Origin of the sequence: Anabaena lutea FACHB-196, assembly GCF_014698305.1 — a bacterium.
GTDB lineage: Bacteria > Cyanobacteriota > Cyanobacteriia > Cyanobacteriales > Nostocaceae > Anabaena > Anabaena lutea.
On the sequence record NZ_JACJST010000020.1, the window covers coordinates 57672 to 111791 of the forward strand.

Consider the following 54120-nt stretch of genomic DNA (forward strand, 5'->3'; position numbering starts at 1 on the left):
TCGAAGATGGGCGCTATCACTTGATTAGCTGCATTGATGTCTTTTCGCGCAGGATGAAACTGTTGGTTGTTCCAACTTCTAAAGCTACTGCGATCGCGGTTTTGGTAAGAAAATGCTTGCTGGACTGGGGTGTCCCAGAAGAGGTGAAAACCGACAACGGCAAGGATTATACAGCAAATTACTTAGAACGTGTATTTAGGGATTTAGGTATTAGACAGAAGCTCTGCATACCTTTCCATCCTTGGCAAAAGCCGCACGTTGAAAGAGGCTTCCGAAGCTTTCTCCATGATTTATTAGAGTTGCTCGATGGTTACATTGGACACAATGTAGCTGAACGTCAGGCTTTGAGAGCCAGGATTTCTTTTGCTGACAGGCTAACGACAAAAACTGAAGAGATCAGCATGAAAATGACTGCATCTGAATTTCAAGCTTTTTGTGACACCTGGACTAACCAAATCTATGCCAATAAACCTCATGAGGGGTTGGATGGTAAAACGCCATTTCAAGTTTTTACCGCCTGGCGCAGCAATACTAAGTCCATCGATAATGAACGGATTTTGGATGTTCTCTTGGCTGAAGCACCGGGTGCAAATGGGCTACGGACTGTGCAGAAACGTGGCATTCAACTTGAAGGAACTTTCTTTATTGCTCCTGAGTTGGAAGCCTGGATTGGACAAACTGTGCAAGTCCGGTTTGATCCGCTGGACTTGGGTAAAATCTACGTTTTTGACGGTGATTTTAAGCTTATCTGCATTGCTGAAGATCCAGTCCGAACCGGTATGAATCGGCAAGAGGTTGCAGTTCGGGCTAAACATCTACAACAGAAGCGGATTCACGAAGGTAAGCGGGCGCTGAAGCAAATCGCCAAAAAGGTGAATGTGGCTGAGGCAGTGGAGGATATCCTCCAGGAAGCTGAGGCCAATAACAACGTGGTGGCTTTTCCTGCACCCAAGGAAATTCATACATCTAGAGGCTTGGAATCTGCGGCTGAAGTAGTAGCAGCACTTAAGCCGAAAGAATACGCACCGATGACTGCTGAGGAATTGGCAGAAGCTGACGCGGCTTTGAGTCGAATTGAGCAGCCAGAAGTAGAAATAGTGCGGGATGAAGATCATTTCTGTCGGCTGTGGAAGCAGGTAAATGCTGGGGCATTTATTGCTAACCGTGATTGGCAGTGGATGAAGCATTACGCTACCACCCCAGAAGGCAGGGGCGTACTGCGATTTTTGGATGTTACTGAGATTGATTTCTCCAGCTTTATGAACGAGCGGGAGGCGAAAATTTCGTGACTGACGAGGAAATGCTTAACCTCACTGACGCAGATAGGTGGAATCCTAAACATTTTGGTGAACCACCACCATTTTTACAGGACGGCGATCAACTAACTATCTTTTTTGATCGCAGAGAGGAGCCACCACTACCTGAAGAATTTTTGAATTTAGAGCAATTTAATGAGGCTTGGAAATTATGGATGGAAAAGTTCCCGCACCTAGCAGCGACATAGTAAATGTCTACGATTTGTTGGCCCTTTTGGCTGGTGAAGGGTATTCCAGGGAAACGGCAATTGAACACATAAAAATCTTAATGGAAGTATCCCGCAGCCCTTATATTTCTACGGATTTGAAACGGGCTATCGGTTTTGTTCAAAGCTTTACTTTCAGCCTTTCAAATCTGAGTCCTAACCAGATGACTGAGTTGGTTGATGTTATCGAAAAACAGAGAAAGGCTTTAGCAGAAGGTTTTTGACATGAAGGATTCTGCGCTTGTTTCACTTTGCTGGTTAACCGCCCAAGACAAACACCTAATCGAGTATTTATTGGACAACGAATTTTGGCATCATCAAACTCATTTTTCATCTTACTCGGAAGAAGATCAGCTTTGGTGGTACACCGATATTTGTGAAATTGGAACCTACAAATTAGGAATTTTAGAAGATGAGTGCGAATACGGTGAAGACGATGAAGAGTTATCTGGGTATGTGATTAGCATCATCATCAACGGGGTTGAATTGCTGACTGATGGTACTTTTTCGTGGGGATTAAGACTACGTCAAGTTGAGCTAGAAGTCAAAGAATTTCTTCGGACTTATGAGCTTGAAAGTTCATTTCACAAGCAATTGTCTTTTTGTTAATAGCATTCCCTGAAGTAGGAGTACAAGCCTTTCTAGGGATGAGTAGGGTAATAAATTTGGAGGCAAAATGTCAGATCCTCGTTTAGTGAAATACGTGATTTTCGACAAGGTAAAACGTCTTTACCTGTCTAGAAATGGGATTGGTTTTGGATGGTCATTCCATCGAGTTAATGCGGCTCGCTTGAATTCTGAACAGGCAGTATTTTGGACAAATCAACTCATCCAAATCAATCAACGCAGAGGATTTGTAGTACAGGAGGTAGGTAATGCTAGAGCAGTCTAGCCCCACACCTGAACAACGGGAAGAGTACGTCAGGCGATACCGGGAATTGGCGCAGGGCTATCACTACGATTACTCAAATTCCAGGCTTGAGGAGTTGGTTAAGTCTCCGAATTGGAGCGACATCCAGAAACTACTAACTCCATCAGCTAGAAAAGCCTGTAAAAGCTATTTCCGTTATATAGGCGATCGCAGCTTTGGCTGTCTCGATATGGAGATAAAGACTTGGGAGGCACTGGTAGAGAGCATCCAAGTAGCACAGAAGAAGCTCTCTAAGTGCAAAAAGTAAAAGTTTTGGTAGTTGAGATTGCTCTCTCAACTACCAACGAAACAAAACTCTCTAGGATTGTACACGATGAAAAATCAATTAGCAAAAGTCAAGAATATCCGCAAGCTGTCACAGGCGTATGAATCGCTGGCGCAACGAGATATCAACATTCCCCGAATGGGTTTAATTAGCGGTTTCTCAGGGGCTGGGAAGAGTCAAGCCATTGGTTGGCTTATTTCTCAGGTTGATGGGGTTCTGGTACGAGCCAACGCTTGCTGGACTGTGAGTTCAATGCTGGCGGCGATTGTGGTTGAGATAGGCACTACTCCTGTCAGTCGGAATGCGCTGATGCTGAAGCAGATTGTAGATAGCCTCGCAGCCAGTCGCAGACCTTTAATTATTGACGAGTGCGATTATCTGCTACGTGATCCGCGTATGGTGGAAACCCTGCGAGACATTCATGATTTAGCGGGTGTGCCGGTGATCATGGTGGGCATGGAGGGCATAGAGAAAAAATTGGCCCACCGCAAGCAATTATCACGCCGAATCTCACAATTTATTGAGTTTGCACCTTTGGATTTGGAAGATGCTGAAACTCTGGCGGAAACAGTATGTGAAGTGGCTGTAGCGCCGGATTTGCTACAAAAAATCCACAAGGATGCTAGGGGCAGCATTGGACTGATGATCGTGGGTTTAGCTCAGGTTGAAGCACTAGCCAAGACTCAACAGTGGAACGTGATTAATTGCCAGCAGTGGGGCAATCGCAAATTATTTTTATCGGCAAAGGTGGGGTAATTATGATGCCAGCGATTTTGCGTAGGTACGAAATCAGCTTGATTGATGCAATTGATGCATTAATTACAAAATTAATGACTTGGGAAGATGGGCAATTTTCAGCTTCTGAGGTGAGTTTGAGCCGTAGAGAAGCTCAGGAGATTGCAGCTTGGGTAATTAATAGTGCAGCAGATCCCTTTGGATTTTGTGGTGCGAGTTTGAATGGGGATAGATTGCTAGAGCTTCTGCGAAATATTCGGGAGGAAGGCAATGATTCAGTTTGAACAAATGTGGTCAAAAATTCGGAGACTTGAGGTTTTCTGTTTGCACGAATTAGCTGAGTTTTGTGATTTTGAGGTTTCAATTCCGCTACTGGCAGCTTATATTTTGGCTCTAACAGAGAGCGGGTATCTGGTGGAGTTGTCGGGGAAACGAACCCATAGGCGATATCGGTTAGTACGGGATTTGGGACAATTTGCACCGATATTGCGTGAATCAGTTCCTATTCGAGTAATGGGGCGATTAGTTCAGGTTCAGTACGCGATGTACGACCCCAATGAAGATTTTTATTTTCCACTTATTAAGGAGGATTAAATGGTGGAATTGGAAGATTGGAAGGAAGTTTTATTGCAGGAAGTTAGTAGATCTAATCAATATCATGTTGCGATGAAGCTGGGGGTTTCACCTGCAATGATATCTAAAGTGATTCAAGGTAATTACAATACGCAAGCCAGTAAATTACCTTTGTTGGTCAAGTCTCGCTTGAAGCCTCAAACTATGAGCCATGAAGAATCAGAATGGCTAGAAAGGCTAAAATACATTTGCTCGATTTACCGAGTTCGAGATGTTGCAAAAATCTTAGATTTCTCGGCTTCTTACCTGTATATGGTTACCGCAGATAAGATAAAAACAAATTCGTATAATCTCAAGATTGAGGTTATGGCGAAGTTGTATGACGATGAAATCTTGAAAAACTTAAAGCTTCGGCCAAAAGCTGTTAAAAAAAAATCAGCAATTAAGGTAACTGAGGATTTAACTGTTGCAGTAGCTGATGCTATCTATTGCAATGGGATAGCTTCTTACGATGACTTAATTGAAAAGTTTCCGCGACATGGCTTGAGTCGAAGTTTAAGCATCCTTGAAAAGATGGGGGCTATTAATGTTATTAAGCCATCTTTAATAGGGCGCGGTAAAGGGACGCTTCCGAGAAGTAAGTACGGCATCGCTTGCAAGTGTTCGGCTCCGGGGAATACCGATAGATGCGCTGAATGCCCTCTGGGGAAGATGATTATATCTGTATGTGGCTTGGACGATGATGGAGAGGAGTTTGACTGATGCTTGCTGAAACTCCTGCTTTATGTTTTCAGGAATTGCGTAATCATTGCCATCAATATTTTCGGTATCTACCCTATCTAAATTTGGAGCATTTTAATAATCCAGATGTAGGCTGGCTGCATGAAGTTTTTGGCGATATTTGTCGGAGACTTGATGGCAATGAAGCTAATTTCTTGGGTATTGATTTAATGAATGCTTTTTACTCAGTAGTTTATGAGCTTGAGTTTAAGCAGATTTTTCATCCTAACTCTTTAGTCGTTCACAAGTCTGAAGTTTTTAAGAAATCGCCAAAATTATCACGAATTGTGAGATTTTCTCACGATTATCCAAGTGTTGTTGTTCGCAATTACAACGGGTCATTTTTGCTTGGAGAACCATGTCTCAAAACGCTTACAAATTACAACTTAGTGCTTTTAAAGGACACCTTAGCATGACTAATCATGACAAAAGTATGGGCGCATATCATGAAAGCAAGATTTTTCAAATCTATCTTGCAGGATTATCTGAAGCGCAACTGAAGACAGTAGCTCATGAATTATTTGTGAAGTTGCAAAATGAGCGCGCGCTAAATAATTCCCTGAAGCAAGAATGCAACTATTTAGCAATTCAAAATGCTCGGTTAAATAGCGTTTGCATCTCTCACGTGCAAGGTTCGTTGATGGATTTCAAGCTTTAGTTTCCGCCTGATGAGTCTGTCTGACCCGCAGACGAAATAGGGGCTTAATGCCCCTATCGCGGATTGGGTCTAACAATCCGTCACACACAATCAATGGGGGCTATGCCCCCTTTCCTAGTATGGAGGAAGAATGATCACACCAGAGAAAGTGCTGTTGGCACTTCAAGAAAATCAAGGCGCAAACAACGGATTGCGGGCTAAGGATTTAGTTGAACTACTTACCGGGTATGCCGCTAAACCATCCGACGAACGATATTTGCGTCAAGTGGTTTCGGCACTGCGTATACAGGGATTTCCAATTCTGGCTACTCCTGAACGTGGATATTACTGGCCAACTGATGTTAATGAGATTGAGCTTGCCTGCCTTTGGTTACGCAAACGGGCGATGACTCATTTGTGGATGGTTTCCAAGCTCAAACGGTTTGGTATCCCCATGCTTACGGGACAAATGACTTTGCCTATTCCTATCGTGATTCCGGCGATTCCTCAAATGGAACAGCCAAATGAGGAGGAGGTTAAGGAGCAGGTGAAAGCTATTTTCATGGTAGTGCCTAACGATGTTTATGAGGCGGTTCAAGACGTTTGCCAAAAACTTGGGAAAACTGATGAGGAAATAGCTTCTACGGCTTTAGCTGTTTATGTCAGTGGTCTTCAAGCGGTGCTAAAGGATATGGAGGAGCATGAATACAGCGGTAGAGAAGCGGAAAAAGTTACTGGCACAGATTCATATACTGAAGAAGGATAAGGAAATTGATGATGCAACCTATAGGTTCTTGTTGCAGGAGTATTTCCGGGTTGATTCTGCCAAAGATTTATCTGAGACGGATTTAGAAAAGTTTGTCTCTGTTTTGAAGATTTTCAGGAGGGCGAAAAGCAAAGGTCAAAACGATTTGATCTTATCTCTCTGGAGGCAATTGTTTGAACAAGCAAAGGTAGGTAGTCAAAATCCCCAATCACTAAACCGATGGATAAGAAGACAAACTGGGGTGGAGCGCTTGGAGTGGTTGAACGTCAGCCAGAAAGCCAAGCTGATCGAGGCGTTGAATGCTTGGTTGACGAGATAGCTCAAGTCAGATTCAAGCTAGGGCAACGGGCAACCTGGAAGGATGCGCCTTGGTGGTGGAACCCTTTAGGTGAGGAGATTTATGAAATTGGTGATGGATATGTGCGGCTTAATTATGGAGGTAGAAAAATCCCTTTTTGTGATCTGATTTTGTATAAATAGCTGAAATTGGCTCCACTAATAAACTGGGGCTTTTTTTATGAGTGGCTTGACAGATGGTTTGATAAATTACGCTCCGCGAATCCACTATTTAGTAAATATGTACTAATCAGGGTGAAAATTCCTGATTTTAATCGTTATTTTAAAATTACAGATTGGTTATGAAAAGTGATATCAGCAGAGCTTAATGAATACATCCCGCTTTTGCAGTCAGACGATATAGAAGGCTGTAAAAGCCGTATATTGAAAGAGATTTGCCGTGAAATCAGTATTTCCTGCGTAATTGGATTGATAGAAATAGCCAATCTAAAGCGTGATAGCGGGATTGCAATTTCCGATGGAGCGGTTGACATATATGTTCCACAAAATCCCGCGCCAAGCCATTTGATATCTAAGTATTGCGGCTTAAGGGCGATGCAAAAGCTGTGTGATTTATACGCAGGGCTATATATCCGAGTTTATTCAGTACGCTCGGCGCTAATTCGTTGTCGAAATAGGTATATTAGAAAATTTTGTGTTGAGAATCCAAATAGCATTCATCAAGTGGCTGAAACATTTGGTTTAGACACATATTGGATTCAAAAAAAAATTCTGTTGACCAATAACCAATAACCAATAACTTATATGGCTAAACCTTCGCTTGTAAGTCAACTTCCACAAGATATTCAGAAAGAGCTAGATACAAAACTTATAACCAATGGCTTTTCCGACTACCTTGGATTAGCGGAATGGCTTGCTGACAAGGGATTTACTATTTCCCCGTCTTCGATTCATCGGTACGGAAAAGATTTCAAAAGCAAGGTTGACAATATTAAGTTATTGACATCGCAGGCTAAGGTAATTGTTGAGAATGCCGGGGATGAGGATAATGCCGTAGGTGAGGCTCTATCAACTTTGGCGCAAAGTAAATTATTTGAGTTGTTATTAAAAATAGATTTAGATTCTCAGTTAGAAGATGATAGCGATGAGCAAAATAGGAGCCAGGATAAGAAAAAATTAGAATTCCTGAACTTGGTCAAGGCTGTCTCGCAACTCAACCGCAGTAGCGTTTCTTTAAAGAAATTCCGTGATGAAATGCGTGAAAAAGCTAAAAAGGCTCTAGCAATTATCAAGAATGAAGTTAGGAATAAGGGTGGGATTTCTGACCAAACAATCCATGACGTAGAAGTAATTTTGGGCATTGCTGATGGAAGCTAAAAAAGATTATTTTTTGCCCTACCAAGTCCGTTGGATTCAGGATCAGTCACGGTTAAAAATATATGAGAAAACCCGGCGTGGGGGGATGACTTACACTCAATCCTATGAAGATGTCAAGGATGCGGCTAAAGCCGATGATCCGATGGATGTATGGTTTTCGTCGGCTGATATGTCTGCTGCACGTGAATACATTCGATATTGTGAGCAGTGGACGCGGGTATTTAAAGTTGCTGCTGAGTCCCTGGGTGAAATTGTTATTGACCGAGAGGACGATATCAAGGCGTTTGTAATCGAATTTGCCAGCGGGAAACGGATTCATGCTTTAAGTAGCAATCCTACTGGGTTTCGCTCTAAGGGTGGGAAGGTGGTGCTAGATGAATTTGCAAAGCATCAACAACAGGATGAACTTTGGAAAGCTGCACAGCCCTCGATAACTTGGGGGTTCCCTATGCGAGTGATTTCCACTTACAACGGTAAGAACAATCGATATTACCGAATGGTCGAGGATGCCAAGAAGGGCAACAAATGGAGTTTACACAGTACAAATATCATCCAGGCTGTTGATCAGGGATTGGCTGATAAAATTCTCAAGCGGAAATTAACCCCAGAGGAAAGGCAGGAATGGCTAGATGAACTGAGAGAGATTGCTGGGGATGAGGAAACTTGGCAGCAGGAATATATGTGCAATCCTGTTGATGAGGCTACTGCCTGGTTAACTTGGGATTTGATTGAGGGCTGTGTTGATAAGTCTGCGGGTATTCCCGGTAATTATCAGGGCGGTTTGTGCTACGTGGGTATGGATATTGCCCGTCGTCGTAATTTAACCGTGATTTGGGTGAATGAGGCGCTGGGGGATGTGTTGTGGTGTCGTGAGGTAATTTCTCTCAAGAATGCGACTTTTAAGGAGCAGGACGCGAAATTAGATGAGGTGATGCGGCGTTATAAGGTGGCGAAGCTTTGTATTGATCAAGGTGGAATGGGTGAGCGGAGTGCGGAAGAATATATAGATTTATACGGTCGTTACCGTACTGAGGGGATTATTTTTTCTGCTCCTATTAAGCAAGATTTGGCGGTGACTGGGAAGCAGAAGTTTGAGGATAGGTTGGTGAGGATTCCTGATGATAAGGCGGTTAAGGACGCTCATCATGCTGTTAGGAAGTTCACGACAGTTGCAGGTAATGCGCGGTTTGATGCTGATGATAGTGCTGAAGTGGGTCACGCTGATGAATTTTGGGCGCATATGCTGGCAATTCATGGGGCGATAGGGAATAAGAATTCTATGCCTGCTCAGGCTTCTGAGGAGTTTGATTGTTGGTAGTCTGAATCAGGATTTTCAGGATTTAAGGATTAAAATGATGCGTGTATAAGCAATGAAAGTAACGAAAACGCTGTCAATGGAGACTCCCGGAAGAAACACTTCGTAAGATAGAAGAAGTATTGGGTGTGGATTTTGGTATTAACTTTGACTAACAAAGAGATACGGCGACGTATAGGCAAAATATACTAAGCCTATCAATGTTACTTTATTGGTCAAAATGAATCCGCAGGATGCACTAAAACTTGCAAAACAAGGTGACGCAAATGCGATCGCCACGCTCATAAATAGTTCGTTGCAGGGAAAAGGTATTATTGCTAAAGTTACCCAAAAAGATCACTGCCTACAGATTATTTTGGAGTCAGCAGAAACCCCTAACCAAGAATCTTTGGTTAATCTGATCCGCAAGGGCTTGATATCGTTAAAGCCTGGATCTATCAACCGCGTCACGTTATATGCGCGACAGCCAGGAAATAGCCTGATACTCTGGAGTGAGCGATTTAGCTTAACTGTTGCAGAAACCCCTAAAAATACACCTACTTTTGCCCCTGCAATGAGTGTAGAGGCATCTCAGCAACTCAAAAAAGAAGCAAAGAAAAAAGAGCTTGAGTTCAATATGGTATTTTGGGGAATAATTTTTTTGTTTGGTGGATGCACTGTCTATGCAGGAGGCTATCCCTGGACTTGTCAGCAAGCCGAGGATGCCGTGCGTGAAGCACAAAGGGATCTGGGCAGAGCCTACAATCAAAATTTAGATGATAATCGTTTATACAGTTATAGCTATGTCCTTAGCAACAAACAAGGCATAAGAGATAGGAAATGTAGTAATTGACTTAGCATAAATAGGCTTTCAACTCTTCTACTGCTGGATTTTGTGGAGGCGATGAAGATGACACTGGCTTCTTAGGTAGGTTGTTCATGTCTTCAACTTCAGTATATTTTCTTCATAAGAATAAACTGTATTACCTAAAATATCCAGATAATCTTCTTCGTCTGGCGTTAATTTACCTTTGTCAATTAGTCGATTGATTACATTTTGCGTAGCTAAAAATTCTGCCTCAGAGGATATTGGTCTAGGTGGGAAAGCCCTGAGTAATTCTATGTAAGCTTTATCATTTTTGTTCATATTTATTACATTAGTCCGCTATTTACAGTATAAGCAATTTACAAAATAGTGCTGAGTTTGACCCACCCTGAAAATCCACCCTCAAATCCAGCAACCTTAATCTAAATACTTGAATTACTGTATGAACCTTGCGGACGAAAACTGGAGATACTACGAGGGGCTAAAAACCTTTGACTTTTGGACTGGACCGAAGCCAGAAATTAATCATCCTAAGTATCAGGTGGTGATGAAGCGGTTAGAAAAATCGTTTCATCAGTACAATGTTGTCCGCAAGATAGTAAATCACTACATCAACGCCTTAGTCGGCAAGCCGTTTCACTGGTATCTAAAAAATAGCAGTGGTGAAATGGATTCTGAGAATGAAGCAGAAAAATACTTGCAGATGTGGTGGGACTACAATAAGCAGGTATCAATATCTCAACGACTAGGCAAAGGAAAGCCCTTTGCTGAAGCAATTTGTCAGATGTTGGTCAGAGATAATAGAGGTAGTAATACAGGTATCAGTCAAGGGCTTGATGGTAGTGTTAGCGGGGGAATTGGTACGGGGTATTTGCGGCTTTATTCCCCAAAGCGATATGCAAATCTACAGCCCTGGAAAAAGATTATTCTGCACTGCCCATCACCAGGAAGTGTGCTAGTTGATCGTGATACAGATGGAATTTTGTACAGAGCCACTTATTCTTACGGTCAAGGACGCGAAATTTACACCCTGCTAGATAGTGGACTAACTAAGATTGAAGATGAGCAGGGAACTAGAGAAATCGACCTTCAGGGAAGATTACCAATTTTTGAGTTAAGTGGGGATTGCATTGTTACACAAGATATCAAAGATGCCCAAAATGCAATTAACAAAGGATTGACTCTGAAGGGTGAAAATTTAAATTTTGCGGGTTTTTTAGAACGGGTGATTTTAAATGGGCAGATGCCGGGGAAGTGGGTAAATGATGCCTCTGCCCCTGGCGGTGAGAAATTTGTGCCTGACCCGGCTGGAATGCAAGGAGGCGCGGGTAAAGCGATGTATGTTCAAGGTATCCCCATCGGTGATCGGCATAGTCCTTCAGGCTATACCAATCCGTCGGTTATGTATCGTGATCCGGTAGATGTGGATAATTTTCTTAAGGACTTTGAGCTAAATCTCAAGTGTGCTTATCTAGCAGCGGATTTGGGGCATTTGTTATCAGCTGGTGATGGTTCTCTGGCAGCAGTTAGTCGAAGAACCTTAAAAGAAGATTTTGCGACTGGCTTGGGGCAATATGCAGAAAATATCCAAGCGGTAATTTCCAATATTTTTGATACGGTGCTGTTACTTTTGAGCTACGATTTGCAGCGCCCAGACTTTACTCAATACAGCACTGTGGCGGAATTGAAAATGAATATGGGTAAGCCTTTACCAGAGGAAAGGGATCAAAATCGTCAAGATTATCAAGCGGGTTTATTAAGTTGGACTACGGCGGTAATGGGTACTGGTGAGGTTTCAGATCCTGATGCTGAGTGGGGGCTGAAACTTAGAGAGCGCGAGGAAATGCGGAATTTGGATGCTAAGGAAAAATCATTTGTTGAGGATTTTTCTGATGGGGGTGACAGTTGACCTCTGCAAGGCATGAAAAGCGGGCTGAGAAAAATTTCAAGCGCATGACCAAGGCTGAAAAGCTGTCCTTGGGGAAGATTAATCAGCGGCTAGAAAGTAATCACAATCGCATTGAAGAGCAGCTTTTAAGGAAGTATGAGAGTATTCGCGGTAACGATGGGTTGCTACCACATCAGAAGGCACTGCTGCTCAAAAATGAATTGGGTAGCATGAATATTGCTGAAGGGGATTTTCTGCCCATTTTTGATGAGTTGTACGGCAATGTTGATGCGGTATCGCTTGAAACTGCCAGTGATATGGTGAGGCTGTCTCAGGGTTCGGCTGCGGGTAGAATTAGCAGCCGTGATCAGGTGATTAAATATTGGCGTGAAGATAGCCAAGCCCGGATGCAGAAGTGGGGTAAGGCTTATGAACAGCAAGCACAGGCTTTGTTCGAGTTGAGTTATCAGCAGAATTGGGGTGCAAGACGCACGGCTGATGAGTTGAATGTGCTATTAGGAAGGACTGAGAAAAATGCAGCTAGAATTGTCCGATCATCCGGTAATTCCGTGCGTACCCTGACGATGAAGCAGGGTTACGATGCTAATAATATTGAGTTTGTAATTTGGAATACTTCAGGTAGTGATAAAGTTTGTCCATATTGCAGTGCTAGGAATCAGCAGGTTTACAAAATAGGTGAAGCAATCGTTCCTGCTCATGTTAATTGTCAGTGTTATTTGTTGCCATTTAAAAAGGAATGGGTACAGAATGGCAAGTTTGACAAGGAATGGTCTAAAGAGTCTAGGCGGAAGGGGTTGGAGGAGTTAAATAAGGCTGGGGGCGCTGCTAATAATGGACTGACACCGTTTGAGAAGAGTATGGGGTTGGATAAGCCGCCTAAACCTGTGTGGACTGCTGAGAAGGGGTTTGCACGCGGGGAAGCACCAAGGGTAATTACTAAGCCGCAGTTGCGGTATTTGAGCTTGTCTGAGTTGAAGGCTTTGGCTCAGGAAAGGGGTTTGAGTGCGGATAGGGTGAAGGAGTTGGGGAAAACTGGTTTAGGTAAGCGTGCTACTTGGATTAGGGCTATTGCCGCTGATTCTAGGGGGTAGAAGAATAAGCGGTGATAATAGTGCATTTGTAATCGTCACCGAAACAAGTTGTGTCCTCTGTTTCTGGAACTAAGGTATTAAATTCAATTAATGCACCATTGCAACACATCAGGCTTTCCCAGGGAATCCACCTTATTTCTGATTCTCCAGGTATTTGAACCCCAGCACCTTGTTCTAATGTCCGGATCAAAATTCCATATCTGTTATCACAGGTTTTAACTGGTGCATCGGGGTCAAGTCGTAAAGCCTGCTCATAATTTAAAGTCATGATACAAGTACCTGAAATTAGATTAGGGTTATTTCTCTAGATTCTATGCGGTAATTGTCAGAATCAGGATATCCAGGATTTAAGGATTAACAGGATTTTGATTGATTTTTAAGATTATCGTGACAAATGGTTTGATAAATTTGACTCCTAAGCTAAACCACCCTGAAATATGTATCTTAGATTCGCCACACTGAGATAAATATATATTTATTCAATCAAATGAATTACGCTGAAGCGATTCAGGCTCTCAAGGATTCCGGATTAGAAAATGCGGCTGATATTGTAGCCACTATCACTAAAGAAGCCACTGAACTTCAAAAATACAAAAAGCAGCACAATGAGTTAGAAACGCTTATTAATTCCGCTTTACAAGGATTTGGGAGCGAATCAGATAGCTATGAGCAGCGCCTAAAATCTTTATCCACTGAACTCCAAACAACCAAACAATCTCTAGAGACTGAGAAAAAGTCTAAGGAAGAGTTTGAGGGCAAGGTTAGACATTTGGAGCGGTACAACCTGGTACAAACTGCGGCTTCCAAGTCGGGCGCTTCTGTAGAGGTCTTGGATAAGCTTTTGGCTGGTTCTCAGGATGAGCTAAAGGTTGAGGGTGATACTGTGACCATTGCAGGTAAACCACTAAAAGATTACGCAGAGGCCAACTGGAAACCTTTTATCCCGGCTCTGCTACCTCAATCAGCACCAAGCTCAACAACAGATAAGTCCAACACTCCGCCATCTACATCTCTGCCTAGTGGTAGTCCGCAGGGTAAGCAGGAGTCCGTTGATCCACTTGCTGGAGTTTTGGGTGGTTACAAGCTTCCAGAAAAATTTAGTCAGGGGAGTTAATTAAAAATGGCAAAAATGCTGCACAGCACACCGCAATTAACGCAGGCTGCTTGGGCTGGTGATTTTTTAGATCGTCATTCCCTCATTCCCGGCGGTGCGCGTGTTGATCCATCTGAATTTCTCTATCAGGATGGGGTCAAAGTTACAGTTGGTGCAAATGCGGCACAAAATGCCACTAGTATTACTGTCGCTGCTTTATCCGGGGCTATTCCCAGTGGAACAGTTCTATATTTTGGAACCGCTAAATTTGCTTTGTTAACTGCTGCGGCTGCGGCTGGTGCAACGAGTTTGACTGTTCAAGCGTTACCTACGGCTATTGTCAGTGGCAATACTGCGACTTATGCAGGTTCTACGGGACGCAAGCCAATTAAAGCTGGCACTCTTCTCGGTCGGACTTATGCCCAAAGAGATGCGGGTACTGGGTTTGGGCTGGCTGATGTGGCTGGTGATGATGAAATTTATCTTTTGGCATTCGATGTGACCGATGCTCTATTTGAGGCTGATTGTGAGCTTTACAGGCACAACTCAATTGTTAAGGAAAATCTGTTACCTGGCTGGAGTACCTACGATTCTACTGCTAAGGCGAAGCTCAGAGAGCTTTATCAGTGTGTTGCTGGACTTGCTTAATTATCTGATGCAGGATGTCCAGGATTTAAAAATTAAATTCTGAAACTGTAAAACCAATGACTAATAACCAATAACTAATGACTAAAAAATGGATTTACTAACGTTTGTTAAACAGATGCAGGATGCGGGATATCTAAAACGGATATCTCGCAATCCCTTGGCACAATTCGGCACGGAACGACGGCGCTACATTGGGGCTGAGTTGCTGCCTGAACGTCCGGTAACTGAAAATCAGTATCGCGAAGATCAGGTTAAATTCAGAACTATTGTGGCTAACGATGGTACTCGATATTCTCCCACCCAGAAGAAAGATGGCGATTTGGTTGGGTACGTTGATGTCATTTTGGGCAATAGCGATATTGCCCGTGAAATGACCGGGCGGGAATACGATGCCCTGGTTAGTTTGCTGATGAGTAGCAGTGATATGCAGGCCACAGCAACTATGGCTAGATGGGCGGATACCGTACTCGAACGCGCTCTGATTGAGAAGTCAGAAAAGGAGCGATGGGAAGCTATTGTCGGCGCTCAGGTTACGCGTCAGGGCGATAATGGCTATTCTGAAATTGTGAACTTTTCCAATCCGGCGGGGCATCGATTTGATGCTGGTGGAGTTTGGTCAAACGATAGCTATGATCCATTTGAAGACATCTTTGATGCGGCTCAAATCCTTTACGATAAAGGTTTTATGGTTAGCCGGATTATTTCCAGCCGTACTGTAACCAGCAAAATGGGGAGGAATGCCAAGGTTAGGGGGCGTACTGGCCGGGTTGTAGTAGATGCTGGTGGACAAATTCAAGGCACAACCGGTAGAGCGGAACTAGCCGCTATCAACCAATCTCTATCAGCCGATGGATTACCGCCGATTGAGTTATACGATTTGCGATATCGTACGCAAACAGGAACTTTTCGATTTTTACCTGATACCGTGACGGTACTTGTCGCCACTACTGAACGTGACGAGAACCTGGATGTAGGTGATGGGCGAACTATGCCTATCCCTGATTCTCTGGGCTACTACGCAATGGGTAGAGCGGTAGGACAGCCTGATTCTGGCAGGGTGATTAATCTTTTCCCTAAAGAAGATAAGCCGCCACGAATTGAGGGTGAAGGTTTTCAAACCTCATTCCCAGTAATCACCGAACCTGAAGCGATTGTCGTTGTTAAAAATATCTCCTAATGCCATTCATCGCATCCGATAGATTCCGAATCATCAAGCATTTGCCTGGAGTCACGCTGGCACAGGCAGGAAGTTTGTTGGCAGCAATTTCTGATGAAGATATCATTGCCGAAATTCAAGCTTGTTTGGATGCTTTGGATGCTCTTAAGGAGGCTCTCAGTACTGAGCGTTCTGGTACGGATGCGGCATTAATCAGGGTTGATGTTCTGGAGTGGAGTCCAGGAGGACGAACATCTGGGATGGAAACTGAAAGGCTTGAATTGCGGAATCAGTTGGCTATTTTGCTGGGTTTGGAAAGTTGGGGTAGCTTCTCAAACCTATCTGGTTCCGTTGAGTTTCACCCCATATAAATTAAGGAAATAAGGAGATTTTATGGTAAGAAGTAAAGCAACTATCGGACGCGGAACTTTAATCTCTGTTGCTCCTGCCGAAGGCGATAATGTATGGCCTGAAGCTACTGCAATCACTATCACTACTGCCCCTGCCTCTGCGGCAGTTGCGATCGCAGTATCTTTCGATCCTGCACTGACTAGAGATATCCCCGCATCAACTACTAGACCGCTATACCTGAATTTCATTGAGGTGAGCGGTAAGTCTCACTTTGTAGAGGTAACATCTCCAATAACGCCTGCAACCACATCATTGACGGTGAAGGCTCTGAAGCAAGGAATCACTAATGGTGCGATCGCGGTTTTCCCGCTTTTATTAGCCAACGCGGAAAATGCCAACTTATCTGATGATAAAACTGAAGCCGATATCAATGTATTTAGCGGGGATGGATATAAAGATTCAATGACCACTCAATTGGCAAAGGGATTCAGTATGTCCACTTTTTGTAGTCAACTGGATGCTGCGTGGAATACCTGCCTGGATGCCTCAAATAGCCTTGAATATGATGAGGTTTACATCAAGTTGGAATTACCTAAGCCAAAAGGTTACACCAACAATGGACTAACCTTTGAATTCTTCAGCGGAATTAAAGCCCCTTTCAGTATCTCTGCCACAGAAATCATAAAAACCGATCTTACGGGAATGTCTCGTGGAGAGTTCAAAATCACAAAAGCTGCTTAGGCATAGTCCTATTCTGGATACCATACCCGCTTCTTTTAGCGGGCTTTTCATACTTATCCGCCATGTTAAATCCTGAAATTAATCTACCTTTCGATACCACGCTTAAGCAAGAAACCGTATCAATAAAAACTCAAACGAGAGAACTTAGATTTCCTGTTTTTTACGGATTACGGGTATTAGAGCAAATTAATATAAATAAGGCTTTGATGGAGTTAAGCCCTTATGCTATGGCTTGCGAATTAGCAGTAAAAATTGAATCTGAGCTACAGATGGATTTGATGTTGTGCTACAACGCTGTTGTTGGTAATCCTCCTGAGAATAAGCAGGATTTACTAGAAGTGCAGCGCATACGAATTCGCTATGCTCGTGAAATTGAAAAAATAAATAATTTCTCAGAGGAGTATACGGATCAAGAACGGTTAATAACTGTTACCGAAATTTATAAAAGAATAGATCCAAATTGGACTGTAGAAAAAACGCACATGATTACAGTGCCATTACTACAAGAGATTTGGAAATTCGCACAAAGTGAAATTGCCTGTAATTCAGGAGTTGTTGAGAATATAGTTCCAACTAAGGAGGACATAAAAAAGCCTGTGGACGAAAGTCCGAGCCAACAGATTGGCTAGGTATTTTTTGGCAGATCCAAGGCTATTGGAGTACAGATGATAGATTTAATTCAAGAAATTTCGCCAATCAACCTTGTTGGTTGGTTTTTCAGGCTTTGGAGTCCGGGCAGGAAGCGGAAATAAACAGGCTTCATAATTACGAAAAGCCTATTGCCCAAATGACTGCGGTTTATGCTAATTCGCAAAGGTCAGAAGCACCGTTTTACGAGGCTTCAGATTTTTATGTTTTTGAGATTTGTAAGAGTTTAATCGATCTTACTGTTTGCAAGACATTTTTATCTATTGCCAAAGATCACCTTATGCCTAGTTGGGTAGTGAGGTTGTCACCGTTTGAAGAAATCGAAAAAGCCAAGGATAAAGATGGACGAATTGCTAGTCCTAGAATGTGGATGCGGCGTGGATTAGCTTTAATCTGTCCAAGGGTTGAAAATGGCAAATTAATAGCAGGGATGGCAATTATCGATGATAATGCGCCTTTTGGTGAGGTGGAAGTATTTGATGTTGATACCAATGAATCTCACGTTATATATGTTCCAGAAGGTATTCAGGAAGCTTATCTTTTAGATGTCCGTTGGTCATTATGAAAAAATCACCTTTCCATGAATACGGAAACGCCACACTAAGGCTTGAAATTGCGTCAGGAGCGCTGGTGACTGACCCAACAACTGGTAATGTAAAGCCCATTGCTCAAACCATAGAATTTTGGGCTTTACTTAAATCTAAGCCCAGCAAAGATGATATGAAGCTAAGGGAAATGGCTGGTGTAGATGTCGCCAGTGTTTACGTGGAAGGATGGTTGATTGGGGCCATTAATTCAGGCGTTGTCCAGGGACTGGAAACGGCATTTTTTCCAGAAGGCATAAGAGTGCCACTGGAAATAGAGGCAGAAGTGGATAGACGCGCGGGACGGTTACAGATTCTGCCTGGGGTGGCTTCTCCTTACGGTGTTGATCGGTACACAGGTCAGAAGATTTTTGGATATTTCAGCCACAGGAAGGGGGCGTGACAATTGTCTGAATCAGGATGTCCAGGATTCAAGGATTTACAGGATTATATGGGGAGGGGATTGATGAAATTTAAGCGAAATCAGAAGGGCATTAATGATTTGAAAGCCAAATTCAGGGATGCGTTTGGAGCCACGATGGGGGTTTTAGATATTGAATATGACGATGTGATTGAAAGCGATACTGCCTTCGCTGACCTGGGGTTTATTGGGCAGGATATTGTTGATACCCAGCGCTTTTTGAAAAGCAAAACTCTCATCACAGGACAGGATTTTGCTAAATGGGAGTGGAATCCTAAAAGCCCCCTCAATGGCTACCCTTATGCGGCTGCACTTTATACAGGGTTTTATGCCTTTGGGAAGTATCCAGTGGCTGGTAGACCCTGGACGGATAGAGCTATTGAGAGGGTGAACATACCTGAATGGATGGCACACGAGCTTCGTAAGATGGGCATTAAAGCGCGGTCGGAGAGTTTATAGTTCATGAAAACTCTGGAAGATTACTTACCTTTAGATGGGCTAGGGCTAACTTATTCCCAGGAAGAAGCCCGTATGGCTATAGCGATCGCTGAAGTTTTGGTAAACGTAAGAAATAGTGGAAGTACTGGAGAAATGAAAACTCTGGAAGATTACTTACCTTTGGATGGTTTGGGGTTGACTTATTCAGAAGAGGAAGCTCGAAAGGCTGTGGCTATTGCTGAGGCTATAGTTAAGATTAGCCCTGGTGGGGGCGGGGAGGGGGATTATATTCCTCTGATTCAAAAGGGCGCTCCTGGTGGTGTTGCAGAGTTAGCAGGTAATGGTTTTGTACCAGATGATCAAATTCCAAGCAATATTACAAGAGATAGTGAATTAGGTGCTGTAAACAGTGCCTTATCTTCTCACGCCAACGATGATTTAAATCCCCACTCAACTACTGCTGCACAAGTAGGTGCATTAAGTATAGATGCTAGAGGTGCTGTCCTTGGTGTTGCACCCTTAGCTGAAGATATTAAGCTGCCAGAGCAATATTTACCAGATAATATATCAGTAAATATGGTTTCGGTCCCTCAAGGGACAACATCAGAACTGGATGCTGCTGGTCTCGCAAGTAACAACATAGCTCTGGATATCACTGAAAATAGACTTAGGCTGGGTCCTGACAATTATGCTAAGTATTCTGAGGTATTAAATAAAAGTATTGTCCCACCATTTATTTCAGGCAACTACTACCCACTTACTGCAAAAACTAGCATAAAAATTACTGACAACGCGATATCTCCAGATTCAAATACAATATTTGAATATTTTATTGTTAATAGTTTGTTAAACTTAAGCTCAATATCAATACAAGTAATTACTACTGCAAACACTGATATTGCTTTGGCTTTATACAGCTTAAATGGAAACCTTAAACCTACAACTAGACTCACATCTCCAGTAACTCTTAGTTGTTTGGTAGAAGGATGGGCAACAATTACTGTTAGCGCAATTCTTGAACCCGGAATATACGCTATTGGGAACTATATATTAGGTGATGGGAATAATATAGTTTTATGTGCAAACCCTTCAATGTCAGAGGATTTGCACTTGTTTGGTATTGTAAACTTTACTGATTACAGTAAGACGGTAATGGCATTAAGTGAGGGTATTGGACTCCCTGCTAATTTAGCTGAAGGCGATACCATGATTGGAAGTTTGTCTGATTTTAGATTTATTGGATTGGCCCCAGTCTTCTTTTTTCAAGCCGCGTAATATGAATATTATTTACACTTCAACTTCAAATAAATCAATACAAGGGAAATACATTAATTCTGAAGGGTGGTGGGATATAGATGTTGTGCCTATTAATAGGCAAGTTTCAGGAGGTTCAACGTCTACAGTAACTGATAAAGATTTAATACTTACTCGCTATACTAATGCACAGATAGCGACAGATTTGCAAATAAATGAATTAATCTATACCAGAGAAATAACGCCAATATTAAATTATTCAATTCCCCCTGGTCCTCAACTTATACAAGAAGATAAATTATTTAAAACGCAAGTAAATGGAGCTACCAAAATAATAACAATATCAAGTATAGTACCTAATAGAACCATTGCTGTTACATTGGTGGGTAAAATCGAACAGCAGCCATCTACAGATATTTTTAACGATTATGTTGTCGGATCTTTAGCCAAACATTGTAGCGATGCTGTAGACTCCAGGGTTGCTGGCAAATCCAACACAAGTGCTTGGAATCTCTACACAATCCAAGATCATACAAGCTCTGTTTACATAAGGAATATTAACTTTTGGTCTGCGGATCTAGTAAGTCAATTAACCTGTATCTCGCCTTGGAATAGTCAAAGTGGTGCAGCACTAGGCATTACTTTGATTACGCCAAGGCATATTATAGCCTGCGGTCACGGGGGAAATTACAGCACAGGGACTGTAATTAGGTTTGTAAAATCCGATAATACTGTAATTACTAGGACAGTAACTGCTAGTAAGATTCACCCTCAGTACAGCATCGATTCAGCAGATATTACCATCTGTTGTTTGAATGCTGATTTACCGAGTGAGATAGTGCCAGTTAAACTATTGCCTGACGGAATCAATAGTTACTTACCAAATCTAAGCCCTAGTTACCGCATACCTTCTTTATGCTTGGATGCTCAAGAAAAAGGTCTGGCATTAGATTTGTATGGGCTGGACAACCAAGCCTCTTTTGCAGTTAGTTATAAAGCCCCCAGAAGTGCTTTCTCTGAGCCAATTGTGGGAGGCGACAGCGGCAATCCACAATTTTTAATTATTAATGATGAGCTTGTACTGATAGGTGTGTGGTCTACCGCTACTAGCGGTTCTGCACAAAGTACTAATTTATCCAAACAGATATCAGTCATTAATCAACTTATTGCTGATGTTGACGATTTGTCCAATATTGGCACAGGGTATCAGGTAAGCACAGTTGATCTATCTGGATTTCCTATTTATTAAAAAAATGTCTGACGCTTTGGAATTAAGAGAATTCGTATATATCTCTCTAGCCTCTCTTTTGGGAATATATAAATTTACTGATGGCACTCAAACACCTGCCATAGCAGTTATTTCAGGGAATGGTGAACTCTACCCCCCTGAAGGAACACAAGTTACTGGGTTAGAAGTAGTAATATTCACGCCTACGCTTGCACCTGCGGCTTTACTCCAGGGCTACAAAGTCAAAGAGCAGTGGGTAATTCATCTTAAGCAGTGGACTGTAGGCATGAGCGTACAGCTTGCTTTGGATAGCTTACTTTCTGCTGAATTAGAGGGATTTGTAATCAGTCAAATCGTCGAAATTCCCGCAGATTATAGAATGGGGATTCCAGCAGGCGCTCAAGTCAAATTAGATAAATTTTATTTCTCAGGAGAGTAGATCATGGAAATGATTAAATTACCTTATGTCGTAGAACCTAGTGAAGAATTAGTATTGATTGGCGGTCAAGGGATAGGAAGTGTGGAGTTGCCTAAATACGGCGCTTTACAAGATGATGAAGATGCGTTCATTATAGAAAATGAAATATCTATAGAAAAGCTGGCGATTGATACAGCTAAAGCCATTGAACAAAAATCAGAAACTGATGAAAAAACCGTAATCAAAACGGCGGACGCTTTGTTAAGTAAAGATTACGAATTTTTTGTTGACAATCTACAAGAATTGTTGGATTTTAGCAAACAGAAAAAAATGTTGCTAAAACATGAAAATGTTGTTTTAGTAACAGCCATAATTAAATTCCGACTGACATCAAATTGGACTATCGAGCATACTAAGAATCCTGCCTTACTAAAGCCTGGGCTATTTGCAAGAATCCTGGAATTTGCAAAGAATGAACAGTATGCATACATGGAAGATGGTGGCGGCGAAGTAGAGGGTGATACTACTGTCGTTGATGCAGTGATAGTTTAAGAAAAAATATTTCCAAATCAAGTTTTCAGAAATGTTCTGGAAGTGAAGTTATCATTTCCAGAAATTTATTTATGGATTTTTAGGTAGGGTCTTATGAGCGTATTAGGTTCTGTTTCAGTTGAAGCCTCGCTGGATATGTCGGCTATTGACAAGCAATTGGATTCCTTGGGGAGCCGTAAGCTTAAGCCGATAAAATTGGGCGTGGGACTGGATGCTTCGGGCTTGCAGCAGGAACTGAAGCAGATACCAAGTAAGCTTGACCCGATCAAGGTTGACTTGTCGCCCAATGTTGAGGATTTTCAGAGGAAGTTACAGAAGCTGGGCAATTTATCTGCTGTACAAGTCGAATTAAAGGCAGATGTTGAGGGTTTACGCAATAGCATTAAGAATTTGCGGATTGACCCGATTAAAATCGATTTAGCGCCTAATGTAGAGGATTTTCAGGAGAAGCTACGGCGGGTTGCTAGGTTAAGTCCTATCAATGTTGAAATCAGGGCTGATCGGGCTGCGGTTGAGAAAGAATTTCAGGAAATTGGTAGATATGCGGCAGAGGGCTTTGCTCAGGGGTTCGATGCCGCAAAGACTGGGGAAGGTGTTGCTGAGTCCATAGCAAAAGGCGTGAAAAGTGGGCTGGAAATTCAGTCTCCGTCTAAGGTTTTCAATCGTTATGGGAAATACAGCCGTGAGGGCTTCTATGGTGGGTTTGACGGGCTTTTAGTCGGCAAACAGGTTGCCACTGACTTAATTAAGGGGCTGTCTCCGGATAAGTCCAAGACTCAAGGTGTTGTTAGGGAAATTGAAAATCAATTTAGAGGAGCAAAGCTTAGAGTAACTGCTGAGATTGAAATAGACCCTTACCAGTCTCGAAAGAAATTACAAAAGCTTGAAGGGGAGATCGCGGTTTTCAATGGTGATAAAAATGCCGCCAAAAATATCACTGATTCCATTGAACAAGGGTTTAAGAATGCAAAGCCAAAAACTAATATTTTTGGTTCGTTGTTTAAAGCTATTGGCTCTGTTGCCTTAGCGCCTATTCAAGGCGCTTTCCAGGGCATATTCTCTGGAGTTGGCTTGCCTTTAGGAGAAAAGGTAGGGAGTAGTATCCTCAAGGGCGTGGAATCCAGTTTTGGGGATATTATTGGCAGTTTTGATTTGCTAGGTGAAAAAGTAGGAGAGAAGCTATCCGCTCAACTGCAAGATGCTCTTGTTGCAACAGGTAAATCAACAAAGGTTGTTAGTTTTTTTGAAGATTTGATTGGATTGCAGAATATAGCAGCCGAATCAGGATCAGCCAAACAGAAATCTAAACAGATTCAATCTCAAAAATCTAGGCTTGCCCAAAAAGAATTGATTGAGCAGCAAAGAAATTTACCATTTCAGTTTCCAGAGTTGCTGGCAGCACCAGCGCAGATAAAGCAAGCCAGAATATCACTTTCGGAACAGAAAGACGCTGCTGTTAAAAAATTAGGTAAAATTCAGTCTAGTCCCGCAGCCAAAGAAATGGCGCTACTTCAAAGAAAAGCGGCTAATTCTTTATCTTCATCCGAGTCCAGAGATTTATCAGCACTTCAGTTAAAATCTCAGTCAGGGTCACTAGATTCAAAGGAATCACAAAAGCTTTATCAGTTGCAGAAAAGAGCTAATTCAACTCAAATATCTAGTGACGAACTTGGTAGGTTAGGACAATTAACACAGCTAGTCACACAGCAAATGGCCTCTGTCGCCAAGCAAATTCAATCTATAGATCGAACTTTTGCTGAATTAGACGAACAAGAAGCTCAAATTAAGTTTGTAACAGAACGACCAGTCAAGGCACTGGCAGAACTAGGAAATAAGTCTGCTCAGGAAATGCAAGCTTTAGAAAAAGAAATTCAACAATTAAAAACTATTAAACAAGGAGTATTAACAAAACTAGGCAAGTCTGCGGATAAATCAGGGAATATTCCTGAAAAAGAGCGATCGCAAGCTGCTACAGAGCTAAAAAAAGCACAGCAGTTTATAGAACGTCGCCAAAAACGTATTCAAGAATTACAGAATGAGTTGATTGTTCCTGAAAATATTACCACTCCAGAAGGCAAGGCTGAATATTTAAGGAATAGGCAGAATACCTTAACCAAAAGGGATATAGCATCCGTTCGTAAATCTGCCAAGTCAAAATCAGCAAATATAAATATTCTCAAATCTGATAAAGCTCGAACCGAAAAATTACTGCAAGAAGCTAAAGCACCATTTGAACTTGTACCAGCAATTGAAAAAGAGCTTTTGCAGTTGCAATCTGACTATGAATCGCAAATTTCAATATTTAATCAGCAGATAGAACAATCTGCACAAGAAGCTCAATCTGCTTTGCAGTTAATTGACAAAATTAAGCTTTTACGCAGAAATAAAGGCGCAGAAATACAGGCTCGTGTTAGTTCTGGTGAAATTTCGCCCGAACAGGGAGCTACAGAAATTGAATCTCTATTCACAAAAACACAGATATTGTCAAACGAACAGACTTCTCGTGGACAATCGGCACTTGCTAGTAGGGCGGCTGCTACTCAGCAGCGAGATGATTTCATAAAGTCAACGGCTAATAGAAAGAATGCGCTGCTCGATAAACGAGAAAAGTCTGTTGCCTACCTAGAAACTCCTGAAGCCAAAAAATCTTTGCAGGCAATTGAGATTTATGAGAAGTGGTTAATTCAATCAAATTCTCAGATAGAGCAGGAAGTTAAATCGCTGCAAAGTCTTAGGGCAAAGGAAAAACAGCTTGAACAGAAAATTAAAAATAACACTCAACCACCGACTCCGATTAAGTCTGTTAAGCAGGAAATCAAGGATTCTGGCATCAAGCCTTTGGGTTCCAAAAACGCATATACAACTATTGCGGAATTAGTAGCCAAAGAGTCCGGCATTAACATCAAGGCAGAGCAAATACCTAAATTAGTTCAGGAGGAGCTTCCTTCTGGCTCAGGGGCTGAATATGATTTTTTAAGAAATGTTGTTAACGTTCCACCCCATATAGCTAAAGAATTACAAGGCATCCCATCAAAAGATGCTGTAGAGGCAATTATTCACGAGCTTGTTCATGGGCAACAAGGTAATTTTGGTAAAGATAAATCTAGAAGTAGTAGAAATTTACTCAAAGCCAATCCACAAGAGGTGGGAAAATTAGGTGGGAGAATAGAAAGCTCTACAAGAATAGGGATTGAGGGGATTGGGAAAACCATAGAAACAGCCAATCCAAAATTAGTTGAAAAGGTAAGAGCTATTGAGGAAGATGCTTATGTTTTTACAGAAAGAAATTTAGAAAAAATTTACCAAGCATTACTTGAAGAATTAAACAAAGTACGTCCAGATAAATTAAAAACCATACAAGGTATTTTAGGGCGCATAGATTCTATTCAGTTACCGCAGCAGACTGGACTTAATTCTAAAATATCTTTAAATTCTTCAAAAGATGTCGCTAATTATGTAAAGCAAAATCTTAACGCCAAAGGGGTTAGGGATTTAGCCCGTAGGATGGGCATAGATACAAAAAATGCCAACAAAGAATATTTATTAAAGGAAATTTCCTCATTATCATCAACGTCTGACACTAGAAATCAGATAGTTAGCTTGATAGACCAATTGAAGCCAGATGCCTACTTATCTTCTAAAAAAGGAGGTAAACAGACTCAAGAACTACCGCAAGCTGGAACAATTATTGAGCAGCTTAAGGCGGGACGAAAGGCTTTATCTGAGGCAATAAAAACAGCTTTTGAGTTAGAAGAGGATGAAAAAGTTAGTGCATTAGAAAAAATATCTAAAAAATCGGAAGAATTACAAAATCTAGCCAAAGACCTGAGTAGAGAGTTCCAACTTACAGGACAGCAAGGCAGGCAATTATCTGGAATTCGCGCTCAACTTTCACTTACTACAAATCGCTCCAAACAAGGATTATTTAATCAACAGCAACCCTCAACAGAAACAACTCCTAAAATTTCGGAAATCGAAAAAGACGCGGTTATTCCAGCAGGGTTGCGATTACAATCTTCTAAACTTCCTCACATAACTCGCCCGTTACTACCTGGGTCATTACTTAAGGCGGCTGAACTACCTGCAATAATTCCACCGCCACCACCTAAAACGACTACTGCTCAGAAAATCAAGAAATTAGAGCAAGAAATCGGCAAGGTCGATACTGCTATAGAAAAACGACTTGAGCAATTGGAAGCAGAGGTGCAGTTAGAAAAAGATGCGGCATCTATAGGGATAAAACCCAAAAATACAGGGCGAAGACTAAGCCTCAAGCGCATTAATGACGAAGCAGAATTAAACAGAGCTAAATCTCAAGTAGTTACAGAAACTTTAATTTCACCAAGCTCGGAACGTGAACTAGAAGAAATGAAGCGTCAACGGGGGAGAAAACGCACAAACCCTGTATTAACTTCATCACCGACAACTTTGAGCGTGGATCAAGAGCTAGATATCATGCGTGGTAATGCAGGTATTACTGGCAAAAAAACAGACCCTGATTTGCGAACAACAGGGTTAAGAATTAACAATTTGTACAGGCGTGCGGTTCTCAAATTTAAAAATTCCATCAGTCAAAAAACTAAAATAGAAGCGTTAGAAACTGTAGAGCAAGTAGTTAATGTTTTTGCGGATATTGAAAAGGGTATAGAAACAGCATCCCAAGTACAAACGGCATCTCAAAGAGTTTCTAATGGGGTCAAAAATGCCCCCAAATACTTGAGGGAGCGTGCTAGAAATGCTATTTTCACCAAGACTAGATATTTAATTGAAAACAGTGACGCAATTAACACACTTGTCGCTGACAAGACTAATAGAGAACCTACAGGAAATAGGACTAGAGCAGTTCAAGAGTTCAATAACAAGCGGGGTCAGCTTGCAGAATTAGTCGAAGTTTACGCTCAAGCACCTTCCAAATCTGGGTTTAATGCCATTCGCCAAACCTTGAGGGATATCGAGAAATCTTTACAAGAAATAGGCGTTCCTCTGCCTAAAGTCAATGCTTTACTCAAGCAGTACGAAAAAGATGTCCGGGAATTACAGGGGAAAGGCTTAGTACCTTTAGATTTTGAAATTCCAGCAGCAGATAAGCTGCCAATGTTTGTTGATTTATTTGAAAAATTTGGTGATACAGCCGCCAAAGCGCTTGGGCCTATTTCTGCAATTGGCCCAGCAATAAAAGGGGCTGCTGCTTTTGCTGCAACTTCATTTCTACAAAATTTCTTCCAAAATCTAGCTCAGGATGCTTTCCGCGCCTATGTTGAGCTAGACAAACTCAAAACTGTTCTCAACTTTGCTTCAGGTGGGATTAGTGGCGGAAGCAGTAATTTAGCATTCATTCGCAAGCAGGTTGATGATCTTAAAATCCCTTTGAATGCATCAATTCAAGGATATACAAAACTTGAAGCTGCTGCTCGCGGTTCCTCTTTGGCAGGCAAGCCAAATCGCGAATTATTTACAGGACTTTCCCAAGCCAGCACAGTCCTAAGCTTGTCGGGTGATGAGACTCAAGGAATCACCGTTGCTTTGGGACAGGCAATTTCTAAAGGCAAATTCCTAGCTGAGGAGCAAAACCAGTTAGCAGAAAGAATTCCGGGGCTTTTTGGCATTATGGCACGAGCCGCAGGAGTAACTGAAGCAGAGTTTGCCAAACTCAGAGATTCGGGTCAAGTAATCACTGAGGATTTTTTACCCAAGTTTGCCAAACAACTTCAATCGGAATTTGGTGATGCTGCACTAGATGCTTCTGGTAATGCTCAAAGCGCTATATTTGACTTCCAGAATTCATTACTGAGCTTGCAGCAAGGTGTGGGTGAAGGGATTGCACCTGCTGCTGTCACCGGGATTAATATTTTTACTGCTTTACTGAAAGGAGCTTCTGCATCTTCTAGGGAATTAGGTTTTTTGCTTCTTTCTGTATCTGCTGTTTTGGCTGTAAAAATGGTTGTAGCACTACAGTCTGTAGTCGCTCAACTGATAGCGACAAGAATCGCGACAGGTACTTTGGGTGGTGGTCTAGCATCGCTTGGGCAAGCCCTAAATAATTCGTCTTCAGCAAAGCTATCTGTAGGGTTATTTGCGGCACTCGAAATTGTTAACTTGCTGAATCAAGCTGTAAACACTGAATTAGTGCAATCCTTCGACAATGCCGCCAAGTCTGCGGATAGAGCCAGAAAATCCATTGAAGGAGCATTCAATCCAGAGGTTAAGAAAAAAAATCCACTTCAAGCACCCGAAGCATCAAATGGATTTGCAAGATTTGTAGATAATACTGCGATCGCTGCTTTGAATTTTGGCAATGATACTTACAGGGTTAATAATCTTTTAATACCTGGGGGAAGAAAGCCTGGAAGCAGGCTGAATACTTATGGACAACTTGAAAAATCAAGTATAGAAGCTAACGCGCAAAATCAAATTGCCAGTATCTACGCTTTGATGGTTCAAAGTAAGCTGGGTTTGGCTCAACTTGAATCCGGTACTGGAGAAGCTGGAAAGCTGCCTAGCCTAACTAAGGAACTTCAAGTTGCCGAACAGGAAAGAGCAGTATTACAAGCTGAGATCAAGCGGTTATACAGTGATAAAGGTTTGGTTGTACCTGGCGACAAGCGCCAACAACTTGAGCAGAAAAATATTCAGATACAGAAACTGAATACGGATCGGGAAGCTGTTGCTAGACCCTTCACCCTCAGTATTTCCAAGTCTGAGCAACAAATTACCAGTCTAAAAAGTAAAATTGATCAATTAAAAAATGATGAAAAGCTTCTTGGTGTTTTAGGACAAGATGGCGTTGATCAACTAATACAGCAGTATCAGCAGGCGTTGAAATCAGCCCAGGATTTCAAGGCAGGAGCGGAACAAGTAATAGGTTCATTGAGGGTAGATCCAGTTCTGACATTCACTCAAGCTATTTTGAAATTAAATTTGGCATTAGCTGAAGGGCAAGAAAAATCCGAACTACGGTTTACTGGATCACGAGAAGGCATCTCTAAAAATCAGGTTTTGGAATTCTCTAGAAATAGATTTGCGTCCAGGAATGCGGCAACTAGTTCCGCACGTGCCGAGCTAGAAAAGAACAGAGATAACGCTAACCTGCTTGAAAATGCGGTTAGAGACTCTGAAAAATCGATCAATGACCCAACATTCCAAACAACCTTAAAACGCCTTGGAGTATCCTCAGATGCCTCTGTACCTAAGATTGAAGATTTACTTAGTCGCACTCAAGATGATGCCGACAAAGCAATTCTTGAAAAGCTAAAAGTTGCTAGGGAGCAACGAAATAAGCTTGGTGAAGCAAGAATATCCATCAATGAGTCGGAATTAAAGGTTAAGCAAAATCGCCAAGAAAACGCTCTATTCAGTGTTGATGACCGCACGTCACTGACCAAGAACCGACTCCAAATAAATGAGAATGAATCTATAAATTTCTGGAAAAAAGGGCAGCTTGAAAAAGTTGTTGTTGAGGAAGTTGTCGCAGAAAAACTAGCCAAAATTCAGGTAGAAAGCGGCTTAAAACAGAAGCAGGTAGTAGATGCTCAATTGCTTGTTTTGAGGGGATACTACGAGCAGGGAGACATCAGTGCCGAGGAGTTCCACAAGCGTCAGCAGGAGTTGACGGTTGAGCAATCCAATCTTGAGAAGCAAGAAACTGAGAATAGATTGGCGTTGCAACAAGCTGTTATCCAGCGTCGTATTAAAGAATTAGAATTTGCCAATAAAAAAGCTGAATCTATCTCGGCAACATATCAAGCTGATGCTACCCGTACAGCTAAAGAGAGATTGTTGGCTGGCGGACTAACACAATCAGGTCAAGATGCTTTTGCTCTCGAACAGAATAAGATTGATCAAAAGTCGGCAGCAGATAAGGTTAGTCAAGTTAAAATTAGAATTGCCCAAAATAAACAACTTTATGGTGAAGGTTTAAAAGATGCTAGGGATTTTCAACAAGAGCAGCTATCCCTAAATCAAGAATTAGCTCAAGCTAATTTGCAAGCTGTAGACCTCAAAATTCAAGCCGAAGAGAAATATCGGGAAATTGCAGAGCGTGGCGTTCAGAGAATGCTGAGGGCTGAGGATAATAGGTTCAAGTCCCTCAATTCCCGGTTAGCGGCCCTAAAATCTAGCGCCGATCTGTACAATCAGAGCATAGATACGACTGTTAAACTTGAGGAAAGCCGCTACAATCTCAAGAAAGCGCTAGGTGATGCTGGTATATCTTCTTTAGAAATTCGTAAAGATAGCGCGAATCGAGCGCTGGAACTTAGTCGCAAACTCAAGGATGATAATTTAGATCCCGCAGTTAAAACCGAAGTTAACCGTCAATTATCCGCATCGGGTTTCGGAAATTCAGAGTTAGCAATTCTCGATCAACGTAATCGTATTGAAGATGAAATAGCAGCTAAGAAGCTGGAATCTTTGAAAATTGAGCAGGAATACCAGCGTCAATCAGAAGTTTGGCGTTTGGAGCAACAAAGGTTAGCGGCCGAAATTGCCATCTATGATGCACAGGGATTGCAGTTGGCAGCAGCTAAATCCAAGTTGGAAGCTGAAGGGGCTGCAAGAATTGCAAAACTTAAAAAAGATGATATTGCTATTCAAGAAGCAGAAATTTCTCTGGAAATAGCAAACAGGGAAGCAGCAATTGCAGACAAGACGCTTCAGAAAAAATTAGATATTTTAGGTATACAAGAAGAGTTGGCGGAAAAAGCCAAAAAAACCCAGGAGTCCACTCAAAAAAGTGCTGTAGAGCAACAGTTAGCAGCCGATGCGGCCAGAAAACAGGCGGCGGCGCTAGAAAGAGTAGAATCATCAGTTAACAAAACTGTTGATAAAATTGACAAGGTTGATAGCGACAATAAAACCGATAAACCGGAGTCTACAACTAGCAGTACAGTAGATGGATGGAAAAATCCGTTTGACCGACTGACCAAGGAAGAGTATAAGAAATGGCAGCAGGAGCGTCGTAAAAAGTTCAGTTTGTCCGGTCAACCCAAAATGGAGTCAGATTTTGACTACGCTTCTAGAATTGCGGAACTACGTATGACTGGAGAAATCCAAGATTTTCGCAGTACATTTAGTAAGATTGATACAAGTGGTTTTGATTTTGGTGGTGGTGCTGGTAAATTGCCGTTTGGTTATGAGCAGAGTAAGAACGGTAGTATATATCAATCCTATCTACAAAAAGAGAATACCGTTCCTCAACCACTACCTACAAACAACCCTTCAATGAATCTGGATTTTGCTGGTTTAAAAACTTCTGTTGAAAGTATTGATAAAAAATTAGTATCTTTAATCGGTAGTATATCAAATATTGCCAACAGACCAACGAATTTAAATATTTCTAGCCCTCAACCTGTAAGCGATGCAGCTAAAATTTATAGTGATTTGAGTAAAGCTGCTGTGAGGAAGGCTGGTTTGTAGTAAGTTACTAGCTAAGACTGTCAAGGCTTGTAGCGATTTCCTACGCGAAAAATGTAGTAAGTTACGTAATAAATGTAAATTCCACCTCAAGTAGAGTAAAGCAAGTGATTTTCCAGGCCACAACGCTTTTTTACTTAGAGATGGATTGTACAACACCACCCAACTAAAGGGAGGTTTATTTTTAATGTCTAAGCTAGTTTTAAGTATAGACGATCATTCTTTGCGCTGCCCATTATTTTTAGCAACCAAAGATGTATGTTGCTAGAGCTAGGTTGCTGATTTCTTCTTCAATAGAACTTGTTTCCTCTTCGGGTATGCCAGTAGCTATCAGAATGTCTCGGTAAGTAATTGGTATTGATGAATCTCCAAGATTTTTCCATTCTGGAAGAGAGCGCAAAATGCCTAATAATTGCCCATCATCAAATTGCCCGTAATGGTTAAAAATTTCCTGAGCTAAGTATTCTTCTGCCTCTGACAAATCATCAGTAGGGCATTCTTGCTGCAAAGCCACTTCATGGTTGTCAGGTGGAGACACATACCGAAACCAAATATGATTAGAGACGGGTTGTTCCCCTTCGTTAATTAAATCAAGGGTAGAGCATAGTATTGTCCCGTGCTTTAAGAAACAATATGAGTCGTAAGTAATAGGTCTTCTCCATTTAATCAAAGCCTGCCTTTCTGCTAAGTACATCAGTTTTATTAGCTTCATGTAATTAAGTCGTCCGCCACCAAGCTTAATGAAACTAGAGGCAAGCTGAGTGGATTTTCTTTTGTCAAAAGCTGGTTTCATGTATGTAGGTCTTGTGAATTCCCAAGATATTACCAGAATTTTTATGAGGATTTCTAATCAGTAGAACTAAAGCAAGATGTTCCGAACACTCGGAATAAAATTTGCGGTGCGATTGTAACTTTGTAGTTGTTATGGTATATTTGTACTGCGGGTCGCACATTTCCGGCTTTGTACCCTGGATACCGCCCGCACCCCTGAAAGCTTCATTGATAGATGCACTTCTGATAGGTATGTCCCGGCGCGTGGGATATACCTAATTTTATGTATTTTGATTAACTTTGGATTTGGGCGTGGGAGTCACCCGGTGCGATCGCTTTCAGTCATCTATTCAACCTGTTCTGACCATCACATGACAGATGAAATGATTAATCAAACCATTTGTCGTATTTATCAAACCATTTGTCAGCATGAGTAATCAAACCATTTGTCGCCTTACAGCCTGATTCACCTTTTTCACCTTCAAACTCTTGATATATCTAAGTTTTAGCTTTATTAAGCAAGCCCTAATTTACCAGGGAATAAGAAATAGGGAATAGGCTTGAAAGTCTCGCCTTATTTTAGCAAATGTGTGTGGTAACAAATTCAATAACATCTGCTAAACCGGCTTGAGTTTTCAAATTTGTAAAAATGAAAGGTTTTTCGTCGCGCATTTTTTTTGCATCTCGTTCCATCACACCTAAATCAGCACCAACATAGGGTGCAAGGTCAGTTTTATTAATAACTAATAAATCAGATTTAGTAATACCTGGGCCACCTTTGCGGGGAATTTTATCACCAGCAGCCACATCAATCACATAGATTGTTAAATCAACTAATTCAGGACTAAAAGTAGCAGCTAAATTATCACCACCACTTTCTAAAAACACCAAATCTAAATCTGAGAATTTTTCTTCTAGTTGTTCAATGGCGGCTAAATTCATGGAAGCATCTTCGCGGATAGCAGTATGGGGACAACCTCCTGTTTCCACACCCAAAATGCGATCGCTCTCCAAAGCTTGAGAACGCACCAAAAACTGGGCATCCTCTTGAGTATAGATATCATTCGTCACCACTGCTAAGTTATATTGTGCGCGTAAAGCCTTACACAAAGCATCAACTAAAGCCGTTTTCCCCGAACCCACAGGCCCTGCTACCCCAACTCGAAATGTATTCATAAAATTAGTCATTAGTCATTGGTCATTGGTCATTGGTCATTGGTCATTGGTGATTGGTGATTGGGTAGTAACTACGAATTACGAATTACGAATTACGAATTACGTTGGCGGTAGCCTGCCGGAGGCACTATTACGAATTACTTTAACTTCTAAACAACCTAGTATACTGGGTTTCATGCTGCATACTAGCCAAAGATAACCCCCAACTACAACAAGCCAAATCATCATCCTCCAAAGCCAGAATTTCCACCATTGCAGCAGTTAATAATTCTTGTAACCCCAGTAATAATTCTTGTCCAGCAGTTTGACCCAGGGGAATAAGTTTAACTCCCGCAGTAATTAGATTATTTGCCCAACTATGGAGATATGCTAATGATGCCGCGTCTGTGCTAATTTGCCAATGAGCGCCAGCAATGCCAAATGCGATCGCATAATTGCAAGGATAACCCACAGATGTAGCTAATGGTAAAGTTGCCGGTGCGAGTTTACCTAATAATTGTATGAGCGATCGCCCCATTTGCCAACTAGAAGCGCGTAACTCTTCCGTATCTCTCACCGCAGATAACCACAAATTCCATCGACGTAAAGCTTCCACATCATCCAGATTAGCAGCATTTAACGCTCTCACCATTACAGCGGTATCTAGCCGAATTGACCCATAACGTAACTCAGCTTCTAACCAATGTTTGAGATTTTCCACATTAGTAATAGTTCCATTTTCCACCAACATTTCCAGACCTTCTGAATAGCTATAAGCTCCCACCGGCAAAGCTGGACTAGCTAATTGTAAAATAGATAAAAAATTACTATGAGTGAGAATGTCCATAAGCTCCTAATTCTGGTTGAAAAGGTACAACTTCCTCCTTAATTTCTAAACCCAATTGTGTCAACATATCCTGTAAAACTGCATCAGGTGACAAGCGTAAATAAGTTGGAGTAATTTCTACAGGTACATGACGATTTCCCAAATGATATGCAGCCCTTAATAATAAAGGTGTGGCTGCAAACACAGTCAAAACAGGTTCAGGTTTAGCAATAATTTTGATGAAATTACTTTGACTTTCATCAGCGAGAATATCACCATCATGTAAAACTGTACCTCTTGGTAAACGCAAAAACACAACTTTACCATCCTCCAATGTAAATCGGTGACGGCTGCGAGTGCGTTCTTCTGCGGTGAGTGCGAGAGTTAAATTAACTACAACATTGGAGTCAGTTCGCTTATATTGCGTCAAAGTTAGCATAATTTATTCATCAATACATATCTTGATTAAGTTTAACCAATTCTGGGGGTTTAATTCCCCTGCCTCTACAGGCAGCAAGTTTTGTGTCGGGGTCTAAATCCCCGTTGCAAAACTTAATTACGAATTACGAATTACGAATTACGAATTACGAATTACGAATTACGAATTACGAATTACGAATTACGAATTACGAATTACGAATTACGTTGGCGGTAGCCTGCCGTAGGCACTATTACGAATTATTTTAAACCTTTCTTGTCCCACAAAGCTATAAATCTATAAAAAACCCCCTTACTTATTAGGTAAAGAGGCTAGTAATTAGATATTTAAACTATTTAAACAGTTTAATGTTCATCTCTTGCATGAATGTGAGCCGGCGGACTAGTCGCCTCAATTGCTGTAAATGGTTCCAGAATGTTATAAGAATGCATCGCACCTTTTGGTACTACCCAGGAACTTCCCCTTTCCAACAAAATTTTTTGCCCCTCAATCTCCAATTCCGCCCGACCATTAATGACAAAACCAACAGTTTCATATTCTCTTTGAGTTGGCTGCTTATCATTTTCTGGTTGTTCGTCTTCCCACAAACGCATGGAAACATTTTTACCAGATGCAAGATACTTCTGTCCGAGTTGACCTTTTGGAGAGTAGGCAGAATCTACTTTTTTAACACTGGTATCACTCATATTTTTACTGCCACAATTATCAAATGTGAATTCAGAAATATGCAAATAAGTTGTTAGCTACTTATTGTTATTTTGATTTTTCGGGAATAGTTTCTTGATAAAAACCGCGTCGAGTACCCGTAATTGGCTCTACAGTTTTTTTAACATTTGTTTGCACATCCTCTAAAAACTCTTTTGTTGCGTCAGGAACTGGTTCATCAAGATTTAGTTTTTCTTTGATGTTTTCAGCCGTCTCTTTCAGTTTTTTCGGAGCGGTTTCTACTTGCTTGTCATTTCTAATTTTTCCCGTGTCGGGAGTACCTTTGTAATAGATACCTTCTGGAGTTTTCACAGTATCTGCTTGCGCCAGAGAATTACTATAATTCAAAGCAGGGAAACCGAAAAAAGTAAAAGCCATCAGAGAAATTATCACAATCGAACGGAAAACTATTTTTTGTAGAAAATTCAAAACCTGATGCATAAAAAACCTCAAATCTATGATATTTTGACTCAACGTTTAACTTGACCGCAGATCGATCAAAATACAAAATATTGGATGTTTCTATTACTATCCAAAATTTCAAATCTAACCTAGAGTAACAGCCGCCCCAGAAGTTGGTGTAGGAGGCTTAATACCAGCAGCAATCCGCGCCCGATAAAGTTCTATTAATCGCTGTTCATCTTTACCTAAATCATTGTGAATTTCTTTAAAAATTGCTGTGGCTACGGGGTCAGTATACATTGCCGACAAATTGCTAAGATCACCAATACCTGTTTGGATGTCACCCAATGCACAACGTATTTGATAGATATCATCACTACCAGTTAACGCTGTTTTAAATTGGGCATATTGATTAGCAATATTAGCAGCCAAAGATGGTTTTTCGTGCAATCTATTTAGATAAGTTTCCAGCTTTTTAATGTGGTGCTGTTTTTTCAAAATCATTTCCTGAAACAGAGCGCTTACTTCCTGATCAGATTCTTTTTCTAAATAATGTTCTAAAGCTTCCATCGAATAACGTTCACCAGCTAAAGCCGTATTCAAACCTTTCAGAATTTCATTCTTTGTTGAACCACCCCAAGCATCAGCTAATTTCCACCATTCAGCACTTGTGTCTTTTTCATTAGGTAATCCAGCATCTTTCCCACCATAACTCAAACGATTTAATAGTGCTGTTGTAAAAATTGCCAAGTCACCAGGTTCACGAGATGTAATTAAATTACCGTCTACAACTACTGGCTCATCTATATAATTTGCTCCAGCATTGCTGATGTCTTTACGAATAGCAGTAAATCCTGTTACTTGTTTACCTTTGAGTAAATCACCTTCAATTAAAACTTGTGGTCCATGACATACAGCAGCTATCAATTTACCTTGCTTCATTGCCTCTCTAACAAAGCAAACTGTATTACAATTAAGCCGCATTTTATCAGGAGCCATACCACCAGGAATTACTACCGCCGCGAATTCATCAACTATAGCTTCTGTTGTGGTTGCATCAGCTTGTTTGCTCAGTTTTCCGCGTTTACCTTTATATTTTTCATTCATCCGAGAACCAAGGACTACTACCTCAATTCCTGCTTGTTTTAATCCATTATAAGGAACTATAAATTCTAGATCTTCTACTCCTTGTTCAATGAGAATAGCGACTTTCTTATTACCAGAATTACTCGAATTATTATTGTGTGTCATGGATTTACTCCTGGTTATTTGTAAAGATGAGTTGAAAAATTGTTAGTGAATACCAAAAAGATAGTGCTATCTATACTTAAATAGCAAATAATTCTTCGTAATCATGTGAGAAAAAACTATGAAATTTCAGGAACTTTTCTGGTGTAATAGCATTTTGTAGCACTGCAAAAACCGCACGTACATGAATAGCACTGGTAGTGGGGTCTATATTTTCTTTTTGACTTGCACGCTCAATAAATTCTTGCAAATGAAATGATTGATTCGCTTCTATCTCTCTCTCTCGTAAATATTGACCTAATACTTCTGGTAGTTGTGCAGCTAATTCTTGTACTTCATCATTAGGAATAAGTTCCTTAATGGTTGCTAATGTAGCATGAGTAGCGCGTTCAGCCTCTTCACGAGAATTAGATTGGGTTAGACTTTGTACATGAGTAATAAACTCTGTGTATTCCATTTTTTACCTCCGTTGATAAAAACTAATCATGTAAATGACGTAAGTTGCTCGTTAGGGAAAAGGTGACTTTTGACTGAGAAACAAAGGATTTAAATAATCTTCTTACCCACTTAGCAATTACTAACTGAATTAAAAACCAAATTAACTAAGAGATAAACACAGAGTAAACACTATGCTTTTTACTCTGTGGTTGCGGTTGTGATGATTGGGGCATTTGCACCCTTAAATCCTTACGCCCTTTGCTTCTTATTAATTAGTTTACGTTTATTTATATTTAGCTTCATCTGTCTTGCGACTGGTTTAAATATGCTAGTTTGTAAATTACAAATCTATCTTTTTATAGGGTTTTTATAATCTACTACTTACTTATAGAAATAAAAATAGAGACCTTGAAAAGCCTTAATTCTTTGGAAGAGAAAGTTTTACAATGTGAGTTTAATTACAAATTATGAGGTTCTCACTGCTGCTGGGGGTTTAAATCTCCATTACAACCATTAATTACGAATAATTTGAAGTAGTATGGCGTAATTAAACTTTAGATAGATCTAAAATCCAACCAATTCCCTACTAGGAGAGAGGTTTTATATTTAAGACTCTACCGTACTGGTTATTTAATTGGTATGACTTTAAAAATACTCTCCTCTGCTATATCTGAGCTTACCAAGACTGAAACTATATCTCGCTCGATGAAAATCCCTGTCTAAATAATAGCTAAGTTTTGAGAGTATGTATGATTATATAAAACTGTGTTGCTTCTAGTTGCATATCGTATTGACTTACTGTTATTAGTTTTTCTACTATTTAAATTAAACGCGGCTTTAGCAGTTCTAATAAAAGTAAGGATACTTCTACAATGTCTAATCTATTATTCACCAATGTACCTGTTGAACAACAAGAAATTATAGTGGGTGGTACTGATTCTGGTAGCTGTATAAACTCTGCTACTGGCAACCCCAATACAATTCCTGATGTTTTGAGCAGCAGCTTATCAAACTTTTTTGACGTGAACAATTTTTTAGGTAGTATGAATGGATTATTAACTAGTTTTATCCCCAATTCAGTTCCGTTGGGTTGACGCAAAGAAACCCAACATTATTAAACCTGATCATCAAAACTTTTGTTGGGTTGCGCTGTCGCTTAACCCAACCTACAGTTCTTATCTTATATTGATATGGCATCAAGTAATTATAGGTTGATTGTAGAATTAATTATCTGATAGCGTAGCTTGGCGTAGCCATATCAGGATTAACAGGATTTTGTATTTATCAAAAGCAGTTTTATGAATCAATGAGAAGAAGGGAAATGTAAAGACGTTTGATTGATGAAACATCTCTACAGTTTTCCTTCTTTCTGTCACCTGTTAACTCTATTTCTTAAAAGTTAACCCATAATTGCTTGATATCGCCCCAATGCAATTAAAGGAAAATACTGTTGATAGAGGTGATACTTCAAATAAAAATGACAAGGAAAACCCGTTCCTGTAAAGTATGATTCATCCCAAGTACCATCAGATTTTTGAGTTGTTAATAGGTAGTTAATTCCTTTTTCAAGGCTATCAGTAGCTAATTTACCCGTTGCTTCACCTGCTGCTATTAAACCAATTAACGCCCAAGCTGTTTGGGAAGCTGTGCTGTCTCCTTTTCCTTTGAGTTGGGAATCGTTGTAACTAAAACAAGTTTCCCCCCAACCACCATCATTATTTTGAACTTTGACTAACCAAGCTGCACCTTTTTCTATATTGACTTCATATTTTTGAGGATTTATCAAAGCTAAAGCTGATAAAACGCCACTGGTTCCATAAATGTAATTTACTCCCCAACGTCCAAACCAACAACCTTCGGGTTCTTGTTCATCTAATAGATAAGTTAGGGACTTTTCTAAGTTATCTGGTTTAATTGATAAATTACAAGCGCCCAACATTTCTAATACTCTAGCAGTGACATCTGCTGTATTGGGATCAATCATGGCTTTCAAATCACCATAAGGTACAGAATTGAGCCAGTCTTGATTATTATCTACATCAAAAGCCGCCCACCCTCCTGGTTGACATTGCATTGATGCTATCCAATTTAAAGCCCGATTAATAGCTTGTTTTTTTAGTTCTTCATTTGGTAATTTTGCCTGATGTAAAGCCATGACTACCACAGCCGAATCATCAACATCGGGATAGAAGCGATTGTCAAATTCAAACGCCCACGCGCCAGGTTTTCCTTGGTGATTTTTGACAGACCAATCACCATAATCTAAAATTTGTTTTTCTATTAACCATTCTCCAGCTTTCACCACCGCAGAATTATCTGGTGAAACTCCAGAATCAATTAAGGCGCGAATCGCCCAAGCTGTATCCCATACAGGTGAAACACAAGGCTGAACGCAGTAATTATTTTCTGTTTCAATGGCAAAATTATCAACTGCTTTTAAACCTCGATATACAATCGGGTCGTTAGCATCGTAGTCTAAACATTTTAAAGCTAACAGAGAATTCAACATAGCGGGAATAATTCCTCCCCAATCTCCTGTAGCTTCTTGACGTTCTAAAATCCATTTTTCTGCGGCTTTAATTCCTTCATTTCTAAAAGGTACAAAGTTTAAAATTTCTGCTAATTTAAAACCATCATCCAAGATGTTGAATATATCCGACCAATCACCATTTTTTGGTAATTCCCATTTGACATTATTCACTCCTTCTGTATATAATTCATCTAAATTGATCGGGTTGTCAATTTTAAAGATAGGTTTACGATCAAAGACAATTAATAATGGTACGGTACTAGAACGCGCCCAACTTGAAAGTTCATAAATATTAAATGGGAAATTATTGGGTAACAGCATTACCCAAGATGGTAAAGAAGGAAGTCCGCGCCAATTGTAACAGCCAATTAATGCCAAATGTAACTTGGTAAAAATGCGAGTTTTGCTGATTCCACCTTTTTCTAGAATCAGTGATTTCGCTTTCACCATTGCGGGATCATTTGCGGGTACACCTAACAACCTCAACGCCATATAAGCTTCTACGGTTGTACTCAGTTCTCCACCATCACCATAAAATAGTTCCCAACCGCCATGTTCTCGTTGTTGCGATCGCAGATATGATTCAACTTTGTGTAACGGTCTAGTTTTGTCTGTTCCCCAAATCTTATGCAGCAGAACAGTTTCAGAGGTAATGGTAACATTAGATTCTAACTCCGCCCACCAGTAACCATCTGGATTTTGAATTGAAAGCAGATGTTTTTGACTCGCTGCTATCGCTTCAGTAACTTGCTTGACTTTCACCCTGTCTTGTGTATACATCAAATACTCGCCTCAGCACCAATACTTAATAATATCGTATCCGGTTGGGCTGACACGGAGATGGGGAGATGGGGAGATGGGGAGATGGGGAGATGGGGAGATGGGGAGATGGGGAGATGGGGAGATGGGGAGATGGGGAGATGGGGAGATGGGGAAAATTAAGAATTCCCTGTTCCCTATTCCTGTAGTATTCTGTCTGAGTCACTGAGAATAATAGGTCATGGCGGCAATTGTATTGGGGTTGATGCTTTTATCCTTGGCAATTTGGTTATTTTTACTGTTGTTTTGGGGGCAGTTTTGGCGGGTAGATCAGCAATTGGAAACGAGTAAAGATATTTCTACACAACAATCCTTACCGACGGTGTGTGTGGTAATTCCAGCGCGGAATGAAGCTGATGTCATCCCGATTAGTTTGCGATCGCTCCTCCTCCAAGACTATGCTGGTAATTTCCAGATATTTTTGGTAGATGATCACAGTACAGATGGTACAGCCAACTTTGCCCAAGGAGTAGCCTATGCCGTCAACAAATCCCAGCAATTGCATATTGTCTCTAGTCAAGATTTACCTCCTGGTTGGACTGGTAAACTCTGGGCTATGGAACAAGGTGTACAAGCAGCTATAAAGACGTTTCAGGAAACATCCCTACAATTACCCGATTATTTTTTACTTACTGATGCAGATATAGAACATGATCCCAGCAACCTGCGGCGATTAATTACCAAAGCCGAAGAAGACAACTTAGACTTAGTATCTGTCATGGTGCGACTGCGTTGTCAAAGCTTTTGGGAACAATTGTTAATTCCTGCTTTTGTCTTTTTCTTCCAAAAACTCTACCCATTTCGCTGGGTAAATAACTCCAAAAAAGCGATCGCAGCAGCTGCTGGAGGATGTATATTAATTCGTCCAGAAGCTTTAAACAGAATTGGAGGTTTGCAAATAATTCGCCAAGCCTTAATTGATGATTGTTCTTTAGCAAAAGCCGTTAAATCTAGTCAAGGACGCATTTGGCTAGGATTGAGTGCTGTAACTCACAGCTTACGCCCTTATGATTCCCTGAAAACGATTTGGGATATGGTAGCCCGTAGTGCCTATACTCAACTCAATTATTCTCCCTTTCTGCTCATTGGCAGTGTGTTGGGAATGATTTTAGTCTATTTATTGCCACCTCTAGGAATTATCTGTGGTTTAGTATTAGGCAATTGGGCTATTACCCTCACCGCCTTAACAGTATATTTATTGATGACTTTTGCTTATTTCCCAATTATCCGCTTTTATAAATGTATCCCGTGGTTCGCCTTTAGCTTACCAATAATTGCCCTTTTCTATACCTTAATGACCGTAGATTCCGCTATCCGTCACTGGCAAGGGCGAGGTGGTGCTTGGAAAGGCAGAGTTTATCCGTAATTCGTAATTCGTAATTCGTAAACAGGTAACAGGTAACAGGTAACAGGGAATTCTTAATTTTCCTCATCTCCCCGCGTCCCCCCATCTCCCCATCTCCGCATCTCCCCATCGCGTCACCCCCTTAGGGCTGAATCAGCAAACAGTAATTGAGTGATTTGCGTTAAAACTTTGAGTCCTTTCAAAGATCCACGAATGAGTCGAGTAGCGGCTATAGGTTGACGCAGTAGCTGCCAAGCTAGAGGTAAAACTTGCAATGAACCGTTAGGACTAATAGCTGATGTCAGATTAGGTATATCGTGATTAGCATCATCACTAACTACACGCAGTATGGCCACAGATACCCCAATTTGCTGGAAAAATTCCAAGGCTGTAAATCCTTCCATATCTACGACATCAGCTTCTGATATTTTACCCAAATCACGCTTTTCTGCCGCTGACCAAATCACGCGATCGCTTGTTAAGCCTTTGACAAAAGACACATGATCCCCAATTTGGTTATGTATATCTGCGGTGAAGGAGCGATCGCACTCTTGCAGATTTTCTTGAAAAAGGCATTTTTGATATAAAACAATATCTCCAACGGTGTAACGCTGATTTAAACTGCCACACAAACCCATCATCAGCACTCGATTTTCTCGATCATGGGGAATTTTTTCTAAATATTGTCGCAGTGGCTGCATACCCACGGGAATTGCTAAGACTTGTGGTTGGGAACTGGTGACGCGACTTAAACCACGACATACAGCTTTGTATTCTGCACCCTGTGGGACTAAAATTGTGTGCATAAGCACTACATTAAAAAGTTTTAAACTTTGGGCAATTAATTATAGTAGCATAACCGTAGCTGGTGTTCTAATTCAGTTCCTTGCCTAGTGTTCCTGATCCCCAACTATTGGCGCAAGCAGAACCAGGACAACTAGCAGAACCAGGAAGGCTACCGGGACAAGGAGGAACGAACATAAAAGACCAAAGTAATTCCTCTTCTGCTGTGGCTTGAGCCGCTTTAGCTGCTTCATCATCTTCAATTCCTATTCCCAATCCGTTAAATGATTCGCGGGATGTCGCTAAGAAACTGGAAGCCATCGTGAGAAAGTGTCTACAGTAGAAACTGCATTTACTGCTGCGGCTTCTCGTGAAGGTGAGCCGAATCAGATACGTTGTATATCAAGCTGAAAAAAGAACGAATAATTATAACGTCGGCACTGCAAGACCAACTTCGCTCTAATTTGCCTAATCTGCCTGGTGTTACTACAAGTGTAGAAGATATTCAATTTATAGATATGGGGGGTCAGAAACCTTCATCCACAACCCTAGGATGTAGCCATTGGGAAAACTGACCAAAATGTGGGTCATTAATGTAGCATGACTAAATGATTGTGTCAGCGGCAGAATGATTGATTTTCCAAGATGGTACAGACTAATAACTCAAAATCCGCACGCGAAGTTTTTAATATCTCCAGATGGGCAATTAAATTTTCGTGGTTGACGGTTTGTTTTTGGATAGCGGTGACAGTAGCGGGTATTCTCGCTTTCGGTTCTCTAAAGTACGCTTTGTTTCCAGATATTACTTTTCCGGTGGTTGTGGTAAATGCTCAAGCACCTCTAACTTCGGCTTTAGAGACAGAAACCAAGTTAACAAAACCACTGGAAGAAAGCCTCAAGTCTCTGGAAGGAATTGAAAATATTCGTTCCTCAACTTATCCGGGACAAAGTGCTGTAAGCCTGTTGTTTGCAGTGGGTACAAATTTAGAAACTTCTACTCAAGAAACGAAAAGCGCCCTGAAGGAGTTAAAACTACCGGCAGGAGCTAATTATAAGATTATTCCTTTAAACCTGAATGAGTCATCAGTGATTAGCTATGCCATTGAGAGTCAGTCAGGAAATTTAGGTGATTTGCAAAAATTAGCCAATGAGAAAATTTTACCTGCGATCGCTAAATTGCCAGGAGTTCTCAAAGTCTCACTTTTAGGCGCTCCTCCAAAATCGCCTCCTCTCAATCCTACCAATGCCACGGCGGCTTTAACAGGAGGAGCAAATTTAGTCAGATTTAATGGTCAAGATGTACTAGCATTTCAAGTCATCAAGCGTGGTGATGCTAACACCTTAGAAGTAGTCAGTCGAGTTGAACAGGAAGTACAAAACCTGCGTTCTACCCTAAAAGATGTCAAACTCACCCTAGCGGCTACCCAAGCAGAATATATCCGCCAAGCTACCAAATCAACCATAGATGCGTTGATAGAAGCCATCATCTTGGCAGTTGTGGTAATTTTTCCATTTTTATGGAATTGGCGAGCCACTTTGATTTCTGCTTTGGCAATTCCCACATCTTTGTTGGCGACGTTTATTGTCATGGCCTTTTTCGGCTTCAACCTCGAAACAATTACGTTGTTAGCTTTGGCTTTAGTGATTGGTAGTGTCATTGATGATGCCATTATTGATGTAGAAAACATCTTGCGGCACATCGAAGAAGGACAAAGTCCCCGCGAAGCTGCACACTTAGCTACCGATGAAATTGGTTTAACAGTCGTCGCCACAACTGCCACAGCCGTAGCCGTATTCTTACCTATTGGTTTGATGGGTGGAGTAGTTGGACAGTTTTTTGAGCCATTCGGAATCACGGTTTCCGCTTCTTATATTGCTTCTACATTGGTGGCTCGGACTTTATCACCGGTGTTATCTATTTACTGGCTCAAACCAGCTAAGAAAACTTCCCAACGCAGAGAAAATAAAATTGGGGTCTATTTTACCGAAGCTTATCGAAATTTACTTTCTTGGTCTTTGAACCACCGCAAAATAGTTATTGCCTTAGCCATACTCAGTTTTATTGCTGGAATTGCCCTAATTCCCTTTATTCCCAAGGGTTTTATTCCCAAATTAGATCGGGGTGAATTTAATATTACTTACACTGCACCTTTGCCGAAAATACCCGATTTAGCTGCATTACAGCAGTTAAGAAGCAGGGTAGCAGGGAGCAGAGAGCAATGCGGTCTTGGGCTTTGCCCAAGTGGAGCAATTGCGGAGGAGCAGGGGGGAAATAACTTCCCAGTCCCCAGTCCCCAATCTCCAGTTCCCAATTCCCAATCCTCAATTCCTATTCCCAATCCTCTTAATGACTCGTTAGAGGTGGCGAAAAAATTAGAAGCAGAGGTGAGAAAATTCCCAGATGTGGAAACTGTTTTTACTACTGTCGGTTCTCGTGGGGGTGAACCAAATAAGGGAACTCTCTATGTCAAATTGAAAAAAGACCGCACGATTAAAACAGCAGAATTACAAGACCAATTACGCCAAACTTTGCCTCAACTCCCTGGTGTAACTACCAGTGTGGAAGATATTCAATTTGTGGATACTGGTGGAGAAAAACCTTTACAGGTAGCACTTCGCGGTAATGATCTCAAAGCTTTAAATCAGGCTGCTACGACTATTAAAGACCGCATTACCAAAATCCCAGGATTTGCAGATGTCACAGTTACAGGGGACACAAATAACGCCGATCAGGTTTTTCAAATTGAACGACTGAACCAGGAACGGGTTGCATATATCAGTGCTAATTTGGGTCAGGGTTTAACTTTGGGTGATGCTACAGATAAAATTGTTGCGGAAGCGAAAGAGGTTTTACCTGCTGATATCACTTTAGGTTTAGGTGGAGATTCTGCCCGACAAAATGAAGTTTTTGGTAGTTTTATTTCAACTTTGATTTTATCGGCTTTGTGTATCATTGTTGTGTTGATTTTACTGTTTAAAAGCTGGGTAGATCCTTTAGTAATTGGCGTTTCTTTACCTTTAGCTGTGGTGGGGGCAATGTTATCATTGCTCTTGACTAAGAGTGATTTTGGGATGATTTCGCTGATTGGTTTTGTGTTCTTGCTGGGACTGGCAAATAAAAACGCTATTGTTTTGGTAGATTACATTAATCAGCTACGTCAATCAGGTTTGGAACGTACGGAAGCTATTCTCAAAGCTGGGCCTGTCAGACTCAGACCAATTATGATGACTACTGTCTCTACTCTTTTAGGGATGTTACCTATTGCTTTGGGTTTTGGTGCAGGTTCAGAGTTGCGATCGCCTATGGCTGTAGCTATTGCCGGTGGTTTAGTAACTTCTACTATTCTCAGTTTAATTGTTGTTCCTGTTGTCTATGCAATTTTAGATGATTGGTTTCCCAGAAAGAAGGTGACTCTTAACAGGTGACAGTTTGAGATCCCCTATTTTTTAAAGAAGTCGGGGATCTCATAATTTTTTGTCAGCATCAGGATGTCCAGGATTTGAGGATTTACAGGATGTTTGTTTATAGTATGATTCTTTTTGTCTGAATCCTATTTCCGACGTTTTAAAGTTTCAATAAAATTGCAAAATTCAAAAAAAATTTCGTTTTTTGGGGTCTAACCCCGTTGACTTTTTTTTCAAGAACTGATATATTGATAATGGAAATGCGTGCCTCAATAAAAATTTTGCAAATATTCCATTATATTAATATGACTATATTAGCACGTCGGCAGCGACCTGAACCCTAAAAAACAAAAATTTTTTTCAAAAAAACTTATAAATTTTTAAGAAAAAATAATTTAAACTTATGAATTGTGTAAAACCTCAGTTTTTTGCTAAATCCTGTCAACCCTGAAATCTTGTAAATCTTGATTCTGACAATAATTAATATTCCAGCTTGCCATGAAAAGTGAAGATCGTCAACGAGTAGAGATATTTCTTAAAAAGTGGAAAGGTTCGCAGGGTAACGAGAGAGCAAATTATCAGGGTTTCTTTTTAGAACTTTGTGATGCTTTGGCTGTAGAACGTCCAGTACCCAAGGGAAGTATAACAGGCGATCGCTATTGTTTTGACAAAGACATCAAGATATTTAACAAAGATGGAGTTACTACAAACTTTGCAGACTTCTACAAAGAAGGACATTTTTTAATTGAAGCTAAACAAGGGGGAAATGCAGCTAAACGCGGTACTGCTAAACGAGGGACAAAAACCTACGATATCGCAATGGAAAAAGCTTTTTATCAAGCTCAAAGTTATACACCTTTTCTACCAAGTAAACCTCCCTTTTTAATTACCTGTGATATTGGTTCACATTTTGAAATGTGGATGAGTTTTAGTGGTAATTATGGTGGTTATGGTGCGCGGGAAAAAATTGATATTGGGGTAAAGACAAGATACGCGCAAAATTTATCACGACGTAAAGTTTTGTAAAGTAGTCATGTATTCATGTCTTTCAAACATTGCCTAGTTGGATTCAATTTAGGCAATGTATGATCGAGAGAGAAACAGATCATAAAGCTTTCAACCATTCTTACCCAACCACCCCAACTTCCCTTTTCGGCAAAGATGGTTTCTCACCCTCCTCCCCCTGTAAAAGTAGCGTCAAAGCGAGAGCGGGAATATTTGCGTCCAAAAGAAGTAGAAGCGATGATCAAAGCGGCGCATTCATTCGGAAGGCACGGAGTTCGAGATGCAGCCATTATTTTACTGATGTTTCGGCATGGGCTACGCACCGCAGAGTTAGTTTCTCTGAAATGGTCACAAATTGATTTGAACGACGGCTATATTGAGATAAGAAGAGTAAAACATGGGCATGATAGCACTCATCCCCTACGCGCTCCTGAATTGAGGGCATTACGCCAGATTAAAAGAGATTATCCCCAAACCCAGTATGTGTTCGTCTCCGAGCGCAAAGCTCCCCTGTCCACAAGAACTATCCGTCACATTATAGCCAGAACCGGAGAATTAGCCGGACTTGAGGAATCTGTTCATCCCCATCAACTGCGTCATGCTTGTGGCTATTATCTTGCTTCACAAGGCCATGACACCAGAGCAATTCAGGACTACTTAGGACATAAGAACATTCACCATACAGTTCGCTACACACAGATGTCCCCCCAAAGATTTGAATCTTTTTGGACAGATTGAATCGAGGGAGTGATAACAATACTCCTGTAAACTGAAAATAACCATCTTTGTTCTCACTCGTGGCATCAATTGAACGGACAGCTTATCCCAGATTCAAACGATACTATACCCCCAATGAACTTGATAAAATTTACACTCCCACGAGGATAGAGATAGCATTTGCCTTAAAAGTTACGGCTGGGGAAGAGAACTATTTTAACTTGCTAGTTTTACTCAAAGTATTTCAGAGATTAGGCTATTTCCCCAAAATAACGGACATCCCTCTCGCTATTATCAACCATATTCGGACGGTACTAGATATTCAAGAAGATAGAAGTTTTAGCTATCAATATCCATCAACCTTATCCCGTCACAAAAAAGCGATTCGCTCCTATCTCCAGGTAAGTCCTTTTAATCAAAAAGGCAAGGCTCTAATCACAGCAGTTATCACTGAATCAGCATTAAGGATGGATAATCCAGCCGATTTAATCAATGTAGCCATTGAAGAGGTTGTCAAAGAACGCTATGAACTCCCTGGTTTTAATACATTAGACCGTTTAGTTAATCATCTCAGAAAAGAAGTAAATCAACAGATATTCTCCCAAGTAATTAGTCAACTTAATCCTGAATATATCCAGCGATTAAAGGATTTATTAGATAATTATGCAGCAGTTGAACGCAGTCCTTATAATGACCTGAAAAAACTTCCTCAAAAATCAAGTCGAAATCATCTTAATGATTTAATTGTCCATTTAACTTGGTTAGAAACACTGGGAGAAATTGCTCCCTATCTTCGAGGACTAACTAGGGCGAAAATCAAACATTTTACCTCTGAAGCTAAAGCTCTTACTGCTTCGGAGATGAAGGATATTAGTCTGAATAAGCAATTAACCTTACTTCTTTGCCTCATCTATTCTGCTCAAGTGCAGACTCGTGATTACCTAGTAGAAATGTTCCTCAAGCAAATGAAAAAAATCCATAATTTGGCTATTGAGGAATTAGACTCTATCAGAAAAAGGCAGCAGATAACTACAGAAAAATTAGTATCTGTTCTCACCGATGTTCTAGTAGTTTTCAATGAAGATGCCCCTGATTTAAAACCATTAGAGCAATTGCAAACTATTTTCAAACAGACGGGAGGAGTTGAACAACTATTAACTGAGTGTGAAGAAATTAATGCTTATCAAGGGAATAATTATTTTCCTTTATTATGGCGGTTTTACAAAAGTCATCGTAGTACATTCTTTCGATTATTTAAGTTCTTGAAAATAGAATCTACCAGTAGTGATGATAAATTAGTTAAAGCCGTTGAAATTTTACTGTCTAATTCCCATCGCCGGGGGGAGTGGATAGGAACGGAAGTTGATTTATCTTTTATTTCACAGCAATGGCAAAAGTTAGTGATAGTTCAGTCTAAAGATGTCACTAAATTGATGCGTCGCCATTTCGAGATTTGCATCTTTTCTTATCTAGCTGCTGAACTAAAGTCAGGGGATATTTGTGTCTTTAACAGTGAGGCTTATGCTGACTATCGAGAACAATTACTTTCTTGGAATGACTGTCAACCATTGGTTGAAGCATACTGTCAACAATTAGGCTTTCCTACTCAGGCTGAAGATTTTGTCGAGAATCTAAAAAATTCATTAACCCAAACAGCATCAGAAATAGATTTAGCCTATCCCAACAATACATCTGTTGTTATTAACGAGCAAGGAGAACCTGTTTTAAAACGTCCATCAGCTAATCGTGAGAGTGCTTCTCTCAAAAACTTAGAGGCTGTAATTTCTGAAAGAATGCCAGAGCGTAATTTAATTGATATTCTTAGAGATGTGGACTATTGGACAAATTTTACTCGACATTTTGGTCCAATGAGTGGTTCTGATTCCAAATTAGAACGGTCTACAGAACGCTATTTATTAACCACTTTTACTTATGGATGCAATTTAGGAGCGACTCAAGCGGCACGTCACATGAGAGGCGTTGTTACGTCAAGAATGCTGACTTTTGTGAATCAGAGACATATTAGTTTAAAAGGACTCAATGCTGCTCTAGTTGATATTATCAATCGCTACAATGTGATGCCTTTAACTAAGTTGTGGGGAGACGGGACGACTGCTGGTGCTGATGGAACTAAATATGATCTCTACGAGCAAAATTTACTTTCGGAATATCATATTCGTTATGGTGGTTATGGTGGGATTGCTTATCATCATGTTGCTGATAGTTATATAGCTCTGTTTAGTCATTTTATTCCTTGTGGAACTTGGGAAGCTGTATATATTATTGAAGGACTTCTGAAGAATAAATCGGAAATTCAACCGTCGATTATTCATGCTGATACTCAAGGACAGTCTACTCCTGTTTTTGCTTTATCATATTTGTTAGGTATTCAACTTATGCCTCGCATTAGAAATTGGCAAGATTTAGTTTTCTATCGTCCTGATAAGGAGACAGTTTATCAACATATTGATTCTCTATTTAAAGGGGTAATTAATTGGTCACTTATCAAAACTCATTGGTCAGATTTATTGCGAGTGGTTCTTTCTATTAAATCAGGCAAAATTTCTTCAGATATGTTGTTACGAAAGTTGGGAAACTATAGTCGGAAGAATAAACTTTATCAAGCGTTTAGAGAGTTAGGCAGAGTTATTAGAACTATTTTTTTATTACAGTTCATCTCTGACCAAAAGTTACGTCAACAAATTACAGCAATGACTAATAAGGTCGAAGCTTATAATGGCTTTTCTAAGTGGTTTTGTTTTGGCGGAGAAGGGGTGATTGCTAGTAATGACCCTGAACAGCAAGAGAAGACGATTAAGTACGGTGATTTAGTAGCTAATGCTGTTATTTTCCATAATGTGGTTGATTTAACTGAGGTTTTGCTTCAGCTAAAAAAAGAAGGTTTTTTCTGGGAGCGAGAAGATTTGGCGGCTTTGAGTCCTTATTTAACCAGTCATATTAAGCGGTTTGGCGATTATCTGATTGATCTTGATACGATTCCACCAGCACTAGAAGAAAATTTAAATTTAGGCTTTTGAATAATTTTGTTACAAAACTTTACGTCGTGATAAATTTTGCGCGTATCTTGTCTTTACCCCTACATCAGCTTTTGCTAGTGTGTGTTTATCGTTTTCCAGTCATCATCATTTTGACTCCACCTTGAGGAGCTAATGCAAACCCACGTCTTTGGAGTTTAATATGTTTATTATCCACTAAGGCTAGTTGATAATTTGATAAAACTGTTGCCAAAACTAATTTTATTTCTAACAAAGCTAGAGCATATCCCAAACAACGCCGACTACCACCACCAAATGGCATATATTCTGAAGGGGAATACTGTCTTTCTAGAAAGCGTTCAGGCTTGAATTGATAAGGTTGAGGATATAAGTCTTCCTGATAATGTAAAAGGTAGATACTTGGTATTAACATTGTTTCCGGTTCAAACTCGTATCCGGCAATATTCATAGATGATTTGGTAATGCGGGGAAAAATAGCTGGTAAGACTGGATACATTCGCAGAGTTTCGTTACAAACTGCGGTTAAATAAGGAAGTTGGGCAATTGCCATTGGTTCAGGATTTTCTCCTAAACTATTGATTTCTTCCAGCAATTTTCCGAGAATATCTGAGTTTTGGTGAATTTGATAAAAAGCCCAGGCTAGTGTTGTGGCAGTTGTTTCATGTCCAGCAAATAAAAGTGTTAGTAATTCCTCTCTTAATTCTTCGTCAGTCATTGCTTGGCCATTTTCATCTCTTGCAGCCATCATTAAGCTGAGAATGTCACTTTGTTTTTCGTTGCTATGATTTCTTTTTTCTTCTATTTCTGCTTGGAGTAATTCGTGAACCTTTTTTTGTTTGCTTTTCATCTGTCCCCAAGGTGTCCACTCTCCCCAATCTTTTTGTAAGAATTTCAAAAATAGCATACTGGAACGCAAGGGAGAATCAGTCATATCTATCCATGAAGTAAGTAAGGGTTTAAGTTGTTGATAACGTTCTCCTTCACTTAATCCGAAGACAATTTGTAAAATGACTTCTAGACTAATTTTCTGCATGGTAGATCGAGCGACAAAAGGCTGTTTAATTTGCCATTGACTGGTGATTTTTTGGGTAATTAAGGAGATTTCTTGGGCGTAAGTTTGTAGCCTTTCTCCATGAAAAGGTGGCATTAATAATTTTCGTTCTCGGCGATGGCGATCGCCATCCATTAACATGATAGAATTTTTTCCCAGGAGGGGTTCTGCTAGTTTATTAGCACGGCCAATTTCAAATTTAGCATCTTGGGTGAAAATTTCTTGGATGGCTTGGGGATTACCAATCATTACAGAAGCACCAATGCCACTTAGCTGCATGATGAAAATGTCTCCATACTGTTGACGACATTTTTCCTGGAATCCAATCGGATCTGCAATCCAGTTCATAAGTTGCCACCAGGGGGGAGTGGGAATGCAATTGGGTAATTGTTGAGGCATAATGTTATATCTATCTGTTATTTCCTATTTATATTCGCAAAAAAATAAACATTCGGCAGCAAGCGCCTAAAAATTACCTGATAATTAAATCGAAAAGAAGTGTGAGGTGATTGAATGCGGGCTTTTGTGACTGGTGGTACAGGATTTGTAGGTTCTCATGTGGTGCGATCGCTTTTAGAGTCAGGATACAACGTTACAGCTTTAGTACGTTCCAGCAGTAATTTAGGCAATTTACGCGGTTTAGAGGTAGATATTGTCAAAAGTGATTTAAATGATCCGCAGATCTGGAAACAGATGCAGGGTTGTAACTACCTGTTTCATGTCGCTGCCCATTATTCCCTCTGGCAAAAAGACCGCGATTTGCTCTATCGTCATAACGTGGAAGGAACGCGCAATCTCTTAGCAGCAGCCCAAAAAGCGGGGATTGAACGCACAGTTTACACCAGTTCAGTCGCAGCTATTGGAGTCGGGAAATCTGGTCAAGTGGTTGATGAAACCCATCAGAGTCCTGTAGAGAAATTGGTGGGAGACTATAAAAAGTCCAAGTTTCTAGCTGAACAAGTTGCAATGGAGGCTGCAAAACAAGGTCAAGATATTGTAGTGGTTAATCCTAGCAGTCCCATTGGAACTATGGATATTAAACCCACACCCACAGGGGATATAATCCTGCGGTTTTTGCGACGACAAATGCCGGCTTATGTAGATACCGGTTTGAACTTTATTGACGTGAGAGACGTGGCTAGAGGACACTTGCTGGCTTTAGAAAAAGGAAAAGGGGGCGATCGCTATATTCTCGGACATCAAAATCTCAGCCTCAAACAACTGCTAGAAATACTAGCCGACATCACAGGATTAAAAGCACCGCAAATATCCGTTCCAGCTTTGTTACCTTTAACCGTGGCTTGGATAGAAGAAAAAATCCTCGCACCTTTAGGAAAAACCCCCACCGTTCCCATAGATGGTGTCCGCATGGCACAGCAACCAATGTATTATGATGCTTCCAAGGCCGTCCGCGAACGGGAGCAACGCGATTTTGTGAGGTGGGGCAAAAAAAGTGCGATCGCCAAGTTAAAAACAGGCATCGCTAAAATATTTTTCTGAAATTAATGTTAAATAAAT

General features: G+C 40.7%; 55 protein-coding genes and 1 pseudogene (1 of these 56 cut by a window edge). 42 read left to right on the forward strand and 14 right to left on the reverse strand.

Translation table 11 applies throughout. The annotated features are described in order from the left end of the window. The 18 genes from H6G59_RS19535 to H6G59_RS19620 form a co-directional block, all read left to right on the forward strand. Window positions 1–1289, forward strand: the 3' portion of a protein-coding gene (locus tag H6G59_RS19535; protein ID WP_190717369.1) for a Mu transposase C-terminal domain-containing protein. Its footprint begins 889 nt before the window's first position; 1289 of the gene's 2178 nt are visible here — the last part of the coding sequence; the start codon falls outside the window, past its left edge; the stop codon is at window positions 1287–1289. Beyond that, window positions 1286–1504: a hypothetical protein gene (locus H6G59_RS19540; RefSeq protein WP_190717371.1), complete on the forward strand. Its 219-nt coding sequence runs from the start codon at window positions 1286–1288 to the stop codon at window positions 1502–1504. The genes H6G59_RS19535 and H6G59_RS19540 overlap by 4 nt, the downstream gene beginning before the upstream one ends. Beyond that, window positions 1468–1746 (forward strand): hypothetical protein, encoded by a 279-nt coding sequence (locus H6G59_RS19545; protein ID WP_190717373.1) that lies wholly within the window; start codon window positions 1468–1470, stop codon window positions 1744–1746. The genes H6G59_RS19540 and H6G59_RS19545 overlap by 37 nt, the downstream gene beginning before the upstream one ends. A gap of 1 nt (window position 1747) precedes the next feature. After that, window positions 1748–2131 carry a hypothetical protein gene (locus H6G59_RS19550; RefSeq protein ID WP_190717376.1) on the forward strand — a complete coding sequence of 128 codons (384 nt, stop codon included), beginning with the start codon at window positions 1748–1750 and terminating at the stop codon, window positions 2129–2131. A gap of 67 nt (window positions 2132–2198) precedes the next feature. After that, window positions 2199–2414, forward strand: a complete 216-nt coding sequence (locus tag H6G59_RS19555; RefSeq protein WP_190717379.1) for a hypothetical protein — start codon at window positions 2199–2201, stop codon at window positions 2412–2414. A 352-nt stretch (window positions 2415–2766) separates the two neighbouring features. Then, a complete protein-coding gene (locus tag H6G59_RS19560; RefSeq protein WP_190717381.1) occupies window positions 2767–3474 on the forward strand; it encodes an AAA family ATPase in 708 nt (235 codons plus the stop codon). 2 nt (window positions 3475–3476) lie between these two features. Continuing rightward, on the forward strand, window positions 3477–3737 hold the full coding sequence (locus tag H6G59_RS19565) for a hypothetical protein (protein WP_190717383.1): 261 nt from the start codon (window positions 3477–3479) through the stop codon (window positions 3735–3737). Continuing rightward, window positions 3724–4047 (forward strand): hypothetical protein, encoded by a 324-nt coding sequence (locus H6G59_RS19570; RefSeq protein ID WP_190717385.1) that lies wholly within the window; start codon window positions 3724–3726, stop codon window positions 4045–4047. Before H6G59_RS19565 ends, H6G59_RS19570 begins: the two co-directional genes overlap by 14 nt. Next, window positions 4048–4788 carry a hypothetical protein gene (locus H6G59_RS19575; RefSeq protein WP_190717386.1) on the forward strand — a complete coding sequence of 247 codons (741 nt, stop codon included), beginning with the start codon at window positions 4048–4050 and terminating at the stop codon, window positions 4786–4788. Beyond that, entirely contained in the window at window positions 4788–5222 is a 435-nt protein-coding gene (locus H6G59_RS19580; RefSeq protein ID WP_190717388.1) for a hypothetical protein, read from the forward strand. The genes H6G59_RS19575 and H6G59_RS19580 overlap by 1 nt, the downstream gene beginning before the upstream one ends. Further along, window positions 5219–5464 (forward strand): hypothetical protein, encoded by a 246-nt coding sequence (locus H6G59_RS19585; protein WP_190717390.1) that lies wholly within the window; start codon window positions 5219–5221, stop codon window positions 5462–5464. The genes H6G59_RS19580 and H6G59_RS19585 overlap by 4 nt, the downstream gene beginning before the upstream one ends. A 130-nt stretch (window positions 5465–5594) precedes the next feature. After that, window positions 5595–6209: a hypothetical protein gene (locus H6G59_RS19590; protein WP_190717392.1), complete on the forward strand. Its 615-nt coding sequence runs from the start codon at window positions 5595–5597 to the stop codon at window positions 6207–6209. Continuing rightward, window positions 6145–6528, forward strand: a complete 384-nt coding sequence (locus H6G59_RS27865) for a phage protein GemA/Gp16 family protein (RefSeq protein ID WP_190717395.1) — start codon at window positions 6145–6147, stop codon at window positions 6526–6528. The genes H6G59_RS19590 and H6G59_RS27865 overlap by 65 nt, the downstream gene beginning before the upstream one ends. Then, window positions 6429–6689 (forward strand): hypothetical protein, encoded by a 261-nt coding sequence (locus H6G59_RS19600; protein ID WP_190717481.1) that lies wholly within the window; start codon window positions 6429–6431, stop codon window positions 6687–6689. Before H6G59_RS27865 ends, H6G59_RS19600 begins: the two co-directional genes overlap by 100 nt. A 165-nt stretch (window positions 6690–6854) precedes the next feature. Beyond that, entirely contained in the window at window positions 6855–7298 is a 444-nt protein-coding gene (locus H6G59_RS19605; RefSeq protein ID WP_190717397.1) for a hypothetical protein, read from the forward strand. A 12-nt stretch (window positions 7299–7310) separates the two neighbouring features. Further along, on the forward strand, window positions 7311–7883 hold the full coding sequence (locus H6G59_RS19610) for a DUF3486 family protein (RefSeq protein ID WP_190717399.1): 573 nt from the start codon (window positions 7311–7313) through the stop codon (window positions 7881–7883). After that, on the forward strand, window positions 7873–9201 hold the full coding sequence (locus tag H6G59_RS19615; protein WP_190717401.1) for a phage terminase large subunit family protein: 1329 nt from the start codon (window positions 7873–7875) through the stop codon (window positions 9199–9201). The genes H6G59_RS19610 and H6G59_RS19615 overlap by 11 nt, the downstream gene beginning before the upstream one ends. A 217-nt stretch (window positions 9202–9418) precedes the next feature. Then, window positions 9419–10030, forward strand: coding sequence for a hypothetical protein (locus tag H6G59_RS19620; RefSeq protein WP_190717403.1), 612 nt, complete (start codon window positions 9419–9421; stop codon window positions 10028–10030). Between the two features lie 84 nt (window positions 10031–10114). On the opposite strand, the gene H6G59_RS19625 is transcribed toward H6G59_RS19620, so the two are convergent. Further along, window positions 10115–10324 carry a hypothetical protein gene (locus H6G59_RS19625; RefSeq protein ID WP_190717405.1) on the reverse strand — a complete coding sequence of 70 codons (210 nt, stop codon included), beginning with the start codon at window positions 10322–10324 and terminating at the stop codon, window positions 10115–10117. A 121-nt stretch (window positions 10325–10445) separates the two neighbouring features. Between H6G59_RS19625 and H6G59_RS19630 the strand changes: the two genes are divergently transcribed. Further along, complete coding sequence (locus tag H6G59_RS19630; protein ID WP_190717407.1) at window positions 10446–11912, forward strand: phage portal protein; 1467 nt, start codon at window positions 10446–10448, stop codon at window positions 11910–11912. A 44-nt stretch (window positions 11913–11956) separates the two neighbouring features. Then, window positions 11957–13003: a structural protein gene (locus H6G59_RS19635; RefSeq protein WP_190717409.1), complete on the forward strand. Its 1047-nt coding sequence runs from the start codon at window positions 11957–11959 to the stop codon at window positions 13001–13003. On the opposite strand, the gene H6G59_RS19640 is transcribed toward H6G59_RS19635, so the two are convergent. Next, complete coding sequence (locus H6G59_RS19640) at window positions 12993–13271, reverse strand: hypothetical protein (RefSeq protein WP_190717411.1); 279 nt, start codon at window positions 13269–13271, stop codon at window positions 12993–12995. The genes H6G59_RS19635 and H6G59_RS19640 overlap by 11 nt on opposite strands. Window positions 13272–13490: 219 nt before the next feature. On the opposite strand from H6G59_RS19640, the gene H6G59_RS19645 reads away from it, so the two are divergent. From H6G59_RS19645 to H6G59_RS19710, 14 genes are all read left to right on the forward strand, one after another. Beyond that, entirely contained in the window at window positions 13491–14117 is a 627-nt protein-coding gene (locus H6G59_RS19645; protein ID WP_190717413.1) for a hypothetical protein, read from the forward strand. Window positions 14118–14123: 6 nt separating this feature from the next. Then, the gene (locus H6G59_RS19650) at window positions 14124–14744 is read left to right on the forward strand and encodes a hypothetical protein (protein ID WP_190717415.1); all 621 of its coding nucleotides are present in this window, start codon (window positions 14124–14126) and stop codon (window positions 14742–14744) included. A 319-nt stretch (window positions 14745–15063) separates the two neighbouring features. Further along, entirely contained in the window at window positions 15064–15921 is an 858-nt protein-coding gene (locus H6G59_RS19655; RefSeq protein ID WP_199332084.1) for a major capsid protein, read from the forward strand. Then, the gene (locus tag H6G59_RS19660; protein ID WP_190717419.1) at window positions 15921–16271 is read left to right on the forward strand and encodes a hypothetical protein; all 351 of its coding nucleotides are present in this window, start codon (window positions 15921–15923) and stop codon (window positions 16269–16271) included. The genes H6G59_RS19655 and H6G59_RS19660 overlap by 1 nt, the downstream gene beginning before the upstream one ends. 22 nt (window positions 16272–16293) lie before the next feature. Continuing rightward, a complete protein-coding gene (locus tag H6G59_RS19665; RefSeq protein WP_190717421.1) occupies window positions 16294–16992 on the forward strand; it encodes a hypothetical protein in 699 nt (232 codons plus the stop codon). Window positions 16993–17054: 62 nt separating this feature from the next. After that, the gene (locus H6G59_RS19670) at window positions 17055–17621 is read left to right on the forward strand and encodes a hypothetical protein (RefSeq protein WP_190717423.1); all 567 of its coding nucleotides are present in this window, start codon (window positions 17055–17057) and stop codon (window positions 17619–17621) included. A gap of 299 nt (window positions 17622–17920) precedes the next feature. After that, the gene (locus tag H6G59_RS19675) at window positions 17921–18205 is read left to right on the forward strand and encodes a hypothetical protein (protein WP_190717425.1); all 285 of its coding nucleotides are present in this window, start codon (window positions 17921–17923) and stop codon (window positions 18203–18205) included. Then, on the forward strand, window positions 18202–18627 hold the full coding sequence (locus H6G59_RS19680) for a hypothetical protein (protein ID WP_190717427.1): 426 nt from the start codon (window positions 18202–18204) through the stop codon (window positions 18625–18627). Before H6G59_RS19675 ends, H6G59_RS19680 begins: the two co-directional genes overlap by 4 nt. Before the next feature lie 3 nt (window positions 18628–18630). Continuing rightward, window positions 18631–19104: a hypothetical protein gene (locus H6G59_RS19685; protein WP_190717429.1), complete on the forward strand. Its 474-nt coding sequence runs from the start codon at window positions 18631–18633 to the stop codon at window positions 19102–19104. 72 nt (window positions 19105–19176) lie between these two features. Beyond that, entirely contained in the window at window positions 19177–20358 is a 1182-nt protein-coding gene (locus tag H6G59_RS19690; protein WP_190717431.1) for a hypothetical protein, read from the forward strand. A 1-nt stretch (window position 20359) separates the two neighbouring features. Further along, entirely contained in the window at window positions 20360–21586 is a 1227-nt protein-coding gene (locus H6G59_RS19695; RefSeq protein WP_190717433.1) for a hypothetical protein, read from the forward strand. Between the two features lie 4 nt (window positions 21587–21590). Further along, the gene (locus tag H6G59_RS19700; RefSeq protein WP_190717435.1) at window positions 21591–22004 is read left to right on the forward strand and encodes a hypothetical protein; all 414 of its coding nucleotides are present in this window, start codon (window positions 21591–21593) and stop codon (window positions 22002–22004) included. Between the two features lie 3 nt (window positions 22005–22007). Further along, window positions 22008–22535, forward strand: coding sequence for a hypothetical protein (locus tag H6G59_RS19705; RefSeq protein ID WP_190717437.1), 528 nt, complete (start codon window positions 22008–22010; stop codon window positions 22533–22535). Window positions 22536–22628: 93 nt separating this feature from the next. Beyond that, a complete protein-coding gene (locus H6G59_RS19710; protein WP_190717439.1) occupies window positions 22629–31949 on the forward strand; it encodes a tape measure protein in 9321 nt (3106 codons plus the stop codon). 238 nt (window positions 31950–32187) lie between these two features. Here the strand turns inward: H6G59_RS19710 and H6G59_RS19715 are convergent, their stop codons facing one another. The 8 genes from H6G59_RS19715 to H6G59_RS19750 all read right to left on the reverse strand — a co-directional run bounded on the left by H6G59_RS19715 (window position 32188) and on the right by H6G59_RS19750 (window position 37949). Continuing rightward, on the reverse strand, window positions 32188–32640 hold the full coding sequence (locus H6G59_RS19715; RefSeq protein ID WP_190717441.1) for a Panacea domain-containing protein: 453 nt from the start codon (window positions 32638–32640) through the stop codon (window positions 32188–32190). Between the two features lie 656 nt (window positions 32641–33296). After that, window positions 33297–33893, reverse strand: coding sequence for an urease accessory protein UreG (gene ureG, locus H6G59_RS19720; RefSeq protein WP_190717479.1), 597 nt, complete (start codon window positions 33891–33893; stop codon window positions 33297–33299). Window positions 33894–34035: 142 nt separating this feature from the next. Next, entirely contained in the window at window positions 34036–34719 is a 684-nt protein-coding gene (locus H6G59_RS19725; RefSeq protein WP_190717443.1) for an urease accessory protein UreF, read from the reverse strand. Further along, on the reverse strand, window positions 34700–35137 hold the full coding sequence (ureE, locus tag H6G59_RS19730) for an urease accessory protein UreE (RefSeq protein WP_190717445.1): 438 nt from the start codon (window positions 35135–35137) through the stop codon (window positions 34700–34702). The genes H6G59_RS19725 and ureE overlap by 20 nt, the downstream gene beginning before the upstream one ends. Before the next feature lie 344 nt (window positions 35138–35481). Beyond that, on the reverse strand, window positions 35482–35823 hold the full coding sequence (locus tag H6G59_RS19735; RefSeq protein ID WP_190717447.1) for a cupin domain-containing protein: 342 nt from the start codon (window positions 35821–35823) through the stop codon (window positions 35482–35484). Window positions 35824–35890: 67 nt separating this feature from the next. Further along, the gene (locus H6G59_RS19740; protein WP_190717449.1) at window positions 35891–36283 is read right to left on the reverse strand and encodes a hypothetical protein; all 393 of its coding nucleotides are present in this window, start codon (window positions 36281–36283) and stop codon (window positions 35891–35893) included. Between the two features lie 105 nt (window positions 36284–36388). Further along, window positions 36389–37495, reverse strand: coding sequence for a DJ-1/PfpI/YhbO family deglycase/protease (locus tag H6G59_RS19745; protein WP_190717451.1), 1107 nt, complete (start codon window positions 37493–37495; stop codon window positions 36389–36391). 76 nt (window positions 37496–37571) lie between these two features. Then, window positions 37572–37949 carry a DUF2267 domain-containing protein gene (locus H6G59_RS19750; RefSeq protein WP_190717453.1) on the reverse strand — a complete coding sequence of 126 codons (378 nt, stop codon included), beginning with the start codon at window positions 37947–37949 and terminating at the stop codon, window positions 37572–37574. 853 nt (window positions 37950–38802) lie between these two features. Here H6G59_RS19750 and H6G59_RS19755 point away from each other — a divergent pair. Continuing rightward, window positions 38803–39024 carry a hypothetical protein gene (locus tag H6G59_RS19755; protein ID WP_190717455.1) on the forward strand — a complete coding sequence of 74 codons (222 nt, stop codon included), beginning with the start codon at window positions 38803–38805 and terminating at the stop codon, window positions 39022–39024. Window positions 39025–39329: 305 nt separating this feature from the next. On the opposite strand, the gene shc is transcribed toward H6G59_RS19755, so the two are convergent. Next, a complete protein-coding gene (gene shc, locus H6G59_RS19760) occupies window positions 39330–41240 on the reverse strand; it encodes a squalene--hopene cyclase (RefSeq protein ID WP_190717457.1) in 1911 nt (636 codons plus the stop codon). Window positions 41241–41460: 220 nt separating this feature from the next. Here shc and H6G59_RS19765 point away from each other — a divergent pair, with 220 nt between their 5' ends. After that, window positions 41461–42645, forward strand: a complete 1185-nt coding sequence (locus H6G59_RS19765) for a glycosyltransferase (protein ID WP_190717459.1) — start codon at window positions 41461–41463, stop codon at window positions 42643–42645. A 113-nt stretch (window positions 42646–42758) separates the two neighbouring features. Here H6G59_RS19765 and H6G59_RS19770 read toward each other — a convergent pair whose 3' ends face one another. Then, a complete protein-coding gene (locus tag H6G59_RS19770) occupies window positions 42759–43430 on the reverse strand; it encodes a 5'-methylthioadenosine/S-adenosylhomocysteine nucleosidase family protein (protein ID WP_190717461.1) in 672 nt (223 codons plus the stop codon). 67 nt (window positions 43431–43497) lie between these two features. Further along, window positions 43498–43728, reverse strand: coding sequence for a hypothetical protein (locus H6G59_RS19775; protein WP_190717463.1), 231 nt, complete (start codon window positions 43726–43728; stop codon window positions 43498–43500). Here H6G59_RS19775 and H6G59_RS27425 point away from each other — a divergent pair. The 5 genes and pseudogenes from H6G59_RS27425 to H6G59_RS19795 form a co-directional block, all read left to right on the forward strand. Then, window positions 43670–43958 (forward strand): annotated as a pseudogene (locus H6G59_RS27425) (efflux RND transporter permease subunit); the annotation flags it as partial. The gene H6G59_RS19775 and the pseudogene H6G59_RS27425 overlap by 59 nt on opposite strands. Before the next feature lie 94 nt (window positions 43959–44052). Continuing rightward, complete coding sequence (locus H6G59_RS19780) at window positions 44053–46833, forward strand: efflux RND transporter permease subunit (protein ID WP_190717466.1); 2781 nt, start codon at window positions 44053–44055, stop codon at window positions 46831–46833. 477 nt (window positions 46834–47310) lie between these two features. Next, window positions 47311–47838, forward strand: coding sequence for a type IIL restriction-modification enzyme MmeI (locus tag H6G59_RS19785; RefSeq protein WP_190717468.1), 528 nt, complete (start codon window positions 47311–47313; stop codon window positions 47836–47838). A 135-nt stretch (window positions 47839–47973) separates the two neighbouring features. Continuing rightward, window positions 47974–48555: a tyrosine-type recombinase/integrase gene (locus H6G59_RS19790; RefSeq protein ID WP_190717470.1), complete on the forward strand. Its 582-nt coding sequence runs from the start codon at window positions 47974–47976 to the stop codon at window positions 48553–48555. Window positions 48556–48614: 59 nt separating this feature from the next. Continuing rightward, complete coding sequence (locus H6G59_RS19795; RefSeq protein WP_190717472.1) at window positions 48615–51572, forward strand: Tn3 family transposase; 2958 nt, start codon at window positions 48615–48617, stop codon at window positions 51570–51572. 85 nt (window positions 51573–51657) lie between these two features. On the opposite strand, the gene H6G59_RS19800 is transcribed toward H6G59_RS19795, so the two are convergent. Further along, entirely contained in the window at window positions 51658–53001 is a 1344-nt protein-coding gene (locus H6G59_RS19800; RefSeq protein ID WP_190717474.1) for a cytochrome P450, read from the reverse strand. A gap of 114 nt (window positions 53002–53115) precedes the next feature. Here H6G59_RS19800 and hpnA point away from each other — a divergent pair, with 114 nt between their 5' ends. Next, window positions 53116–54102: a hopanoid-associated sugar epimerase gene (gene hpnA, locus H6G59_RS19805; RefSeq protein WP_242038924.1), complete on the forward strand. Its 987-nt coding sequence runs from the start codon at window positions 53116–53118 to the stop codon at window positions 54100–54102. Window positions 54103–54120 lie beyond the last annotated feature (18 nt).

What these genes read in the sequence shown, in the direction of transcription:
- H6G59_RS19545 (WP_190717373.1), top strand. Translation starts at nt 1,468, where the DNA reads ATGGATGGAAAAGTTCCCGCACCTAGCAGCGACATAGTAAATGTCTAC.
- H6G59_RS19550 (WP_190717376.1), top strand. Translation starts at nt 1,748, where the DNA reads ATGAAGGATTCTGCGCTTGTTTCACTTTGCTGGTTAACCGCCCAAGAC.
- H6G59_RS19555 (WP_190717379.1), top strand. Translation starts at nt 2,199, where the DNA reads ATGTCAGATCCTCGTTTAGTGAAATACGTGATTTTCGACAAGGTAAAA.
- H6G59_RS19560 (WP_190717381.1), top strand. Translation starts at nt 2,767, where the DNA reads ATGAAAAATCAATTAGCAAAAGTCAAGAATATCCGCAAGCTGTCACAG.
- H6G59_RS19565 (WP_190717383.1), top strand. Translation starts at nt 3,477, where the DNA reads ATGATGCCAGCGATTTTGCGTAGGTACGAAATCAGCTTGATTGATGCA.
- H6G59_RS19570 (WP_190717385.1), top strand. Translation starts at nt 3,724, where the DNA reads ATGATTCAGTTTGAACAAATGTGGTCAAAAATTCGGAGACTTGAGGTT.
- H6G59_RS19575 (WP_190717386.1), top strand. Translation starts at nt 4,048, where the DNA reads ATGGTGGAATTGGAAGATTGGAAGGAAGTTTTATTGCAGGAAGTTAGT.
- H6G59_RS19580 (WP_190717388.1), top strand. Translation starts at nt 4,788, where the DNA reads ATGCTTGCTGAAACTCCTGCTTTATGTTTTCAGGAATTGCGTAATCAT.
- H6G59_RS19585 (WP_190717390.1), top strand. Translation starts at nt 5,219, where the DNA reads ATGACTAATCATGACAAAAGTATGGGCGCATATCATGAAAGCAAGATT.
- H6G59_RS19590 (WP_190717392.1), top strand. Translation starts at nt 5,595, where the DNA reads ATGATCACACCAGAGAAAGTGCTGTTGGCACTTCAAGAAAATCAAGGC.
- H6G59_RS27865 (WP_190717395.1), top strand. Translation starts at nt 6,145, where the DNA reads ATGAATACAGCGGTAGAGAAGCGGAAAAAGTTACTGGCACAGATTCAT.
- H6G59_RS19600 (WP_190717481.1), top strand. Translation starts at nt 6,429, where the DNA reads ATGGATAAGAAGACAAACTGGGGTGGAGCGCTTGGAGTGGTTGAACGT.
- H6G59_RS19610 (WP_190717399.1), top strand. Translation starts at nt 7,311, where the DNA reads ATGGCTAAACCTTCGCTTGTAAGTCAACTTCCACAAGATATTCAGAAA.
- H6G59_RS19615 (WP_190717401.1), top strand. Translation starts at nt 7,873, where the DNA reads ATGGAAGCTAAAAAAGATTATTTTTTGCCCTACCAAGTCCGTTGGATT.
- H6G59_RS19620 (WP_190717403.1), top strand. Translation starts at nt 9,419, where the DNA reads ATGAATCCGCAGGATGCACTAAAACTTGCAAAACAAGGTGACGCAAAT.
- H6G59_RS19625 (WP_190717405.1), bottom strand. Translation starts at nt 10,324, where the DNA reads ATGAACAAAAATGATAAAGCTTACATAGAATTACTCAGGGCTTTCCCA.
- H6G59_RS19630 (WP_190717407.1), top strand. Translation starts at nt 10,446, where the DNA reads ATGAACCTTGCGGACGAAAACTGGAGATACTACGAGGGGCTAAAAACC.
- H6G59_RS19635 (WP_190717409.1), top strand. Translation starts at nt 11,957, where the DNA reads ATGACCAAGGCTGAAAAGCTGTCCTTGGGGAAGATTAATCAGCGGCTA.
- H6G59_RS19640 (WP_190717411.1), bottom strand. Translation starts at nt 13,271, where the DNA reads ATGACTTTAAATTATGAGCAGGCTTTACGACTTGACCCCGATGCACCA.
- H6G59_RS19645 (WP_190717413.1), top strand. Translation starts at nt 13,491, where the DNA reads ATGAATTACGCTGAAGCGATTCAGGCTCTCAAGGATTCCGGATTAGAA.
- H6G59_RS19650 (WP_190717415.1), top strand. Translation starts at nt 14,124, where the DNA reads ATGGCAAAAATGCTGCACAGCACACCGCAATTAACGCAGGCTGCTTGG.
- H6G59_RS19660 (WP_190717419.1), top strand. Translation starts at nt 15,921, where the DNA reads ATGCCATTCATCGCATCCGATAGATTCCGAATCATCAAGCATTTGCCT.
- H6G59_RS19665 (WP_190717421.1), top strand. Translation starts at nt 16,294, where the DNA reads ATGGTAAGAAGTAAAGCAACTATCGGACGCGGAACTTTAATCTCTGTT.
- H6G59_RS19670 (WP_190717423.1), top strand. Translation starts at nt 17,055, where the DNA reads ATGTTAAATCCTGAAATTAATCTACCTTTCGATACCACGCTTAAGCAA.
- H6G59_RS19675 (WP_190717425.1), top strand. Translation starts at nt 17,921, where the DNA reads ATGCCTAGTTGGGTAGTGAGGTTGTCACCGTTTGAAGAAATCGAAAAA.
- H6G59_RS19680 (WP_190717427.1), top strand. Translation starts at nt 18,202, where the DNA reads ATGAAAAAATCACCTTTCCATGAATACGGAAACGCCACACTAAGGCTT.
- H6G59_RS19690 (WP_190717431.1), top strand. Translation starts at nt 19,177, where the DNA reads ATGGCTATAGCGATCGCTGAAGTTTTGGTAAACGTAAGAAATAGTGGA.
- H6G59_RS19695 (WP_190717433.1), top strand. Translation starts at nt 20,360, where the DNA reads ATGAATATTATTTACACTTCAACTTCAAATAAATCAATACAAGGGAAA.
- H6G59_RS19700 (WP_190717435.1), top strand. Translation starts at nt 21,591, where the DNA reads ATGTCTGACGCTTTGGAATTAAGAGAATTCGTATATATCTCTCTAGCC.
- H6G59_RS19705 (WP_190717437.1), top strand. Translation starts at nt 22,008, where the DNA reads ATGGAAATGATTAAATTACCTTATGTCGTAGAACCTAGTGAAGAATTA.
- H6G59_RS19710 (WP_190717439.1), top strand. Translation starts at nt 22,629, where the DNA reads ATGAGCGTATTAGGTTCTGTTTCAGTTGAAGCCTCGCTGGATATGTCG.
- H6G59_RS19715 (WP_190717441.1), bottom strand. Translation starts at nt 32,640, where the DNA reads ATGTACTTAGCAGAAAGGCAGGCTTTGATTAAATGGAGAAGACCTATT.
- ureG (WP_190717479.1), bottom strand. Translation starts at nt 33,893, where the DNA reads ATGAATACATTTCGAGTTGGGGTAGCAGGGCCTGTGGGTTCGGGGAAA.
- H6G59_RS19725 (WP_190717443.1), bottom strand. Translation starts at nt 34,719, where the DNA reads ATGGACATTCTCACTCATAGTAATTTTTTATCTATTTTACAATTAGCT.
- ureE (WP_190717445.1), bottom strand. Translation starts at nt 35,137, where the DNA reads ATGCTAACTTTGACGCAATATAAGCGAACTGACTCCAATGTTGTAGTT.
- H6G59_RS19735 (WP_190717447.1), bottom strand. Translation starts at nt 35,823, where the DNA reads ATGAGTGATACCAGTGTTAAAAAAGTAGATTCTGCCTACTCTCCAAAA.
- H6G59_RS19740 (WP_190717449.1), bottom strand. Translation starts at nt 36,283, where the DNA reads ATGCATCAGGTTTTGAATTTTCTACAAAAAATAGTTTTCCGTTCGATT.
- H6G59_RS19745 (WP_190717451.1), bottom strand. Translation starts at nt 37,495, where the DNA reads ATGACACACAATAATAATTCGAGTAATTCTGGTAATAAGAAAGTCGCT.
- H6G59_RS19750 (WP_190717453.1), bottom strand. Translation starts at nt 37,949, where the DNA reads ATGGAATACACAGAGTTTATTACTCATGTACAAAGTCTAACCCAATCT.
- H6G59_RS19755 (WP_190717455.1), top strand. Translation starts at nt 38,803, where the DNA reads ATGTCTAATCTATTATTCACCAATGTACCTGTTGAACAACAAGAAATT.
- shc (WP_190717457.1), bottom strand. Translation starts at nt 41,240, where the DNA reads ATGTATACACAAGACAGGGTGAAAGTCAAGCAAGTTACTGAAGCGATA.
- H6G59_RS19765 (WP_190717459.1), top strand. Translation starts at nt 41,461, where the DNA reads ATGGCGGCAATTGTATTGGGGTTGATGCTTTTATCCTTGGCAATTTGG.
- H6G59_RS19770 (WP_190717461.1), bottom strand. Translation starts at nt 43,430, where the DNA reads ATGCACACAATTTTAGTCCCACAGGGTGCAGAATACAAAGCTGTATGT.
- H6G59_RS19775 (WP_190717463.1), bottom strand. Translation starts at nt 43,728, where the DNA reads ATGGCTTCCAGTTTCTTAGCGACATCCCGCGAATCATTTAACGGATTG.
- H6G59_RS19780 (WP_190717466.1), top strand. Translation starts at nt 44,053, where the DNA reads ATGGTACAGACTAATAACTCAAAATCCGCACGCGAAGTTTTTAATATC.
- H6G59_RS19785 (WP_190717468.1), top strand. Translation starts at nt 47,311, where the DNA reads ATGAAAAGTGAAGATCGTCAACGAGTAGAGATATTTCTTAAAAAGTGG.
- H6G59_RS19790 (WP_190717470.1), top strand. Translation starts at nt 47,974, where the DNA reads ATGGTTTCTCACCCTCCTCCCCCTGTAAAAGTAGCGTCAAAGCGAGAG.
- H6G59_RS19800 (WP_190717474.1), bottom strand. Translation starts at nt 53,001, where the DNA reads ATGCCTCAACAATTACCCAATTGCATTCCCACTCCCCCCTGGTGGCAA.
- hpnA (WP_242038924.1), top strand. Translation starts at nt 53,116, where the DNA reads ATGCGGGCTTTTGTGACTGGTGGTACAGGATTTGTAGGTTCTCATGTG.